The 57,671-nt window shown below is 36.5% G+C and carries 59 protein-coding genes and 1 tRNA gene (1 of these 60 only partly in view); 27 read left to right on the plus strand and 33 right to left on the minus strand.

Annotated features, from left to right (window positions below):
- Nucleotides 1-31 precede the first annotated feature (31 nt).
- Nucleotides 32-634 carry a TlpA disulfide reductase family protein gene (locus tag GFU89_RS14985; RefSeq protein ID WP_318847896.1) on the minus strand — a complete coding sequence of 201 codons (603 nt, stop codon included), beginning with the start codon at nt 632-634 and terminating at the stop codon, nt 32-34.
- Nucleotides 635-1,049: 415 nt separating this feature from the next.
- Between GFU89_RS14985 and GFU89_RS14990 the strand changes: the two genes are divergently transcribed.
- Together GFU89_RS14990 and GFU89_RS14995 are read left to right on the plus strand one after the other, a co-directional pair.
- On the plus strand, nt 1,050-3,380 hold the full coding sequence (locus tag GFU89_RS14990) for a TonB-dependent receptor (protein WP_318847897.1): 2,331 nt from the start codon (nt 1,050-1,052) through the stop codon (nt 3,378-3,380).
- Between the two features lie 3 nt (nt 3,381-3,383).
- A complete protein-coding gene (locus GFU89_RS14995; RefSeq protein ID WP_318847898.1) occupies nt 3,384-4,202 on the plus strand; it encodes a DUF4249 domain-containing protein in 819 nt (272 codons plus the stop codon).
- A 54-nt stretch (nt 4,203-4,256) separates the two neighbouring features.
- Here GFU89_RS14995 and GFU89_RS15000 read toward each other — a convergent pair whose 3' ends face one another.
- Nucleotides 4,257-4,982, minus strand: a complete 726-nt coding sequence (locus GFU89_RS15000) for a YoaK family protein (protein WP_318847899.1) — start codon at nt 4,980-4,982, stop codon at nt 4,257-4,259.
- A gap of 398 nt (nt 4,983-5,380) precedes the next feature.
- Between GFU89_RS15000 and GFU89_RS15005 the strand changes: the two genes are divergently transcribed.
- Both GFU89_RS15005 and GFU89_RS15010 read left to right on the plus strand, forming a co-directional pair.
- The gene (locus GFU89_RS15005; protein WP_318847900.1) at nt 5,381-6,067 is read left to right on the plus strand and encodes a Crp/Fnr family transcriptional regulator; all 687 of its coding nucleotides are present in this window, start codon (nt 5,381-5,383) and stop codon (nt 6,065-6,067) included.
- Between the two features lie 101 nt (nt 6,068-6,168).
- On the plus strand, nt 6,169-6,564 hold the full coding sequence (locus GFU89_RS15010) for a VOC family protein (protein WP_318847901.1): 396 nt from the start codon (nt 6,169-6,171) through the stop codon (nt 6,562-6,564).
- A gap of 75 nt (nt 6,565-6,639) precedes the next feature.
- Here the strand turns inward: GFU89_RS15010 and GFU89_RS15015 are convergent, their stop codons facing one another.
- The 6 genes from GFU89_RS15015 to GFU89_RS15040 all read right to left on the minus strand — a co-directional run bounded on the left by GFU89_RS15015 (nt 6,640) and on the right by GFU89_RS15040 (nt 11,918).
- Complete coding sequence (locus tag GFU89_RS15015) at nt 6,640-7,587, minus strand: alpha/beta hydrolase (RefSeq protein ID WP_318847902.1); 948 nt, start codon at nt 7,585-7,587, stop codon at nt 6,640-6,642.
- A gap of 197 nt (nt 7,588-7,784) precedes the next feature.
- A complete protein-coding gene (locus GFU89_RS15020) occupies nt 7,785-8,129 on the minus strand; it encodes a hypothetical protein (protein WP_318847903.1) in 345 nt (114 codons plus the stop codon).
- A complete protein-coding gene (locus GFU89_RS15025; protein WP_318847904.1) occupies nt 8,129-8,596 on the minus strand; it encodes a hypothetical protein in 468 nt (155 codons plus the stop codon). Before GFU89_RS15025 ends, GFU89_RS15020 begins: the two co-directional genes overlap by 1 nt.
- Before the next feature lie 80 nt (nt 8,597-8,676).
- The gene (locus tag GFU89_RS15030; protein WP_318847905.1) at nt 8,677-9,075 is read right to left on the minus strand and encodes an ACT domain-containing protein; all 399 of its coding nucleotides are present in this window, start codon (nt 9,073-9,075) and stop codon (nt 8,677-8,679) included.
- 478 nt (nt 9,076-9,553) lie between these two features.
- Nucleotides 9,554-10,207: a response regulator transcription factor gene (locus tag GFU89_RS15035; protein WP_318847906.1), complete on the minus strand. Its 654-nt coding sequence runs from the start codon at nt 10,205-10,207 to the stop codon at nt 9,554-9,556.
- Nucleotides 10,185-11,918, minus strand: a complete 1,734-nt coding sequence (locus tag GFU89_RS15040) for a HAMP domain-containing sensor histidine kinase (protein ID WP_318847907.1) — start codon at nt 11,916-11,918, stop codon at nt 10,185-10,187. The genes GFU89_RS15035 and GFU89_RS15040 overlap by 23 nt, the downstream gene beginning before the upstream one ends.
- Nucleotides 11,919-12,605: 687 nt before the next feature.
- On the opposite strand from GFU89_RS15040, the gene GFU89_RS15045 reads away from it, so the two are divergent.
- The 6 genes from GFU89_RS15045 to GFU89_RS15070 all read left to right on the plus strand — a co-directional run bounded on the left by GFU89_RS15045 (nt 12,606) and on the right by GFU89_RS15070 (nt 20,100).
- Nucleotides 12,606-13,793 carry an FAD-dependent oxidoreductase gene (locus GFU89_RS15045; RefSeq protein WP_318847908.1) on the plus strand — a complete coding sequence of 396 codons (1,188 nt, stop codon included), beginning with the start codon at nt 12,606-12,608 and terminating at the stop codon, nt 13,791-13,793.
- A 14-nt stretch (nt 13,794-13,807) separates the two neighbouring features.
- Nucleotides 13,808-15,580, plus strand: a complete 1,773-nt coding sequence (locus GFU89_RS15050; protein WP_318847909.1) for a flavin monoamine oxidase family protein — start codon at nt 13,808-13,810, stop codon at nt 15,578-15,580.
- 206 nt (nt 15,581-15,786) lie between these two features.
- Entirely contained in the window at nt 15,787-16,743 is a 957-nt protein-coding gene (locus tag GFU89_RS15055; protein WP_318847910.1) for a helix-turn-helix domain-containing GNAT family N-acetyltransferase, read from the plus strand.
- Between the two features lie 3 nt (nt 16,744-16,746).
- Entirely contained in the window at nt 16,747-17,157 is a 411-nt protein-coding gene (locus GFU89_RS15060; RefSeq protein WP_318847911.1) for a DUF2000 domain-containing protein, read from the plus strand.
- Between the two features lie 281 nt (nt 17,158-17,438).
- Nucleotides 17,439-18,578, plus strand: a complete 1,140-nt coding sequence (locus GFU89_RS15065; protein ID WP_318847912.1) for a vWA domain-containing protein — start codon at nt 17,439-17,441, stop codon at nt 18,576-18,578.
- Nucleotides 18,579-18,645: 67 nt separating this feature from the next.
- On the plus strand, nt 18,646-20,100 hold the full coding sequence (locus GFU89_RS15070) for a sigma 54-interacting transcriptional regulator (RefSeq protein WP_318847913.1): 1,455 nt from the start codon (nt 18,646-18,648) through the stop codon (nt 20,098-20,100).
- Between the two features lie 78 nt (nt 20,101-20,178).
- On the opposite strand, the gene GFU89_RS15075 is transcribed toward GFU89_RS15070, so the two are convergent.
- Both GFU89_RS15075 and GFU89_RS15080 read right to left on the minus strand, forming a co-directional pair.
- Complete coding sequence (locus GFU89_RS15075) at nt 20,179-20,586, minus strand: SgcJ/EcaC family oxidoreductase (protein WP_318847914.1); 408 nt, start codon at nt 20,584-20,586, stop codon at nt 20,179-20,181.
- Between the two features lies 1 nt (nt 20,587).
- Nucleotides 20,588-20,836, minus strand: coding sequence for an FUSC family protein (locus GFU89_RS15080; protein WP_318847915.1), 249 nt, complete (start codon nt 20,834-20,836; stop codon nt 20,588-20,590).
- 168 nt (nt 20,837-21,004) lie between these two features.
- Between GFU89_RS15080 and GFU89_RS15085 the strand changes: the two genes are divergently transcribed.
- From GFU89_RS15085 to GFU89_RS15130, 10 genes are all read left to right on the plus strand, one after another.
- Entirely contained in the window at nt 21,005-21,829 is an 825-nt protein-coding gene (locus GFU89_RS15085; RefSeq protein WP_318847916.1) for an AraC family transcriptional regulator, read from the plus strand.
- Nucleotides 21,830-21,898: 69 nt separating this feature from the next.
- A complete protein-coding gene (locus GFU89_RS15090) occupies nt 21,899-23,020 on the plus strand; it encodes an agmatine deiminase family protein (RefSeq protein WP_318847917.1) in 1,122 nt (373 codons plus the stop codon).
- Between the two features lie 198 nt (nt 23,021-23,218).
- On the plus strand, nt 23,219-24,163 hold the full coding sequence (locus GFU89_RS15095) for a 3',5'-cyclic-nucleotide phosphodiesterase (RefSeq protein ID WP_318847918.1): 945 nt from the start codon (nt 23,219-23,221) through the stop codon (nt 24,161-24,163).
- 143 nt (nt 24,164-24,306) lie between these two features.
- Nucleotides 24,307-24,636 carry a metalloregulator ArsR/SmtB family transcription factor gene (locus tag GFU89_RS15100; protein ID WP_318847919.1) on the plus strand — a complete coding sequence of 110 codons (330 nt, stop codon included), beginning with the start codon at nt 24,307-24,309 and terminating at the stop codon, nt 24,634-24,636.
- A gap of 77 nt (nt 24,637-24,713) precedes the next feature.
- Complete coding sequence (locus tag GFU89_RS15105; RefSeq protein ID WP_318847920.1) at nt 24,714-25,190, plus strand: DUF6428 family protein; 477 nt, start codon at nt 24,714-24,716, stop codon at nt 25,188-25,190.
- 11 nt (nt 25,191-25,201) lie between these two features.
- Entirely contained in the window at nt 25,202-25,813 is a 612-nt protein-coding gene (locus GFU89_RS15110) for a protein-tyrosine-phosphatase (RefSeq protein WP_318847921.1), read from the plus strand.
- A gap of 2 nt (nt 25,814-25,815) precedes the next feature.
- Nucleotides 25,816-26,847, plus strand: a complete 1,032-nt coding sequence (gene arsB, locus GFU89_RS15115) for an ACR3 family arsenite efflux transporter (RefSeq protein WP_318847922.1) — start codon at nt 25,816-25,818, stop codon at nt 26,845-26,847.
- Nucleotides 26,848-26,889: 42 nt separating this feature from the next.
- Nucleotides 26,890-27,501: a Crp/Fnr family transcriptional regulator gene (locus GFU89_RS15120; protein WP_318847923.1), complete on the plus strand. Its 612-nt coding sequence runs from the start codon at nt 26,890-26,892 to the stop codon at nt 27,499-27,501.
- Between the two features lie 103 nt (nt 27,502-27,604).
- Nucleotides 27,605-28,279, plus strand: a complete 675-nt coding sequence (locus GFU89_RS15125; protein ID WP_318847924.1) for an NADPH-dependent F420 reductase — start codon at nt 27,605-27,607, stop codon at nt 28,277-28,279.
- 12 nt (nt 28,280-28,291) lie between these two features.
- Nucleotides 28,292-28,789, plus strand: a complete 498-nt coding sequence (locus tag GFU89_RS15130) for a nuclear transport factor 2 family protein (protein ID WP_318847925.1) — start codon at nt 28,292-28,294, stop codon at nt 28,787-28,789.
- A 161-nt stretch (nt 28,790-28,950) separates the two neighbouring features.
- Here GFU89_RS15130 and GFU89_RS15135 read toward each other — a convergent pair whose 3' ends face one another.
- The 4 genes from GFU89_RS15135 to GFU89_RS15150 all read right to left on the minus strand — a co-directional run bounded on the left by GFU89_RS15135 (nt 28,951) and on the right by GFU89_RS15150 (nt 33,244).
- Complete coding sequence (locus GFU89_RS15135) at nt 28,951-31,689, minus strand: T9SS type A sorting domain-containing protein (protein ID WP_318847926.1); 2,739 nt, start codon at nt 31,687-31,689, stop codon at nt 28,951-28,953.
- Between the two features lie 460 nt (nt 31,690-32,149).
- Nucleotides 32,150-32,671 carry an AAA family ATPase gene (locus tag GFU89_RS15140; protein WP_318847927.1) on the minus strand — a complete coding sequence of 174 codons (522 nt, stop codon included), beginning with the start codon at nt 32,669-32,671 and terminating at the stop codon, nt 32,150-32,152.
- 133 nt (nt 32,672-32,804) lie between these two features.
- Nucleotides 32,805-32,889: transfer RNA gene (locus tag GFU89_RS15145), tRNA-Ser, on the minus strand.
- A gap of 142 nt (nt 32,890-33,031) precedes the next feature.
- Nucleotides 33,032-33,244 carry a glyceraldehyde-3-phosphate dehydrogenase gene (locus tag GFU89_RS15150; RefSeq protein WP_318847928.1) on the minus strand — a complete coding sequence of 71 codons (213 nt, stop codon included), beginning with the start codon at nt 33,242-33,244 and terminating at the stop codon, nt 33,032-33,034.
- Between the two features lie 293 nt (nt 33,245-33,537).
- Here GFU89_RS15150 and GFU89_RS15155 point away from each other — a divergent pair, with 293 nt between their 5' ends.
- Nucleotides 33,538-34,389, plus strand: coding sequence for a hypothetical protein (locus GFU89_RS15155; protein ID WP_318847929.1), 852 nt, complete (start codon nt 33,538-33,540; stop codon nt 34,387-34,389).
- A 416-nt stretch (nt 34,390-34,805) separates the two neighbouring features.
- On the opposite strand, the gene GFU89_RS15160 is transcribed toward GFU89_RS15155, so the two are convergent.
- The 3 genes from GFU89_RS15160 to holA form a co-directional block, all read right to left on the minus strand.
- Nucleotides 34,806-35,183, minus strand: coding sequence for a VOC family protein (locus GFU89_RS15160; RefSeq protein ID WP_142716357.1), 378 nt, complete (start codon nt 35,181-35,183; stop codon nt 34,806-34,808).
- Nucleotides 35,184-35,495: 312 nt separating this feature from the next.
- A complete protein-coding gene (gene trxB, locus GFU89_RS15165) occupies nt 35,496-36,437 on the minus strand; it encodes a thioredoxin-disulfide reductase (protein WP_318847930.1) in 942 nt (313 codons plus the stop codon).
- A 265-nt stretch (nt 36,438-36,702) separates the two neighbouring features.
- On the minus strand, nt 36,703-37,740 hold the full coding sequence (holA, locus tag GFU89_RS15170; protein ID WP_318847931.1) for a DNA polymerase III subunit delta: 1,038 nt from the start codon (nt 37,738-37,740) through the stop codon (nt 36,703-36,705).
- Between the two features lie 7 nt (nt 37,741-37,747).
- Here holA and GFU89_RS15175 point away from each other — a divergent pair, with 7 nt between their 5' ends.
- From GFU89_RS15175 to GFU89_RS15185, 3 genes are all read left to right on the plus strand, one after another.
- A complete protein-coding gene (locus tag GFU89_RS15175; protein ID WP_318847932.1) occupies nt 37,748-38,179 on the plus strand; it encodes a type I restriction enzyme HsdR N-terminal domain-containing protein in 432 nt (143 codons plus the stop codon).
- 93 nt (nt 38,180-38,272) lie between these two features.
- Nucleotides 38,273-38,884 carry an HAD family phosphatase gene (locus tag GFU89_RS15180; protein ID WP_318847933.1) on the plus strand — a complete coding sequence of 204 codons (612 nt, stop codon included), beginning with the start codon at nt 38,273-38,275 and terminating at the stop codon, nt 38,882-38,884.
- Between the two features lie 57 nt (nt 38,885-38,941).
- Nucleotides 38,942-39,685: a dienelactone hydrolase family protein gene (locus tag GFU89_RS15185; protein WP_318847934.1), complete on the plus strand. Its 744-nt coding sequence runs from the start codon at nt 38,942-38,944 to the stop codon at nt 39,683-39,685.
- Between the two features lie 62 nt (nt 39,686-39,747).
- Here GFU89_RS15185 and GFU89_RS15190 read toward each other — a convergent pair whose 3' ends face one another.
- The 9 genes from GFU89_RS15190 to GFU89_RS15230 form a co-directional block, all read right to left on the minus strand.
- A complete protein-coding gene (locus tag GFU89_RS15190; RefSeq protein WP_318847935.1) occupies nt 39,748-40,128 on the minus strand; it encodes a PEGA domain-containing protein in 381 nt (126 codons plus the stop codon).
- Nucleotides 40,129-40,310: 182 nt separating this feature from the next.
- The gene (locus GFU89_RS15195) at nt 40,311-40,682 is read right to left on the minus strand and encodes a cupin domain-containing protein (RefSeq protein WP_318847936.1); all 372 of its coding nucleotides are present in this window, start codon (nt 40,680-40,682) and stop codon (nt 40,311-40,313) included.
- Complete coding sequence (locus GFU89_RS15200; RefSeq protein WP_318847937.1) at nt 40,679-41,206, minus strand: GNAT family N-acetyltransferase; 528 nt, start codon at nt 41,204-41,206, stop codon at nt 40,679-40,681. Before GFU89_RS15200 ends, GFU89_RS15195 begins: the two co-directional genes overlap by 4 nt.
- A 3-nt stretch (nt 41,207-41,209) precedes the next feature.
- Nucleotides 41,210-41,812 (minus strand): DUF2911 domain-containing protein, encoded by a 603-nt coding sequence (locus GFU89_RS15205; RefSeq protein WP_318847938.1) that lies wholly within the window; start codon nt 41,810-41,812, stop codon nt 41,210-41,212.
- A gap of 128 nt (nt 41,813-41,940) precedes the next feature.
- A complete protein-coding gene (locus tag GFU89_RS15210; RefSeq protein ID WP_318847939.1) occupies nt 41,941-42,546 on the minus strand; it encodes a CDP-alcohol phosphatidyltransferase family protein in 606 nt (201 codons plus the stop codon).
- A 56-nt stretch (nt 42,547-42,602) separates the two neighbouring features.
- A complete protein-coding gene (locus tag GFU89_RS15215) occupies nt 42,603-43,112 on the minus strand; it encodes a methylated-DNA--[protein]-cysteine S-methyltransferase (protein ID WP_318847940.1) in 510 nt (169 codons plus the stop codon).
- Between the two features lie 66 nt (nt 43,113-43,178).
- Nucleotides 43,179-44,054 carry a hypothetical protein gene (locus GFU89_RS15220; protein WP_318847941.1) on the minus strand — a complete coding sequence of 292 codons (876 nt, stop codon included), beginning with the start codon at nt 44,052-44,054 and terminating at the stop codon, nt 43,179-43,181.
- A gap of 52 nt (nt 44,055-44,106) precedes the next feature.
- Nucleotides 44,107-44,652: a DinB family protein gene (locus GFU89_RS15225; protein ID WP_318847942.1), complete on the minus strand. Its 546-nt coding sequence runs from the start codon at nt 44,650-44,652 to the stop codon at nt 44,107-44,109.
- A 53-nt stretch (nt 44,653-44,705) separates the two neighbouring features.
- Entirely contained in the window at nt 44,706-45,224 is a 519-nt protein-coding gene (locus GFU89_RS15230) for a Crp/Fnr family transcriptional regulator (RefSeq protein ID WP_318847943.1), read from the minus strand.
- A 69-nt stretch (nt 45,225-45,293) separates the two neighbouring features.
- On the opposite strand from GFU89_RS15230, the gene GFU89_RS15235 reads away from it, so the two are divergent.
- Nucleotides 45,294-46,148, plus strand: a complete 855-nt coding sequence (locus tag GFU89_RS15235; protein ID WP_318847944.1) for a hypothetical protein — start codon at nt 45,294-45,296, stop codon at nt 46,146-46,148.
- Nucleotides 46,149-46,181: 33 nt separating this feature from the next.
- Entirely contained in the window at nt 46,182-47,195 is a 1,014-nt protein-coding gene (locus GFU89_RS15240; protein ID WP_318847945.1) for a hypothetical protein, read from the plus strand.
- Between the two features lie 261 nt (nt 47,196-47,456).
- Here the strand turns inward: GFU89_RS15240 and GFU89_RS15245 are convergent, their stop codons facing one another.
- The 3 genes from GFU89_RS15245 to GFU89_RS15255 all read right to left on the minus strand — a co-directional run bounded on the left by GFU89_RS15245 (nt 47,457) and on the right by GFU89_RS15255 (nt 52,135).
- On the minus strand, nt 47,457-48,509 hold the full coding sequence (locus GFU89_RS15245) for an alpha/beta hydrolase (protein ID WP_318847946.1): 1,053 nt from the start codon (nt 48,507-48,509) through the stop codon (nt 47,457-47,459).
- Nucleotides 48,493-49,767: a PepSY-associated TM helix domain-containing protein gene (locus tag GFU89_RS15250; protein WP_318847947.1), complete on the minus strand. Its 1,275-nt coding sequence runs from the start codon at nt 49,765-49,767 to the stop codon at nt 48,493-48,495. The genes GFU89_RS15245 and GFU89_RS15250 overlap by 17 nt, the downstream gene beginning before the upstream one ends.
- 217 nt (nt 49,768-49,984) lie before the next feature.
- The gene (locus GFU89_RS15255) at nt 49,985-52,135 is read right to left on the minus strand and encodes a TonB-dependent receptor (protein WP_318847948.1); all 2,151 of its coding nucleotides are present in this window, start codon (nt 52,133-52,135) and stop codon (nt 49,985-49,987) included.
- Between the two features lie 219 nt (nt 52,136-52,354).
- On the opposite strand from GFU89_RS15255, the gene GFU89_RS15260 reads away from it, so the two are divergent.
- Nucleotides 52,355-52,756, plus strand: coding sequence for a nuclear transport factor 2 family protein (locus GFU89_RS15260; protein WP_318847949.1), 402 nt, complete (start codon nt 52,355-52,357; stop codon nt 52,754-52,756).
- 169 nt (nt 52,757-52,925) lie between these two features.
- Here the strand turns inward: GFU89_RS15260 and GFU89_RS15265 are convergent, their stop codons facing one another.
- The 4 genes from GFU89_RS15265 to carB form a co-directional block, all read right to left on the minus strand.
- Nucleotides 52,926-53,426: a hypothetical protein gene (locus tag GFU89_RS15265; RefSeq protein ID WP_318847950.1), complete on the minus strand. Its 501-nt coding sequence runs from the start codon at nt 53,424-53,426 to the stop codon at nt 52,926-52,928.
- A gap of 204 nt (nt 53,427-53,630) precedes the next feature.
- The gene (locus GFU89_RS15270) at nt 53,631-54,467 is read right to left on the minus strand and encodes a hypothetical protein (protein ID WP_318847951.1); all 837 of its coding nucleotides are present in this window, start codon (nt 54,465-54,467) and stop codon (nt 53,631-53,633) included.
- Nucleotides 54,468-54,481: 14 nt separating this feature from the next.
- Nucleotides 54,482-54,925 (minus strand): hypothetical protein, encoded by a 444-nt coding sequence (locus GFU89_RS15275; protein ID WP_318847952.1) that lies wholly within the window; start codon nt 54,923-54,925, stop codon nt 54,482-54,484.
- Between the two features lie 121 nt (nt 54,926-55,046).
- Nucleotides 55,047-57,671, minus strand: partial view of a carbamoyl-phosphate synthase large subunit gene (gene carB / locus GFU89_RS15280; RefSeq protein WP_318847953.1) — the 3' portion only. 558 nt of this gene lie beyond the right edge of the window; 2,625 of the gene's 3,183 nt are visible here — the last part of the coding sequence; its start codon lies off the right edge, out of view; its stop codon occupies nt 55,047-55,049.

Genomic DNA, 57,671 nt, shown 5'->3' on the forward strand with positions numbered 1-57,671 from the left:
TTCCTATGATATAAAAATACGATTTAAACAACTAAAATTTTTGCTTCAACAATTCATCGATTTGTTTGTAAAAAGAATCTTTGCTGTAATCTGCCAATCCCTTATGATGCAGACGAATTACTCCTCTTTTATCCAGCACTACCGTTGTGGGCAGTGATCCACTGTAAAGTACATCAGGAATATTTCCAGCAGGTACCAGAAATGGAACTGTAAAGCCTTTTTCTTTTAAATAAGATTTTCCAAGAGCCGTGTTGTCATCCAGATTTACAGTAAGAAATACGATATCCGGATTGTTCTTATATTGATCATACAACTTCTGAACGGAGGGAAACTCTGCCCTGCACGGAGGACACCACGATGCCCAAAAATTGATGAAGACTACCTTATTTTGTAAAGCGGAAGTATTGATAACGGTTCCATCTTCATTTTTCAGCATAAACCCGGCGTAGGAAGCTTGTCCTGAGGCACTTTGTTCCTCTTTCGGTTCTGATATACTGGAATTGAGGATTCCTGTAGAAGCAACCTGTCTCATCAGCCATGCCTTTGCATCTTTATTCACCAATACGATAATGAACAATATTGTCAGTATTGCAGTAGAACCATTTTTCCTGATCCACACTTTCACATTTTCCATACCCTTTCTTCTTAATTCTTAGCCAAGATAAGACTAAAATTCCGATCAAAAATCTGGAAGAAGCGTTTTTAAACTAAAAGTCTTTCCGTCACAAGAAATAAAAGCCATTGAAGTAGTAAGTTGTATTATTTTCATACAGCCAGCAATAAAGCCCGCACCACAACCGTTAATAATTTATTTTTAACATAATTAACTAAAAGACAATTAATCAATCAATATACAATGCATAATATTATTTTTTATGTAATAGTCTTATCCAATTCTTGCTTTTACCATTTCCAAAAACACATTTTTTCAATGGATTTATTTCATAATTAATTTGTTACGTGTAACAAATTCCCTATTCATCTAACTAATCGTACATCAACAAAACATTAATTCCTATACAAGAGATCTACTACTTTAAAATAAACTAATGCAAACATCCTTTTTTAAAATTACCGCTGCCACCGCAGCGCTCTGTTTCAGTACCCTGGCAATAGCCCAACAAACCTATTCTGTAAGCGGAACCGTGAAAGACAAAAAAAACGGTGAACTCTTAATCGGAGTATCGGTAAAAGTAAGTGAAGATCCTACCATCAATGTTTCAGCCAATGAATATGGTTTTTACTCTCTTTCACTGCCTGCAGGTACTTATACCATCATTATTTCCAATCCTGGATATAAAGATTTTGAACAGCAGATTAAACTAGATCAGAATATGAAACTTGATCTTCCTCTTCTGCCGCAGGAAGAAGTGACGAAAACAATTGACGAAGTAGTGGTATCCGCCGTTAAAAAGGATAAAAATTTAACCTCCGCTCAAATGGGAGCAGAAACGTTAAATATAAAAAGTATAGAAAAGCTTCCTGTTCTTTTTGGGGAAAAGGATGTGATGAAAACCATACAGCTTTTACCGGGTATCAAAAGTAACGGTGAAGGAAGCAGCGGATTCAGTGTAAGAGGTGGTGCTACGGACCAGAATCTGATATTACTGGATGAAGCTCCGGTTTATAACGCATCTCACCTTCTTGGTTTCTTCAGTACATTCAACAGTGATGCCCTGAAAGATGCCAGTATCATCAAAGGAAACAGCCCTGCACAGTACGGAGGCCGACTTTCTTCCGTTCTGGATGTCAAAATGAAAGACGGAAACAATAAAGACTACAACCTGAATGGTGGAATTGGTCTGATCAGCAGCAGGCTGAGTGTAGAAGGACCTATTCAGAAGGAAAAGTCATCATTCATTGTTTCGGGAAGAAGAACATATGCCGATTTGTTTCTTAAAACCAATAAAGATTATAAAGACAACAAATTATATTTTTATGATCTTAACCTGAAAGCCAATTATCAGATCAACGAAAACAACCGTATTTACCTGTCAGGATATTTCGGAAGAGATGTTCTGGGATTGGGAGATACCTTTAATACAGACTGGGGAAATACAACGGCAACTTTAAGATGGAACAGCATTATCAGCAGTAAGCTATTCTCCAATACATCTTTCATCTACAGTAATTATGATTATAAAATCAGTCTGAAAAATGATGATACGGTATTTGATTTAAATTCAAAAATACGTGACTGGAACCTTAAGCAGGACTTCACCTGGTTTGCCGGGAACAAGCATTCTGTACGTTTCGGCCTTCAGTCTATTTATCATACCCTTACTCCAAGCAGTGCTTCCGGTACTACAGTAAGCAGTTTCCCAAGAAATCCGAGATACTCATGGGAGAATGCGGTTTATATCAATGATGATTTTAAAGCAACAGAAAAGTTAACCATCAATTATGGAGTAAGACTTGCAATATTCAGTGTATTAGGAGGAGATACATTCAATACATATGAAAACGGAGTACTTACCGACAGTGAATTTTTAGAGAAAGGAAAATTCGGGAAAACGTATGTGAATCCTGAACCGAGAATTAGTGCCAACTACCGCATCAATGAAGTAAGCAGTGTGAAAGGAGGTTATTCCAGAAATACCCAGAATCTTCACCTTTTAAGCAACAGTAACAGTGGAAATCCTACAGATCAGTGGATAGGAAGCAGCTATACGGTAAAACCTGAAATTGCAGACCAGATCAGTGTGGGTTACAGCAGGAATTTCAACAACAATAATTATGAATTGAATGCTGAAGTTTACTATAAATCCATGAAAAATCAAATCGACTTCAAAAACGGAGCTCAGATTGGATTTGATGCGGGATCTGATGTAGAAAGTGAACTATTATTCGGAAAAGGAAGAGCTTACGGTCTGGAACTTATTGCTAAAAAGAAAAGCGGAAAACTTACGGGATGGATTTCCTATACCCTTTCTAAAACGGAAAGAAAGATCAACGGAATTAATAATAACGAATGGTACAACGCTAGAATGGATAAAACCCACGATCTATCCATCGTTGCCACTTATCAGCTTAATCCGAAATGGAGCTTTTCGGGACTATTTGTTTACAGCACAGGAAATGCCGTTACCTTCCCTACCGGAAAATATGAACTGAACGGACAAACCATATTCCAGTACAGCAACAGAAATGCTGACAGGATGCCTGCTTATCACAGAATGGACCTGAGTGCGACTTATGAGCCAACTTCCAATAAGCGCTTCCGCGGTTCATGGACCTTCGGTATTTACAACCTGTACGGTAGAGAAAATGCCTACACCATCAACTTCGAAGACAATCCTGACCGTCCCGGAACAACACGTGCAATGCAGACTTCTCTGTTCCGATGGGTACCCAACATCACTTATAACTTCAAATTCTAACTCATGAAAAATACTTTTTATATCATATTATCTCTTTTTGCATTAACTTCTTGTGAAAAAGAGATCGACCTGGATCTGAACGATCAAAGCGGAAATATCGTCATTGAAGGAAATATAACCAACCAACCCGGACCTTATACTGTAAAAATTACAAAATCAGTTGGTTTTTCGGAACCTAACCAGTATCCGGCTGTAACCGGAGCTCAGGTTGTTTTAAGTGATGATACAGGCCAGACTGAAACACTTCAGTACACAGGAAACGGAATGTATAAAACAACCACTTTTGCAGGCCAGCCCGGAAGAACCTATACCCTGAAAATACAGGCAGAGGGAAAACAGTATACCGCTCAGAGCAGAATGCCTGAAATTGTTCATTTTGATGGACTTGAACAGAGTTTTTTCAAATTTGGTGATAAAATTACATATACCCTCTTACCCATCTTTACAGATCCAATGCCGCTTGGAAACCGTTATCTTTTTAGCTTTACGATCAACGATCTTCCTAAAAAATACATGAATACCTTTTCAGACAATGTAAATAACGGAATGCTTAACCAACAGCCTTTGATTCTGCCTAATGATGATAACGATGGCAGAGATCATGAAGTGATCGTAGGAGACAAAATTCATGTAGAGATGCAATCTATTGATAACAATATATTCACCTATTATAATGCTCTCCTTCAGATTTCCGGAGGCAATGGCGGGGGTGCTACTCCAGCCAATCCACCAAGCAATATCAACAATGGAGCTTTAGGTTATTTTTCAGCTCACACAACAGATACGGAAACTTTTGTGATTCAACAGACAACAACACCATAACATTTAAAAAGGATATTCCAATCAACGGAATATCCTTTTTTTATCTCATTAAGGTTATCTCAATTTTCTTTTTAAAGCATAATAGCGGTATAAAAGTTTATCATATCTGATAACGCAAAACAATAATCCAGCTGTTACTATCAGTGTTTTCAAATGAATTATTCTGTACCCAAAACCTCCTATTATACATCCTGAAAAAAAACAGGCAATGATGACCAGTTTCAGCATAATATTTTTTTTAAGCTGTTTCTGTTCATTTTCCCTCTCCTTAAAAAACAGTTTTGAAAGCTCTATTCCGAGATCTGTAAACAAACCTGTAAGATGGGTCGTTCTCACCACAGACTGTGATACTCTTGTCACCAATGAATTCTGCATTCCCATTGCAAAGAGCAAAAGACCTGCAATGGTATAAGGAGATACTGAGATTTTTAATCCCTTATCATCTGACATTCCTACAAATCCCAGTATCAAAATTTCAATTATTAAAGGAATGAGATGCGGGCGAAATGTTCTGTGTCCTGAAGAAAATTCAACCAAAAAGCTGGAACAGAAAGCTCCTCCCAGGAAACAGATAATAAACAGAAAGTAAATAAGTACTTCGTTGTAATGATCGAGAAGAATCTCTTCAGAGAAAAAAGCAAAATGCCCGGTTATATTGGTTGTAAGCACTTTAACGGATAAAACACCTACAATATTCACTATTCCAGCAACAAATGAAAGTACTGATGCCAGTTTTAGGTTGTGAAAATAAGTTCTGTTTTTCCCTCTGTGTCTGAACATTTTATATTTCTAATAATTCAAAATACAGATTTTAAAAGCCCATCTTTAAAATGCTATTCTAAAAAACAGCTGGATAAGATAAATAAGTAAAAAAAAATAATTTAGAAATGTCAGTGTCAAACTGTGAAAAACATGTCCGCTTAAATATTTATCCAGTGTTCTTATAGATTTCCTCTATCTCTTTTACTGTATGAGTAGTAAAATATAACCCTTTATAAGTTGTAAAAACAGCTTCTCTACCCCTCTGCAAAATGTTCTGTTTCTTGATTCAAAATCAATTTTATTACTTTTGTAAAAGTAATTCGTTTAGAAAAAAAACTTGGTGATCTGCATCAGCTTAAAATGTGATTTAAGTTAAAAAACTGAGCGTTTTATTCAATAGTCTGTATAGAAAAATTATGATCTCAAAATTTATTTTTAATAATCAGTATCTTTTTGATGAGCTCCCTGAATATGATAAAAATCTGCTTACAGGAGCCATGAAAACCAGGAACTACCGTAAAAATGAACCTATATTTACTGACGGCACAAAACCTAACGGCGTTTACTATCTCAATGAAGGCAAAATAAAGAAATACAAGGTTGATAATGACGGAAGAGAACAGATTATCTACATTTACAGTTCGGGGGAATTCTTTGGGTATTCTGCTATTTTGAGTAATGAATCCTATGGGGATACAACCTCAACACTGGAAAATTCTGTTATCTCTTTTATTTCAAAAGACAATTTTATGGATATCCTTGGGCAGTCATCAGTACTTTCAAGGCTGCTGCTGAAATCTTTAAGCCATGAATTCAGTGTCATGGCCAATCTCATTGCGATTTTATCTCATCGTACAGTCAGAGAGCGGGCAGCTTTGAGCCTGCTTATTCTTCATGATAAGTACAAATCAAATAATGAGCCTGAGCAGGAAGTATTCATCTCCCTTTCCCGTATCGATCTGGCAAATATGGTAGGAACAGCCAGAGAAACATTGGCCCGGATTATCAATGATTTTAAGCAGGAAAAACTCATCAGATCCGAAGGACGGAAAATACAAATCCTCAACTTTAAGCAGCTAATTCATATTGCTAATTTTTATTAGTCAAATAATTTAGTTTAAAAGCTTTAATTTTCTACTGACAAGCTGTTGTCATAAGTACCTATTACCTTTGTTTAAAATTAATTCAAACAAAAAAATACCTTATGAAACTTACTTCATTAAGACTCATCAGCAAAGACATCAAAGCAGCAGTAGAATTTTACGAACAAACCATGGGAGCAACAGCCAGATGGTATACTGAAGATTTTGCAGAGCTTTCTGCAGATTCTATAACGATTGCGATCGGAAGCACCCGGACAATGCAAATGTTTTCGGAAGGTCTTACAGAGTTCGCGGGAACAAAATCAACCATTATTGAATTTATGGTTAAAAATGTAGATGAAGAATACGAAAGAATTAAAAGTATAGCTTCCGAAATTATTCAGGAACCCACCACGATGCCTTGGGGAAACAGATCGCTTCTATTCTGTGATCCGGAAGGAAATCTGATTAACTTTTTTACTCCTGTAAGTGTAGAAGCTGTACAAAAATTCAGCTAAGTCTTTCATCAATAAAACAAAAACTCGCTGAACACCACAGCGAGTTTTATTTATATGAATATTTAAAAATTAAATCTATTTCCCAAGGAATTCAATTGCTTTTCCTACAAAATTATCATGGTATTGATAGAAAGAGGCATGCCCTGAATCCGGGAAAATCACCAATTCTGCCTGATCTAAATTCTGAGCCATATTTTTCGCATTCTGAACAGACACCGGAAGATCATTTTCACCATGAACAATGAGTACAGGATTTTTGATCTTTTGTATCTCTGTAAGAGCATCAGCATTGGGTTGCGCCCAGCTTAATACAGCAGTAAATTGCGAATTGGAAGCAGCATCACTTAAAAGAATATCCCTGTCTGTTGTACGAAGCTGAATTCTTGCGTAAGATGCTTTTCCCTCCGCGGTACTCTGAGCAGATTCTGTAAATCCGAATTTCAGGAAAGAAGCTTCAGGACTTAATCCCGCTGTTCCTGCAATGATATTAGGAAGGTTTGATAATCCGATGGCTCCCTGAGGTCCTGTTCCGGTTAAAATCACTTTATTGATAAGTGAAGGATAAGTCAGCACTATTCTTTGTGCAATAAACCCTCCCATAGAAAATCCCATGATATTGACTTTGTTCAAATTCAATGCTTTGATAAAATCTACAGCATCATCGGCCATTGCCTGAACCGTATTCGGGGTAATTCCCTTTGAAGAAGCCACTCCTTTATTGTCAAAGATAATTACTTTATATTTTTTTGCCAGTCCATCTGTTACTGCAGGATCCCAGTCATCCATTGACCCACCCAATCCCGGCAGAAGAACCAATGGAATTCCATCCTCTTTTCCCAAAACGCGGTATGCAATGGCATTTCCTTTAACGTTTATGAATTGGGTTTTGGCAGTTTGGTGGTTTCTGTTTTGTATCTCCTGTACCGTGGGAGGCTCATTTTCTTCAGTGCAGGACACCGTCACTACGGTAAAAAGAGTTAAGCATAATAGGCTAACGGCTGAGATTTTTCTGATTGTTTTCATTGTCGTTTATTTTTGTTTGATTATGGTGCAAACATAAAACACAAAAACAGGCAGCACACTCAAAAACATATGGAACAGGACATTTCAGCGGTTTATACAGACAATTCAGAAACCGAAAAATTGAGAAACCATCAATTATTTTCTTTTCAAATATAATAAATGTATTTTTTCCGACGAGAATGGGGAATTATGATCATCTACGATTTCTTTAAAACAGATTGCTGAAAATCCTTTTCTGAAACCCAAACGGTCCCACATTCTCCACATCCCCAAAATTTTTCATTCCCATCATCAATATAGTTTACAATACCGTCTGAACAAACCGGACAGTTAACAATAACTGACTGGCTGCTCTTTTGATCTTCATCTTTCTGAGACTCCATTGATAATAAATCAGCAGGATTTACAGGGATGTGTTTGTAACATTTCGGGCAGTCAGTCATGATAAGACGTTGGCCTTTTTGTATAGCTTCAGTAATAAAAAGTTCCTGATCATGGTTTGCCTTAAAAATTCCAAGACAGCCTGGGCATCTTATTTCCATTATTGTTTAGTTTTTTCCATTATCCGCTCTATTTCAGCTTTATCAAGATAGAAATTGTCTGCCATTGAAATTCCATTCTCACTAATAGTAGCACTCTTTGAGACAAATTTCTTATCATTCCAATTAAGAATATAGGTTCTGGTATTGGTCATATAATTATTTGTTTTTTCAGTGCCATCTGAGTTCATCGCAGTAATCCGGTCAAATTTGGCTTCATCCATTGCGATTGGTTCATCATTATTTATATATATCATCCTGTATTCCAATATACAGCCATAATATTTTATTGCATATTCGTTGCAGTTCTGTTCTCTGAGCTTTTTACTTTGGGGTAACAACTGGTTGATTTTTTCAATTTTTATCCGGTCATCATTACTTACATTATCAAACTTTATTTGTTGTATTAACGACTGGCTCGGGCACAGCTGAAAAGCTACGGCAAAAAAAATGATAAAAAAAATCTTCATAGGGAGTTATTCATAGTTAAAAGAGATGTGGGCTGGGCTTAAATATAAAGTTAAACGTAAAAATAAGGTATAAACTTACATCAATTATTTTTTAAAGTATAAAGAGCTTCCATCGCCTTTTCAGCATCTTCTTTTGCCACAAAAATATGGTCATGAAAATAAGCCGCCACTACATTACAACTTATATTTTCCTGTTTCAGGGCATTGGAAAAGGCTGCAGTGAGCCCTACGGCTTCCAGAGAAGAATGAATATTAAGAGTAATCCATGAAGCAATATAACTGTAAGCCATGCGCCATTCATCTGCTGTCGTTTTTTCTAAAACAATGGTAACAGCTTCAGTTTCCCGAAAGAAAAACAAAACGTTTTCTATATCTGGTATATCACGGAGGTTTTCAACGGTACAAAATACATATTCTCCGGCATTTAATACTGGTTCCATATTCTGAAGCAAAACGGCCAAATCTTTTTCTCCTGTCATCTTTTTTTGGGTACAAAACTAAGATATAGATTACAGCATCTGTTTATCAAATGATAAAAAACAAAAAAGGAGGCTGTATGCCTCCTTTTTTGTTTTGTAATTGTAACCTATCAACTGAACCTCTTTATGTGTATTTGTGTTTTTTTCATTTGGCTTTTTAAGAAGCCTGTTGAAGGTTATTCATACACCTCGTTTAATTTCATCAGTGTGTTTATAAATTTCATCATTTGTGTTTCTATAATTATCATTTATTAATTGAATAATTATAATCATTTGTTGTTTTGTGTATGAAATTTAAAACCTGAATAAGCATTTCTCATTTACTTTTTTCATTACTTAAATTTCACAGTACAAAGGAACAACATTACAAAATAAAATCCTCTATAAACCCCATCGATACATCTCGACTCATCTATAGATATTTATCGATAAAATCAAATTCTCTGATAATAAGAAGTGCAGAATCTCCTACAGACTGCTATAGTTTATGGTGTGTTTTAATAAGGTCCACCAGCTCAACCATGTTCTCTATCTTTAGTTTTTCAAAGATATTTTTTTTGATTGTGCTCACTGTATTCTGTTTGATATTCAAGCTATTTGAAATTTCCAGGTTTCCATATCCTTCCGCATAGAGTTCTGCAATCTGCAGTTCCCGTTTGGTCAGACTATTGAGAGGACTTATCAGATCCGGATTGTACACAAACTGAACCAATAGATTCCGCAAAAGATCAGAGAAATACTCTCCTTTCTCTATAAAAGTTGTGATCGCTTCCATTACCTCTTCTTCTTCACTTAATTTGCTCAGGTAGCCATTGGCACCCGCTTTGATGAATTTAAGGCCATGCAGATCCTCTTCTAGTCCTGTAAAAATCAAAACTTTAAGATCTGGATTTACACTTTTCATCTGAGGCAGAATATGCAGACTGTTTCCGTCCGGGAAATGGGCATCAATGATCGCCATCTCAATCCCTTTTGATTCTATCAGCTCCAATACCTGGTGTAAAGATGAAGTTTGATAAACTTTTGCGTGAGGAGCAATATCACTGATAACAATTTCCATTCCCTGGCGTACAATGCTGTGATCGTCTGCCAGCAGGAATATTATCTCTTTATTTTGAATTGGTATTTCCATTATTATTAGTATTTAAATTGATACTGAATGTCACTTTCGTTCCTTTATGCAATTTACTTTCAACTGATATATCACCATTGAAAAGCTCTACAATTTCTTTTACAAGATTAAGACCTAAACCGGCCCCCAGATTATCTACTTCATCAGATACCATTCCCTGATAATAAGGATCAAAAATTTTACCAAGATCAGATTCTGATATCCCTACTCCGGTATCTGCTACCGTTGTAATCAGAGAAATTTGGTTTTCTCCTATGGGTTCTGTAACCATAACAAGATCAATCTGACCATTTTCTGTAAACTTGTTGGCATTCCCAAGAATATTCATAAAAATCTGGTTGATTCTTATATTATCAGAATATACCTCTACGTTTTCAGGAATTCTGTCTGTTACTGCAAACCTGTTGTTTCTGGTTTCCAGATAAGGAGTAATCACCTTCACAATAGAACTGATCTCATCTTTAAGATTGAAAACCGATTTTATAAGTTCTTTTTCAGCATTTTCATTTTTAGTATATTCCAGAATCTGGTTAGATTGCAGAAGCAGAGTGCTGTTGGTAAACTTGATAGATTTAAGATAATCTTTTATCGTTTCATCCTCTGTGGTTCTGTGGATCTTATCTATAAAAATATTGATAATTTTTAATGGGGATCTCAGATCATGGCTCAGCATTCCCAGAATTCTATTTTTAAAATTAAGGTTCTTTTTAATCTCTTTATTTGCAGCATTCAGTTTTCGCTCATATATAAATGCTACTCTTGTAAAGTACATGATCAAAATGGATACAATAAACATCAGAATCATCAATCCCAATACCAGATAAGTCCTGATTGTATTATTATTGGAACTCTGCTCGTTATACTCTTTTTCCAGTTCTGTTTTAAAATCCTTGATGGCATTTTCGTAAACTTCTATCAGCCCATTACTATAAACCAGCAGTTTACTGAAGTTACTGTAAAACTGTAGATTATTCTTCTGACGTTGTGCGGCAAGCATCTGTACCTTCTTTACTTCAGCGGCATAGTGCTTATCCATAGACTTTATCGTGTTATCCATTTTGGATTTTACCTGAGAAAGATCTATGGTTTTGTTGTTGGTCATCGTGATCACAGTACTTTCTTTCTGTACGTCCACTTTCCCTGTTACAGCATCTTTTAAACGGCCGAAAAAGCCTTTCTTTTTAACAGTGTCAGCATAAGTACGGGTCTGGATTTTCAAATCGTCAAAATCATTTTTATACTTTGCAGGTTCATATTGCTTATCCTCAATCTTTTGAGGTGGATTCAAAGAACTCTGGTATACTGAATCTATCAATGTTTTAAGTTTGGCCGTCTTCAGCGTATCCTGTCGATGAGCAGCCAGATTCTTTTTCAGCCTTGGACTTGTATTTTCATATTGACCAATCTTATCAAAATTCATTTTAAGTTTTCTCAATGACTGAAAATAGAGCTGCAGGTCATCATTATCCTGGGTAGCCATATATCTTTGAAGATGATCCTGCGCATCCATAAAATCTTTTCTGGAATTATCCGTCAATCCGCCCAATGCACGGGTTTCTTCAAGCTGATCTTTAATAAACTTCAGCTTCTTTCCGTTGACAAATTCATTATAAAAAAATATGGCGATAATGACCTGTATCAGTAAGATACAAAGGATCAATGAGTAATGAACAACTTTTCTCAATTTAAAATTTAAGAATTTATATTTCATATTTGTTTATCAGTTAAATCAATTTCCTGACTACATGAGTCCATTTGGCATTAATTTTCAACAATATACCATTATTTTCAGCAATTCCATAATAAGGATATACCATCCAATTTGCAAAGTTAAAGTAATTTTTGTCTTCTTATAATAATGAATATTTGATTAAACCTTCAAAAATGAATTTTATTTTCTATCAAAACACCTTATAAGCATTAAGTTTTATTCACGTAAACTCATTTTTTTAGATCAATTGCAAAAAATGATGCTCAGTAAAATATTCTCCCTATATCTATTTTGTTATAAATGGTAAACAATAATTGATAAAATGATGTATAAAATTACAAACTTGCTTCTATCTCTCCAATAATTTTTTTAAAGGTTGAAACTTCCTTCCATACTAGCTTTTCTCATCATTAGGTATTTCTACCCAATGCAAAAATTGGTTATTTACACTCTAAGAACATATACCCTCTTCTTTGTTACTTTGAAATGCTTATTAATAGTGATAATATTCTATGGGAAACCATAATATTCACGTGTACCGGCAGATTCGTCTCTATACTTAATCTATCATATGAACAGAATTCGGAGATTATGAAGGTCAGTAATGATGGTACATTTCTACATATGGCTGTCTTTACTTTTCTGTATCTCTTCAATATGATTATAAAAAATAAAAACAAATAACCTATGATTACAGAAAACTATGACGTAATCGTCATTGGTGGAGGAGCAATAGGTCTGGCAACAGCCTATCATCTCGGTCAGCGCCAGGCCAAGACATTAGTATTAGAACAATACACTTTTGTGAATCAGCTGGGCAGCTCTGCAGGAGTATCCCGCCAGTTCCGGATTCCTTATCCTGATGAATATATGGTACAAATGGCTTTGGATTCTCAGCCTTATTGGGATGAGCTTCAAAAAAAGACCGATACCCAATTGCTTGATAAAGTAGGCACACTGTGGTTTGGAGATCCCGAAGTACATTCTACAGAAGGTAATATTGCCGAAGCTGAGAAAGCTTTAGAAGCTTTAGGCGTTCCCTATACCAACTTAACCTCCAAGGAAATTGAAGAGCAATATCATTTCAAAAACCTGCCGGATAATTATGTAGGTCTTTTTCAGCCTGATGGAGCCAGCATTAATTTTAAAGCAACTATTGAAACGCTTTTAAGCCTTTGCGAGAAAGAGGAAACCGTAGAGCTCAGAGAAGACTCTCCTGTACTTGAGATCAAACAAAACGGTGACCTTTTTGAGCTGACCACTCCCAACGGAATTTATATCGCCAAAAAGCTGGCCATTATCCCAGGACCTTACATCAACAGTGTGATCAACTTACTGGATTTTAAAATAGAAGCTTCCTACTGGAATATGTCTTCTGCTTATTTCAAAAAGACCGATCCTTCGATACAGTATCCAACCTGGTTTGTGTTCCAGAATGCAACAGGAGATAACGGCAACCAGTTTTACGGTTTTCCTTCCGTTGAATGGGATCATCCGGAATACATCCGTGTAGCACCTGATTTTGTCATCAATCCTTTGGAAGAACCAAACGACAGAACATTGATTCCGAATCCGCAGGAACTTGCCTACACATCCCAGTGGATACACAATCATATGACTGGTCTCAGCATAGTACCGGAATATACCTCAACATGTCTTATCGCTTTAAGCACCATTCCCAATAAAGAATTGCTGATTGATTTTGCACCTTCCTATGTACCCAATCATAAAAATATTGTGGTCTATGCCACAGGTTGGGCCGCAAAATTCACCCCTTTCTTAGGTAAAATCATGTCTGATCTGGCATTAGACGGACATACCGATTTTGACATTACTCCATTCCGATTAGGATATAAATATTTCTTAGCACTTTAAAAATTTATAAAGCCATGAACAGAGAAAACGTAAATAAAGATACACCGCTGTATCCGGGAATGCAGCCCGATCTGAAAGTAGAAGTAGCCATTATTGGTGCCGGAACTTCCGGATTATATACTGCTTTCCGCCTGGTGACCGATAATAAGTATAAGGCCCATGAAGTACAGGTCTTCGATATGAGTGACAAGTTGGGCGGAAGACTGGAATCCGTAGTTATGCCGGGAATGAATTTCTGGGGTGAGCTCGGAGGAATGCGTTATCTGACTTCTCAGGAAATTGTAACCACATTGATCGAGGGTTATCCATTGAAAGAAGAAGATTTAAGCAAAAGAACTCCTGTTCTGAAAGATAAGATGACTCCTATCCCATTCCATATGGGAGAGCCTGAAAAACTCCTGATGTACATCAGAAAAGAACGTTTCAAACAGAATGCCTGGACAGAAGAACAGAGCCATGGCAACAAACTGATTACCCGTTATTATCTGAATGAAGGGGATGAAGGTTTCAGCTCTGATCAGTTATTCAATAAGATCATTTACAATGTTTTAATGGCAGATGCATGGGTGGCCGAAAATTATAAAGAACTGATCATCGCAGATCCTAATGGCTATGATTATACATTCAAACTGACCAGCCGGGATTGGGATGTTATAAAACCAAGACTGATGTACAATTTCCCTGGTTCTCCATATGACAAACGTCTGGTAAATGACATTGGTTTCTGGAATTTAATCAAGGATCAGGTTTCTCAGGAAGGCTATGAGTTTTTGGCCAACGCCGGAGGATATTATTCCAATACCATCAACTGGAATTCTGCTGAGGCATTTCCGTATATGGTAGGAGATTTTTCTGCCAATACTACCTACAAAACCATTGAAGAAGGCTATGACAGTATTGCTTATGCAATAGCCAACACGTATATGGAATATGAAGGAGCACGCATCTGGTCCGAAAATAAGCTGATTACTTTCACCAAAGATCATCATTTAACCGCAACGCATAAATACGAACTTACTTTCCTGAATATACAGAGTAACACGACATGGAAAGTGTATGCCAATTCAATAGTATTGGGTATGCCGAGAAAATCTCTCGAACTTCTGGATCAGAATAACTTCTTTTTTGACGCTAACAGACATCAGGAACTGAACAAAAATATCCGTTCTATCATCATGGAGCCTGCATTTAAAATCCTGATGGGCTTTGAAGGTCCGTGGTGGAGAGATCTGGGGATTGATTCCGGACATTCCATTACAGACTTGCCGATGAGACAGTGTTATTATTTCGGTACTGATACTGAGACCAAAAACTCAATGTTATTGGGAAGCTATGGTGATATGGAGACCGAAACATTCTGGAAAGCACTTTCTGATGACAAAGTTTTGTTTAAAGTAAGAGCTGCAAGATCTGCGTCACTGGAAGAATTGCATAAGTTTGATGATGTTCAGGCTACAGAATTCATGGTGAATGAATTGATGAACCAGTTAAAAGAATTACACGGTATAGATATTCCGCAGCCTTATGTAACTTATTTCAGAGACTGGACCGATGATCCTTACGGTGCAGGATACCACGCATGGAAGGCTGGTTTCTCAGTGAAAGATGTCATGCCTTATATGAGAAAACCTTTAATAGATGAACATATACATATTATTGGGGAAGCCTATTCAGATCAGCAAGGCTGGGTAGAAGGCGCTTTCTGTGAAGCTGAAAAAATGCTTCAGACCCATTTTAAACTTGACTGGCCGTACTGGCTGGATCGTGAATATTATTTAGGATGGTAATCATGAATTCATAATAATAAGATGATGTGTATAAATAAAGCTCCGGATTGTTTCGGAGCTTTATTGTTTTTATTCGGATTAACTCAAGTTTTTAAAACCCATAACACACTCAATTCAAATACATTAAATTTATTTTTAAATTTTTCACTCAAAATATTCATTAATTCATTACATTTGTATAACTAGTTATATAATTAATTATACTTATGGACTTATTTGAAAAAACAGGAAAGATTGCATTGGGAAGCAGATTGCGGTTTATGGCTTCAAATATTACAGAAGAAGCAGCAAAGATCTACGAACTTTATGGTGTTGATTTTTCGCCAAAATGGTTCCCTGTATTTTTTGTTCTCTCCGAAGGAGGTTCAAAGACCATTACCGAAATTGCTGAAGAAATAGGACATTCTCAACCATCAGTAACCAAAATCATCAAGGAAATGACCACTGCAGGATTAGTTAAGGACAATCAGCAATCAGATGATAAAAGGAGAAATATTGCAGGACTTACGGAAAAAGGAAAAGAACTTTCTGAAAATATAAAAATCCAGTGCACAGATATTGATCATGCCATCGATGAGATGATTGGCGAAGCCACTCACAATCTCTGGGAAGCACTTGCAGAATGGGAGCACCTTTTTGAACAAAAATCTTTGCTTTCAAGAGTAAAAGAACAGAAAAAAGCCCGCGAAAGTAAAAATGTAAAGATCGTTGATTATGATCCGAAATACCAATCCGCATTCAAAGCACTTAATGAAGAATGGATCTCTGCTTATTTTGAAATGGAAGATGCCGACTATAAAGCGTTGGATAACCCTGAAGAATACATTTTAAATAAAGGTGGAAAAATTCTTGTTGCCTTATACAATGAAGAACCTCTCGGGGTCTGTGCTCTTATCAAAATGGATGATCCTGATTATGATTTTGAGCTGGCAAAAATGGCTGTATCTCCCAAAGCACAAGGAAAGAATATAGGCTGGCTGCTGGGACAGGCTATCATCGGCAAAGCAAAAGAATCCGGAGCATCCAAAATATATCTTGAAAGCAATACCATACTGAAACCCGCCATTAATCTGTATTACAAACTGGGTTTCCAGAAAGTATCCGGACGTTCAACTCCATATCAGCGCTGTAATATTCAGATGGAATTAAATGTAAAAAATTAAAATATGTACGATAAAAAAGTAGCTATCGTTATCCAAGATGACCTGTTGCCATGGCAAAAACTTAATGTTGTTTCTTTTTTGGCTGGAAGCATTGCTATTGAATTTCCAGAAACCCATGGCGAAAAATTCATAACAGCTGACCACGAGGAATTCCTAGCTTTTATAAAACACCCTACTCTTATCTATAAAGCAGACAGTACAGAAAAGCTTCAGAGAACATTCCGCCGGGCAAAAGACCGTGAACTGGCAATAGGAATCTATACCCAACAACTCTTTGATACAAGATCAGGTGAAGAAAATGTTCTCGAAATAGCAAAACATACTGCAGATCATCTGGATCTGGTTGGTATAATTGTATATGGTGAAAATAAAAAGGTTGACAAAGCTTTAGACGGGTTAAAATATCACGAATAAAAGCCAATCATTAAAAGCCAATTTCTTATAATACTAAAAATGCGCAACGATTATCTTGTGCATTTTTTTATATCATCTAATATTCAACGATTGGAAAACGTAAGATCTTATATTCTTATTCCATATCATAATCATTAGTATTTTCTATTTTTCTAAGGGGATCTTGAGATGATATTTTCCTAACTTTTCCGTTTGAAACGAATTAAAGAATACTTCAGACAAATCATCATATGCTCTGAAATATTCAAAGGCAAATAACAGCAAAACAGCTTCATCATCTTATGACAGATAAAAATTTTAATCCCGGAAAAGGCTTTATATTCAGTAAACATGTGCCTGAGGAATTATCGCATTTTGACCGGGTCTTTGATGTTTTCAAAGATTTGCTTACCCACACCTCCGGAGATCTTGAAGAAGCCTTCGAATGGCTTGATATGCTGGATAAGGAATATGACATTTTCGATGAGGAATATACCCTTCAGGATTTTGAAGAAGATCTGAAAAAACGGGGTTATATCAAAGAGGAAGATCCCGAAGAAGGCAATACCGGAAGCGGAAAAGGTAAAAATATATTAACTCCAAAACTGGAAGCAGCCCTTCGTGAGTATGCTTTAGATCAGATATTCGGAAAGCTGAAGAAAAACGGAGCAGGAAATCACCGCACCAGCAAAACGGGAATTGGCGATGAACGCGATGGTGAAAACCGTTCCTTCCAATATGGAGACGACTTAGCAGCTGTAAACATGACTGAAAGCTTAAAAAACGCCCAGATCAATAACGGAATTTCAGACCTGCGCCTTACAGAAGACGATCTTATTGTAGAGGAAACCAAACATAAGGCCCAGATGAGCACTGTCCTGATGATCGACATCAGCCACTCCATGATTTTATACGGTGAAGACCGCATTACTCCGGCGAAAAAGGTTGCCATGGCACTTGTGGAACTGATTAAACGGAAATACCCCAAAGATTCCATTGATATCATTGTTTTTGGAAATGAAGCGTGGCCGATCAAGATCAAAGACCTTCCCTATTTAAAAGTAGGCCCTTACCATACCAATACGGTAGCCGGTCTGGAGCTGGCAATGGATATTCTTCGCAGAAAAAGAAATACCAACAAGCAGATTTTCATGATTACCGATGGAAAACCAAGTTGTATTCAGCTGCCTAGCGGTGAATTTTATATGAACAGCTTTGGTCTGGATGAGAAAATTGTTAACCAGTGTCTCAACAGAGCAGCACAGGCCAGAAAGCTGAAAATTCCTATCACCACTTTCATGATTGCCCAAGACCCTTACCTGCGTCAGTTTGTAGAAGAATTTACAGCTCAGAACAAAGGAAAAGCGTTTCTGACAGGACTATCAGGTTTAGGACAAATGATCTTCGAAGATTACGAAAAAAACAGAATAAGAAGAATATAGAGGTCCGATTTCAGACTTCCATCAAAGTATTAAAATAAATCTTACCAGATAATTAGCAGATAAGAAAATGAAAAACGATATTACATTCAAAGAATTAAAAGACTCCGGTTATACCCATAAAACGATTAATGAGGAAATTCAAGCGAACTTAATTGCCAGGATTAAAGCTAAAGAACCTGTATTTGAAGGGCTTTGGGGCTATGAAGACACCGTAGTTCCCCAATTGAAAAAAGCCATTCTTGCCGGCCACCACATCAATTTACTAGGCTTACGCGGTCAAGCAAAAACAAGAATTGCAAGAAGCATGGTCAATCTTCTTGATGAGTATATGCCTATCGTAAAAGGATCGGAAATCAATGACAGTCCATTCCAGCCAATTTCAAAATATGCCAAAGATCTCATTGAAGAGCTGGGTGATGAAACTCCGATTTCGTGGGTACACCGTTCTCACCGTTTCTATGAAAAACTGGCGACTCCTGATGTGAATGTTGCCGATTTAATTGGTGATATAGACCCCATCAAAGCGGCTACTTTAAAATTACCTTATTCCGACGAGCGCGTTTTACATTACGGAATGATTCCGCGTGCTAACCGTTCTATTTTTGTTTTAAATGAATTACCGGATTTACAGGCAAGAATTCAGGTTTCCCTTTTTAATATTTTGCAGGAAGGAGATATTCAGATCCGTGGATTTCAGTTGAGAATGCCGCTTGACATTCAGTTTGTGTTTACGGCCAATCCGGAAGATTATACCAACAGAGGAAGTATTGTAACGCCATTGAAAGACAGAATCGGGTCACAGATTTTCACCCATTATCCAAAAACAATTGCTCTTGCCCGTCAGATCACAGAACAGGAAGCATTGATTTCTGCTGAAGACAAAGCACAGATACAGATTCCTGACCTGGCGAAAGATCTTTTGGAGGAAGTTGCTTTTGCTGCGCGAATCAGTGAATATGTAGATGCAAAAAGTGGTGTCAGTGCCCGTCTGACGATCAGTGCTATGGAGAATTTAATTGCAGCAGCCAAATTACGTTTGATAGAATCCGGAGCAGAACGAACTACTGTCCGTTTGCTTGATTTCATGTCCATTATCCCATCCATCACAGGGAAAATTGAACTGGTATATGAAGGAGAACAGGAAGGTGCTGATTATGTTGCCAAAATATTGATTGACAAAGCGGTTATGACTCAATTTGAAAGTCTGTTCCCGCGCATTTCCAAGCTTGAAAAAGAAGGCATCAAAACTCCTTATACCGACCTGATCAGATGGTTCAATAAAAATCATTTGGAACTTAATTATAATGATACGGATGAAGAATTTTATGCTAAACTCGATGGGATAACTCCTCTCGCTGCCGTAGTGGAAGAAAATACGTCTGAACTGAGTCCGGAAGATCAGAATTTCTGTAAAGAATTAGTATTATGGGCATTGACGATCAATAATAAAATTGATAAGTCTGAAAATCAAAATGCTTTTACTTTTGATTCACCTGGAATTGGTCAGTTTTTGCGAAACTAGATCCGTTAATAAGCCAACAGATTAAAAATAAAACCTTCAGAGCTAATCTGAAGGTTTTTTATTTATTTTCGAAAGGCTTTACACCATATTATCATTTTTAAGTATAGCAGAACCAAAAGGATTGTCAACCAGCCACAGCCATTCTCCATCTTCATTTTTTTTCATGATGCAGGAAGTATGACCCGTCATATGTATAGGGTGCCCGTCCGGAGCAGTTCCTGTCATTTCCCACTGATCAAGCCACATCGCAAGATCATTTACAACGGTCACATGGGGAGCTTCTCCTTGTATATCCAGGTGTAATCTGCAGATCTCATTCATTGCCATACTTATCTGTTCAAGACCTCTCAGCTCTCTCCCATCTCTATCAATGTAAACTGCTTCAGGATGGAAACAGCCCAATGCTCCTGCCGCATCTCCATTTTTTATACAATGACGGAAATAGGCTACTGCTCCCGCTTCTGTTTGTCTGTTAAAGTCCTGCATTTTATTTTAAATTTCTCGAGTTTAGTTCTTCTTCTAACTGCTTTTTGTTTTTATTCCAGCGGCTAGCGATAGAACCTACAAAAAATAAGGGCAAAACGGTCAGAAATCCGAAACCGCCAGTTATGGTGCTGTAAATCGAAATACCTACCATTACTCCAAGAAGTACAGCGTTGAGAATATTATTGGATTTGATTTCTTTTTTCTTTTTTAATAATTCATGGTCGGTTAATTCTGACAATTCTTTTTCCATGGTTTTATTTCAAGTTTTTGGGTTATTTTTTGTTTTTAAAATGGCAAAAATTGTGGTTTCCGGATTTATTTTTACCGAAAGCTAAAGTACAATATTGTGAAGACATTTTTTTATTTCTTTTATTTGTAATGTATTTCAGACCTCTTATTTCTGAAAATTTCAAAGCTTATGGAAGACAACCTGAACTGTATTTACAAAGTCATCAATTTCATGGAAAAGAATTATGACCAAGCCGTCTCTGTAAAGGAACTGGAAGAAATTTCCAATTATTCTTACCGGAATATCCAGCGCATTTTTAAGTACAGCTGCGGAGAAACCATAGGTGCTTTCCAACAAAGACTGAAGGTAGAAAATGCCTATAAGCGGATTCTTTATACCCAGGAAAATCTCACCACAATTGCTATTGAAGTAGGATTTGCCAATATTGCTTCTTTTTCGAAGGCTTTTAAACAGCATTTCGGAATTTCTCCAAAAGCAGCAAGATTAAGTAAGGAACAGCTTCTTTGTGAAGATGAGATTATTCCGGTAACATCTGATGTATTGCTGGAACCGGAAATTGTATATCTCAAACCGCTGCAGGTGTACTACCAAAGTATTAAAACGTATTATAACAATGATGAAATTGAAGTATTGTGGGAAAACTTCATGCAAAACGATTTTCCTGACTCCAAAACAGAATATTTTGGAGTTATAGCAGACGAACCATTGATTAAAACGGAAATCAACTGCCGGTATGATGCATGTGCTTCTGTACAGTCAGGAAACAAGAAACTACCTTCAAAAACAATATTCGGGGGTAAATATGCCCGTTTTAGCCATACCGGCAGCTATGAAACTATAGATGAAACCTACACTAAAATCTATTCCCGGTGGATCTTTAATTCCGGTCTTGAATTTTCGCACTCTCCTATTATAGAAAAATACGAAAGGCATGCTGAACAGAATGATAATCAGGAAGAACAACTTATGTATATTTTACTGCCTTTGAAGTAAGTTGTCAATTTGGGACAAGTTTTCACATTTTTATCGATCTAATTTTGCCCTGTTAAAAATAGATCAATTATGCAAAAAAAGAAAATCATGTTCCTGTTATTACCAGCTCTTTTACTGTCCTGCTCTCAGACAGACCCGGTAGAAACTCCAGATGCAGCAAATACTGGAACTGTAGTTTACAAAATGCCGGAAGAATCTGCTCCACACGAAGGAACCTGGCTTCAATGGCCCCACCAGTATCAGTATGGAACAACTTACCGCAACCGATTGGATGCAACCTGGGTAGCCATGACCAAAGAACTTGTACAGAGTGAAAAAGTTCATATCATCGCTTATGACGGTACAGAAAAAGCTCGTATTACAGGGTTACTAAACAGTGCCGGAGTTCCTCTTACCAATATCAATTTCAAACTTTATCAGACAGATGATTTCTGGGTAAGAGATAACGGTCCTATTTATGTAAAGGATCAGAATGGCCAGTTATTCATTCAGGATTGGGGATTTAATGGCTGGGGTGACAAAGCTGATTATAGCAGATGTAATGCAATTCCTTCAAAAATAGCTTCAGATACCAATGTTCCTAAAATCAACCTCAACTCTGTGATGATCAATGAAGGCGGAAGTGTGGAAATTGATGGAAACGGAGTGTTGATGGCCTGTAAAAGCTCCATCCTTAATAACAATAGAAATCCGGGGATGACCCAACAGCAGGCAGAAGCCATATTCAAAAAAAATTTAGGAGTCACTAAATTTATCTGGCTGAATGGAAAAGCAGGTCTTGATATCACCGATATGCACATTGACGGTTTTGCCCGGTTTGCAAATTCGTCTACGATGATCACTATGAATCCTGATGATTTAAACTACTGGCAGGTTCCTGATGGCGACATTGATAAATTATATGATGCTACCACGAAAAACGGTACTCCTTATCAGTTTGTAAAAGTTCCATTGACCAGAAATGATGTGATAACCACTTACGGAAAAAATGTAGGCCGTGCTTCTTACATCAATTATTATATTGCGAATAACCGTGTATTGGTGCCTAATTATAATGATCCAAATGATGCCGTTGCCAACAATATTATCCAAAAGCTGTATCCCGGTAAACAGGTTGTTGGAATAGACTGCCGTAACTTATTTGCCAATGGCGGAATGGTACACTGTGTAACGCAGCAGCAACCGCAATAAAATAATCTTCCCAATAGATAAAGTCTGCTGATTATTCAGCGGGCTTTATTCATTTATATTGAAATACCGTTGAGCCAGACTTTTAAATACTTAACCTGATTATGCACCATTTCTTAATACAACAGAAAGGCAATCGCCAAAAAATAGCGTAAATTTGCTCTGTCCATCAAGTAAAGGATGGTTTCCAGTTTAAGTATTATGAAAAAAACAGCAGTTTCTTTATTGGCCCTACTTCTGAATATTGTTTGTCAGGCACAAAATTTTGATGTCATTCCCTTAGGGATCTATGGTGGAGAGCAGGAAGACAATTTATCAGCCTATCTGGTAGGTGCTCCGAAAGACAATGCATTTCTCTGCCTTGATGCCGGTACTGTAAATGCAGGAATACGAAAAGCTATTCAACTGAAAAGTCTTGACGGATCTGCAGAAACAGTCCTGAAAGATCAGATAAAAGGATATTTTGTATCTCATGGGCATTTGGATCATTTATCAGGATTAATCATCAATTCTCCGGCAGATTCTAAAAAGGATATTTTCGCTATAGCTCCTGTGATTCAGATTTTGCAAAATCATTACTTTATCACAGATACCTGGATTAATTTTGCCGATCAGGGCCAAAAACCGATCCTTGGAAAATATCATTATAATGAACTTCAGGTAGGAACTGAAATCCCTGCACCTAAAACTCCGTTTTTTATAACAGGCTATGAACTGAGCCATGTAAACCCTTATAAAAGCAGTGCTGCACTGGTAAGAAGAGATGATCACTATCTGCTTTATCTGGGTGACACTGGTGCTGACCGCATTGAAAAGTCTGACCGTCTTGATCATCTTTGGAGTACAATAGCTCCACTTGTTAAAAAAGGACAGCTAAACACAATACTCATTGAAGTTTCATTCCCAAACAGCCAGCCTGAGCATTTACTGTTTGGCCACCTTACTCCTAATCTGCTTATTGAAGAACTGAGCAAACTGAAAGAAAAAACCGGACAAAACAGCCTTGAGGGACTTAGCATAGTAGTTACGCATAGAAAACCAACAGGAGATAATCCTGAACTTATCAAAAAAGAGCTATTGAAAAACAATCCTTTAAAAGTAAATTATATTTTCCCGGAACAAGGTAAAAAGATTAGTTTACCATAACAACAGATAAAAAGATGAAGCAGAAATAAGCTTCATCTTTTTTGTCTCATATTTCAACTCATCGAATTCTATTCATAAAAAAATAACATTTTTTTTGTCTTATTAATTTAATATCGTAATATTGCAATATTAAAATCAAAATAATGGGAGTTACTAAAACAGAAATCTACACTGAAGAGCAGAACAGATTGTCTTCTCTTTTTAAAGTTTTGGGGCATCCTGCCAGAATAGCAATTTTACAGTATATCATCAATCAAAAGGCATGCATTTGTAATGATCTGGTTGAAGAACTTGGTTTAGCTCAGGCTACCATCTCTCAACATTTAAAAGAACTGAAAAATATTAATATCATTAAAGGCTCAATTGAAGGAAAATCTATTTGCTACTGCATTAATGAAAGTATATGGAAGCAGATTCAAAATGAATTCAACCTGTTTTTTAATCAGGATGTCAATATAAAACAATGCTGTTAAAGCATTTTTTTAATCAAAATCATCGTAATATTGCAATATAACATTGAAAAATTTAACATCTAAAATTTAATCTTATTATGAAATTATCCGAAGTCAAAGAAATTCTGCTTACCCTTGAAAATGTGGAATTTCAATTAGAAAACGGCACTTTTGTTCCTGAGCATTTCCATGTAACAGAAATAGGTCAGGTAATGAAAAGCTTTATCGATTGTGGGGGTGTAATTCGCAATGAAAAAGCTATCAACTTCCAACTGTGGAATGCTGACGACTACGAACACCGATTGAAGCCTGGTAAATTGCTGCACATTATCAAGCTTTCAGAGGAAAAATTAGGAATAGAAAATTCAGACATTGAGGTTGAGTATCAAAATGAAACAATCGGTAAATATGATTTGGATTTCAATGGTAAAACCTTTGTTTTAAAAAACAAGACCACAACCTGCCTTGCTCAGGAATCTTGTGGAATTTCGTCTGACAAACAAAAGAAAAATCTATCTGAATTAATGGTAAATCAATCATCTTGCTGCACACCGGCTTCAGGTTGCTGCTCATAAAACAGGAAATTATGCTTCAAAAATTATTAAACACAATCCAATCTTTACATTGGACAGAAATAACCACAGATCGAAGAAAAGTACTTCAGCCACTAATGGATTTTATCCAGAAAAAAGTAACTGAGGATGAAGAAATCAATCTAAACTTTATCTGTACCCACAATTCACGTCGAAGCCATTTAGCTCAGATATGGGCGCAAGCGGCGGCGGCTTATTTTACAATTCCTAGAGTTCATTGTTATTCCGGAGGAACGGAAATAACAGCTTTATTTCCTAAGATTGCGGAAACCTTGACTGAGCAGGGTTTTGCGGTTTTCAGCCTGGCTGAAACAGACAATCCTGTGTATGCTGTAAAATATGATAACAATAGCATGCCTGTCATTGGTTTTTCCAAAAAATATGATAGCCACTTCAATCCTATTTCAGGATTTGCTGCAATCATGACGTGTTCACAGGCAGATGGTGGATGTCCGTTTATACCGGGTGCAGAGAAAAGAATTCCGATTACGTTTGAAGATCCTAAGCTTTCAGACAATACTCCGGAACAAACCGTCATATACGCTGAGAGAAGCTTACAGGTTGCCACAGAAATGTTTTATGTTTTTTCAAAAATCAGAAAGTAATCATGAAGCCACGATTGAAATTTCATGATAACTATCTTACTTTATGGATATTTCTGGCGATGGGCACAGGTATTGGTCTAGGACGTATCTTCCCTGCCATCCCTGATATGATCAATTCATTATCCGTAGGTACTACTAATATTCCATTGGCAGCAGGGCTTATTCTGATGATGTATCCACCACTGGCTAAGGTTGATTACTCTCTTTTACCATTGGTATTTAAAGATAAAAAAGTAATAGGTATTTCCTTATTTCTCAACTGGATCATCGGACCGGTTCTGATGTTTATTTTGGCAATTCTCTTTTTAAGAGATGAACCAGATTATATGACAGGTCTGATACTGATAGGTCTGGCAAGATGTATTGCAATGGTCATCGTATGGAATGATCTCGCCGGGGGCAACAGAGAATATGCAACCTTATTGGTTGCTTTAAACAGTATTTTTCAGGTATTTACTTATAGCTTTATGATCTGGCTGTTTACTACAATACTACCCCATCAGCTGGGTCTCACCAGTTTTAATGTAAGTATCTCTATGAAAGATATTATAGAAAGTGTACTCGTTTACCTGGGAATTCCTTTTTTAGCAGGTTTTTTCACCCGTTATTTCTTGATAAAATCAAAAGGTACAGCATGGTACAACACAAAATTTATACCTCAGATATCTCCTGTTACCTTATTTGCGCTGCTATTTACCATCGTATTGATGTTTAGCTTAAAAGGGTCTAAAATATTGGAGCTACCCATCGTTGTGGTAAAAGTAGCAATTCCGTTAATCATCTACTTTGTTTTGATGTTCTTTGTAAGCTTTCTTATCAACAAATCATTAAAAATTCCTTATGATAAAAATGCTTCCATTTCCTTTACCGCTACGGGAAACAATTTTGAACTGGCTATTGCGGTTGCTATTTCTGTATTCGGTCTTCATTCTCCACAGGCTTTTGTAGGAGTAATTGGCCCTCTTGTAGAAGTTCCTGTACTCATATTACTAGTAAGAGCAAGCTTGTACATGAAAAAGAGATGGTATTCCTAAAGTAAATACCTCATCACAGCTATACTGTCTCATTTTGTATATTTGAATAGTAATAACACCCATCATTTGGAAAATATCATCAATCATTTTAAAAAGTATCTTCCTTTAAACAATGAAGAAATACAGGCTTTGAAAGACCGTGTAACAGAAAGGAAAATTAAACGCAGACAGTTTCTTTTGCAGGAAGGAGATGTATGCAAGTATTTTACGTACGTGCAAAGCGGCTGCTTCAAAATGTATGGTGTGGATGATAAGGGTGTGGAGCATAATCTTGCTTTTGCAACAGAAGATGACTGGATTTCAGATATTGGCAGTCTTCACAAAGAAATATCTTCCAAACTGTTTATTGAAGCCATTGAGCCATCGGTAGTGTTGCAGATTTCCAAAGGGGATTTATGGTTTTTATATACCAATTATCCAAAATTTGACAGAAATTTTCGTGTAATTATTGAAAATAAATACATTGAACTTCAGGACCGCTTATTACAAACATTCAGTACCACTGCTCTGGAACGGTATGAAAGTTTTATCAGTCAATATCCTCATTTAGCAAACAGACTACCTAATACACAAATCGCTTCCTATCTAGGTATTACTGCCGAATTTTTGAGTAAAATAAAGAACGAACGATTTAAAAAATACCTGTACCCTTAATCTATATTAAGGGTATTTCTTATCCTATCTTATAGGCAGCAAATAACAGTTCATTGCAACTTTGTAAAGTCAATATTGACAAACAATTTTTTAAAACAAAGCAATGAACACAAAAAATCCAAAAACAAAAATTGCCATTATAGGCTTAGGAAATATCGGCAAAGCTATTGCCGCTAATCTTGTAAAAGGCAGCCATCCGGTTATCGTATCCTCAAGAGAAATTGAAAAGGCGAAAATCTTTGCTGGAGAACTGGGTGATCTTGCCAGTGCGGAAGAAATTTCCACGGCAATTGATCAAGCAGATGTGATTATTCCTTCAATTTATTTTGATAAGATCAAAGAGTTTCTAAAACAATATGCTGAAGAACTGAAGGGGAAAATTATCGTAGATGTCTCTAATCCTATTGCCCCGGATGAAAACGGAGGATTTAAAAAGATTATTGATAAAGATACTTCTGCCGGCCAGATTCTTTTACCTTTAATTCCAAAAGATGCAAGCTTTATCAAAGCATTCGGAACATTGGGAGCTGCCTCTTTATCTGGAGCTGCATTTTCAGAACCTGAAAGAAAAGTTCTTTTCTACGCTTCAGACAGTATCAACAGCAATAAATATGTTGAAGAATTGATTACCGACAGCGGTTTTGAACCACTGCACATAGGAAGCATCAATCAGTCTATCCGCATTGAAGTATTTGGTGACCTGCATGAATATGGTAGATTGGGTAAAACGGTAACCCTAGAGGAAGCCAAAAACGCCCTTAACCCAACCAAAGAATAAAACGTTTGCTTTATGAAAGGAATCACCACATTAGCAGCACTGTTATTAATTTTAACAGCCTGTCAAAAGGCAACAAAGCAGAAACAAAATAATTCAACAACCATTAATTCGGCAACAATGGAAAATAAAACAGCAAAAATAGAAATAGAAAAATCATTAGGCATTTACTTTGATGCCCTGAACAAATCGAATGTAGAACAGGCAGTTAGCCAATATACATCTGATGGTATTTTTATGCCAACCGGACTGTCGACCGCAGCAGGAACAGCAGAACTTACAACGGCCTATGAAAATGTATTCAAGGCTATCCAGCTTAATGTAACGTTCAAGATTGAAGAAATTGTATTATCGGATGATAGTACTGCATTTGTCCGTACGCAATCAAACGGAACACAGCTTATACATGCCAACAATCAGAAAACGGAAGAATTAAACAGAGAATTTTTCCTGATGAAAAATGAAAACGGGAGTTGGAAAATTTCGCGGTATATGTTTAATCAGCCCAAGTAATATTGATTTGTACATTGGGATAATAAGATATACTTTAATACAATAAGCCTCGAATCAAATGATTCAAGGCTTATTTTGTGGAGATTCCATTATTTACCCGATGAGCTTTCCTAAGAGCATTATTCTGGTAAATTCTTTACTGAATTTCTGTAATGATATGCTTAGCGTTTGATTACTTTTACAGTTTTTACAGTATCATTCTCCGAATGTACTATCACCTGATAAACACCTGGTAACAGAGTAGAAAAGTCAACTGTTCCTTTAGTATCATTAATTGCTTTGGTAAGTACCTGTTTTCCGGCTGTATTGTAAACCATTACTGAAAGAATTTTCTGATCCAATGAGACTGTCAGGACATCATATACCGGATTTGGATAGACTTTCAGCTGTTCTGCCTTTGTTGGAGCTAAACTTTTCCTTGCTGAAACTACATCAACCACTACATTACTTGCAGGACAGCCAACAGGCGTAAAAATTGTCCTTTGAATATCTGTGCCATCAGGGATCTGTCCTTCACTATTATAACCAGAGATCGCTAAAAGTCCATTAGTATTTATAGCCAGTGTATTTTGACCTCCTGCTGAGATACTTTGCCAGTCGGTGGCAGTTGCAATAAGCATTGGGGTAGATCTGTGCGCTGTAAAGCCGTCTCCTAATTGTCCTGAGGCATTATATCCCCATGTCCAAAGCGTTCCATCTGTTTTTATCGCTATAGTGGACCCATTAGTACCACTGCTAAAATTTCGCCAATCTGTTGCGGTTCCTACTTGTATAGGTAGGGTTTTATTCACTGTTGTGCCATCTCCCAATTGTCCCCATCTATTATCTCCCCAGGCCCAGATTGTTCCATCTGTTTTGATTCCCATGGAATGAATTCTTCCTCCATCAATAGTTTTCCAATTCGTAGCTGTTCCTATTTGTACAGGTAAGGTTTTATTTACTATTGTGCCATCTCCTAATTGTCCGCTCTTATTATCCCCCCAGGCCCAAAGCGTTCCATCTGTTTTTATGGCAAGAGTATGATTGCCTTTGGATGCTACACTTAGCCAGTCTGTTGCGGTTCCTATCTGTATAGGTAAGGTTTTATTTACTGTTGTGCCATCTCCTAATTGCCCACTCTTATTATTTCCCCAAGCCCAAAGGGTACCATCAGATTTTATAGCTGCCATATTACCATCTCCAGTTGCCATATTTACCCAGTCTGCATCTGTTCCTAGTTGTATTGGAGCCGTCCTCTGGGTTGTAGTTCCATCACCTAATTGCCCGTTATAATTCCAACCCCATGTCCAAAGGGTTCCATCTGCTTTTATGCCTGCTGAATAAGAAAGCCCGGCAGCTATTTTCACCCAGTTATCAGAGGTTCCTATTTGTGTGGGAATATTTCTGTTTACAGTAGTTCCATCACCCAACGCTCCATCAGAGTTATCTCCCCAGCCCCATAATGTTCCGTCTGTTTTTAATCCTATGGAATGATAAAGACCGGCACTCACCTTTTGCCAACAGCCGGGTTCAGTGGAAGGAAGTGTAGTAAAAGAACCTCCAGACAGCCAAACTGCCTGGCTAAATCCGCAATCAGAAGCCACCCACCAATAGTAAGTGGTGGCAGGCAGTAAATTGGTTAAATTTACCGTTGTAGAAGTAGTAGTTCCATTATTTCCACTCATTGCAGGATTTGTGCTATACATGTACAAATAACCTATACCAGGCGCTTGAGTGGCTGCCGTCCAGGTAATAGTAGCTGTTGCAGAAGTAATATTAGCTGTTGAAAATTGTGTTGGAGGAATACAAACTTCAGGACAGGCAATAGCGACAAACGTATCTTTCTCAACATTAGTACCATCTCCTAACTGACCTAAACTATTTTGCCCGCAAGATTTAAAAGTACCGTCAATATTCTTTACAAGAACATGATTTTTTCCAACATAAATCTGAAGATTGTCTGAAGAAGAACCTACTTGTATAGGTGGTAATGCGGCATTTGTTGTATCAGTTCCATTTCCAAGTTGTCCAAAAGCATTATATCCCCATGACCAAAGAGTTCCATCTGTCTTTGTTGCAAATGCAGCCCCATTTTTAGCCCCTATATATAGCCAGTTAGTTTCCGTTCCTATTTGAGTCGGAACTTTTTTTGAAAGGTTAGTTCCATCACCTAATTGCCCATAAATATTCTGACCCCATGCCCAAAGGGTACCATCTGTTTTTAGACCTAGTGAATAATTATCTGAAGCATCAACGCTTTTCCAATTCGTATCTGCTCCTATTTGCGTGGGAACTTTTTTTGAAAGGTTTGTTCCATCTCCATATTGTCCGGAACTATTAGAGCCCCATGCCCATAGTGTCCCATCTGTTTTTATTCCTAATACATACTTATAGCCGGTATCAACGCTTTGCCAGTCTGTACCTGTTCCGAGTTGTGTTGGGATTTTTTTTGTAGCGGTAGTCCCATCTCCCAATTGCCCGGAATCGTTACGTCCCCATGTCCATAATGTTCCATCTGTTTTTATTCCTACCGAAAAGTCTTCCCCTATGCTGACACTTTTCCAATTCGTATCTGTTCCAATCTGTGTTGGGATATTTTTTGTAGCGGTAGTTCCATCTCCCAGCTGTCCATATTCGTTACGTCCCCATGCCCACAATGTTCCGTTATTTTTAATGGCGAAAGTCTGGTAACCTCCGGCACTGATAATTTTCCAATCTGTAACTTTTCCTATTCGGCGTGGTGCATTTCTGCCCATTGAGGTTCCGTCACCTAGCTCTCCTGAAAAATTAGTTCCCCATCCCCACAATGATCCGTCTGTTTTGATTCCTACTGAATGTTCATTTCCAGCACTGAGACTTTGCCAACATTGAGCAAAGGTGTGCAAACTAATGAATACACATAATAAAAGTATTTTTCTCATATTTTAATTTTCATGATATTTTCCTACTCATATAGCTTTTCGGTTCCGCTTCGTTTACATGGTTTCCAAACTCCATACAATAAGTCATCTGAATACCAACAATTCTTCAGAATCAAATAAATTCATAGAGAAACAGAAATGTTAATCAATGAATAAGCATTGATTTTAAAAAGAATTTTGCAGATGTTACTTGTAGCCCTGAAGAAATTTTGAGGACTTACTGTTGTTTTAAGTTACAGGAAAAAAAAGAGTGTGGTATTTGTAAAAACAAATACAGTGTAGTTCTGTTCATTTTCATGGTTTAATTAGTTTTTGAGGAAACAACATTATCAGTTATGATAATTTTTATGCTGTTGGTTACAAAAGTAGATTTTTATGATGAAACCCGAAATAGCATTTATGAATATTTTCAGCAAGGTCAGAATGCTATCGTTTCTACGTCCATAAAGATACAAGCTATCTATTTTTCCAGATTGATTATTTTATCCAATATTTGCTTTTTTCTGTTAGCTAGAGTTCCTGTTACTACTAGAATTTCATTGCTAAAATCTCCAATCCAGTCTAGCAAAATATCATTGACTTCGTGTCTTAGATCAGGCAAATCTGATTCCTGACAGATTATTATATCGACAGTTTCTATGGGCACAAAAACCAAGAGGTCAATCCCAGCAATTGCGTTGGTCATTTCTTCGTAGAGAGCAGATATATTTTTCTTTTTGTTTATTGCATAAATGTACGCCAGCAGGTCTAACGGGCAACGGTCAAAAATCACGTTGTCATCACTATTTCTTATTTGTTCTACAGAAAAATTGAATTGTTCAATGTAATCATCCGAAGTTGGTATTTCTGAAAACAAATATCCTTGCTCTTCAAGTTGAAGATAAGGCTCATTTATAAATTCATAGTCAGGTAAACTTTCAGCTATTTCCTCCGCCAAAGTTGTTTTTCCGACTCTATGTGAACCTGTAAAAGCTATTCGCATACTTTTAGTTTTAAAAAATTAAATTATTTTATTTTGTCCCACTTAAAGATATAGCTTTGCTCCAATAAATTTCTTCGGTTAATTTACAAAACAAAAAATCCTGTACGAATATCGTACAGGATTCACTTTTTTGCGGAGAGAGAGGGATTCGAACCCCCGGACCTGTTACAGTCAATAGTTTTCAAGACTATCGCAATCGACCACTCTGCCATCTCTCCTTAAACTCCGGCTATACCGTTGTTTTCAGTGGTGCAAATATAGAACGATTTTTAATTTCTGCAAAACTTTTGCCACATAAATTTTAACAAAACTTAATAATAGACTAGAAATCAAGGGAATTATTTTCACCGAACACATCACCTATTCTCTGTCTACGATTGTAATGAAGCTGTTTTTTAAAAAATCGGATGGATATACAAACTGATCCCCGTCTTCTCCTTTTACCACAATAGCACCCTGCTCATCGTTCAGGCATTTGTCTAGCTGGCTTTTCAGATCATTAAGTTTTCCGGCGGGAGCCTCAATGATGTAGGTTCCGGTAACGTGCGTTATTTTGATGACTTTTGTTTCCATTTTTGTTTTCGATTAGAAGCTAAATTTAGGAATTTTACTCCAGGTAGGAATATTTTTCAGGAAGATAAACAACTTGCCCTTAAACGAGTATACAAGAAGAGCCAAATTGTTTTTTCACCAGGTACCATCAAAAAATCCTTTATCCCCTTTATAAAGTAGAACACCTTCCAAAGTGGCTGAAGACCGTACATGCACCCTCCAGGATGTTATACAAGTATCCGGAGAATAAAGTATATTTGTAAAGATTCAAATCACTCTATAACAGAACTAAAAACTAATAACACTATTTTCAAATGTTTACTCAATCTTTTATTAAAAGTACGATTGTTACTGCTTCTCTAGCTTTTTCCTCAATGGCATTTGCCCAGAAAATGCCTATGTCTGTTCTTCCATCCGGCCATCTGATTGTAGGGGCTGAAGTAGATGGCAAAAAGGGAAATTTCATCTTCGATACCGGAGGAGGAATTAATCTTTTTCTGAGAAACTTTTCCAAAGACCTGGGCCCAAAAGAAACCTATAATTACCTTACAGCTTTCAGGGCAACAGGCGAGAAAATGACTATTCCCCTATTCAAATCGAAAGAAATTATTTTTAATGGTAAAAAGTTTAAAAACACATGGTATGCCACGCATGATATGGAGATCAAAGGAATTGACGGCTTGATTTCCCTTCCAATGCTTTATGACACAGAGTTTATCATTGATTATACTACCAACGAGCTTGTCTTTCCAAAAGAAAAACTGAGCAGTAAGAAAGTGATGGATATCCAGTTGTCTACCAACGCAGACCAGTCCATGGATATTACTACTTATGTGCTATTAAACAATACATACAAGATCAATGTTCTTCTGGATTCCGGCTCTGGTAAAGATTCTTTTTGGCTGAATGAAAACCTGATGAATACACTAGCCATCAAAAAAGAGACCCTGCAAGTAATGGAAAAGAAAAGTGAATTCAATCCCGATCTGATAACCAAGTTTTATATAGGTGATATTGGCTCTATTTCTACCCCTTTTGCTACCGTTGAAAAGCCTAAAGTCGCTTTTGTGGAAGGTCTTATTTATGAAGGCAAAACGAGTATCAACTGGCTGGGTAAAAAACTGGGATTCAATCTTAAAGAGAAGAAGATTTACATTTTAGATTAAAATTACAGAAATGTTGCAAAACTTTAATTTTGACGAAGAATTACCTCAAAAATAAGATTCTTCCTTCGTCAGAAATCGAAGATTCGACGCAGTCAGTGACAATGTGGAAAACTATGCTGCGAAAGCCATCCCGTCAAAATTTTTTTGAATTTTCGCCTTCCTTCCCAGCAGGGAAAATAGGTATTACTTCTGTCAGAATTTTGTATGGTTTCTCATTTCTTACAACCATATTTCTTCTGAGTTATTCACACTGGATTCTTACGGAATGACAAACGTTGCGGGTAAGCTTATGTCATTCCATAAGAATCTAAATTTATTGAAATACTTTAGATTCCACGCTTCAATTTGTATTGCTCTGAATGATAAACTTTACATATAGTTAGTAGCATGTTATCAATTACAGCCTTTTCCGTCTTTTACTCCCCTGCCGGTTCAAACAATTCTATCTTGTTTCCTTCCGGATCGAGGATGTGTACAAATTTCCCGTATTCATATGTTGCCACTTCGTCCAGTACCGTTACACCTTCTTTCTTTAGTTCCTCTACTAATGCTTCAATATTCTCTACATGGTAATTGATCATGAATTCTTTTGAAGAAGGTTCAAAATATTGGGTAGAGTCTTTGAAAGGGCTCCACAGCGTATAACCTTTCTTATCAGAATCAGCCTCTTTCCAGTCGAATTTAGCTCCGTATGGGCTGGTTGGCAACCCAAGGTGAGTTTTGTACCATTCGTTTACTTGTTCCGGGTCTTTACACTTAAAGAAGATGCCTCCAATGGCAGTTACTCTTTTCATTTTTTATTCGTTTTTTTAAGTTGATGTAAATGGAATGCAAATCAGTATCACTTTACAGTTTCACAAATATATTAATGTTTTCATTAGATATTTCATGAATTTTTCATTGGATATGGAGAAATATTTTTGTTGGAAAACGCAAAGGCACAAGTAATCCTAAAAACACTTACTATAAGGTGCAAAGATTTTATCTCATACTGATGTTGCAGATAGTAATAAAAAGCTGCTTGACGTGCAAAAACACTCAGATAGATGGAAAACGAAAAAAGCGCACCCATCAGGCACGCTTTGTATTGTATAAGCTGAATACTATTAGTGTAATTCAGCCAGATATTTTTCTGCATCCATTGCAGACATACACCCGCTTCCGGCAGCTGTAATAGCCTGTCTGTAGATATGGTCCTGAACATCTCCAGCAGCAAATACTCCCGGAAGATTTGTTCTTGAAGAACCTTTTTCTGTTAAGATATATCCGTTTTCATCAAGATCTATCTGACCTGTGAAGATATCCGTATTCGGCTTGTGGCCAATTGCAATAAAGATTCCTTCAACATCTACTGTAGATTTCTCCTGAGTCTGATTGTTGATGATTACTGCTCTTTCTACAAGGCTGTTTTCTCCTTCAATCCCGATTAATTCATGGTGAAATTTCACTTCGATATTCGGAGTATTTTCCACTCTGTGAATCATTGCTTTTGAAGCTCTGAAAACGTCTTTTCTTACCAATAGTGTTACTTTTTTACACAATTTGGCAAGGTAAGTAGCCTCTTCAGCTGCTGTATCTCCTGCTCCTACTACCACAACATCTTTTCCTCTGTAGAAGAATCCGTCACATGTAGCACAAGCTGAAACTCCACCTCCTGCATATTTTTTTTCATCATCAAGCCCTAAATACTTTGCAGTAGCTCCTGTAGAGATAATAACTGTTTTTGCAAGAATTTCTTTGTTTCCTGCATATAGTTTGTGAACACCGCCAACTTCCTTAGAGAATTCAGCTTTAGTGATCATTTCATAATGAACTTTGGTATCAAATCTTTCTGCCTGTTTTTGCAGATCCATCATCATTTCAGGACCTGTAATCCCAGCTGGATACCCTGGAAAGTTATCCACCTCTGTGGTTGTCGTTAATTGTCCGCCTGGCTCCAAACCTGTATACAATTCAGGTTTAAGGTCTGCTCTTGCTGCATAGATAGCAGCGGTGAAACCAGAAGGCCCAGATCCAACGATCACACAATCTAAAATGTTTTGCTCCATAATTTACTTTGTTCGAAAAGATTTAATTTGAATTAAGACCGCTAATTTCGGAATTTTTAATTTCTCCTTAAAGTTATTTTAATGATACTTGTCAATATCTGATATGTTGAATTTCGATGGTAATTGTTGTGAGGCTCGGGATTCGAGTTCCGTGGTTCGGGTCCAAAGTTTGAATTATTGGGATTCAGGAGGGATTTGGTACGAAAATTTAACAATTTTATAACCTCATATCCCACAACTCGTTACCTCGTATCTCGCATTCTCATCACACTTTCATCTTAATCTTATCTACATTGATAATCTTATACACCAGTTCCCTAATCAGCTCAGCTTCTCCCATATTCACAGCTCCAAGTCCTTTTCCTTTCATATCAAACTCACGTAGAATAGAAATGACTCTTGTAGCATGTTTTAGAGGATAAAGTCTCGCACTTTCCGCATAATCTTTAATGAAGTATGGATTTACACCCATCTGAGATGCTATGGTCTGTGGAGACTGCCCAGCCATCGTCTGATAGATGATAACATTTGAAAAGTAATTGTAGAGGCTTGCCAGCATCATGACGAAAGGGTTATTCTTCGGATTTTTTCCCATAAAATGGGCAATTTTAAAAGCAGTATTGGCATTTTTGGTCCCCAAAGCCTTTTGAAGTTCAAAAATATTATACTCTTTACTGATTCCGATATGGTTTTCAACAATAGTTCCGTCAAGGACTTCCCCTTCTTTAAGAATAATCTTTAATTTGTTGAGTTCATTCACAATTCTGGACAGGTCGTTACCAAGATATTCTGCCAGAAGATGGGAAATATTAGGCGCTGTATTGATTTTACGTTTCGCACATTCATCTGAAATCCATTTGGGAAGATTGTTTTCCTTCACAGATTCACTCAGGAAAAGAGTTTTGGCTTTATCTAAAGCTTTAGCTGCCTTTTTTCTGCTGTCTAGTTTTTTGTGCTTGTGTGCGAAAACCAATACTGTAGAAGGAACAGGGTTTTCTACATAAGATTCCAGAATTCTGTTTTCCTCTTCATTGAATCGTAAATCCTGAGCTTCTTTCACGATAATCACCTGCTTGTCTCCCATCATGGGAAACTGTCTGGCCAGAGAAAGAACTTCCTGATAAGAAGTATCTTTTCCATAAGTAACTGTCTGGTTGAAAGCTTTTTCATCTTCTTCCAAAAAGTTATGTTCAAGGGCTTTTACAGCGACATCAATAAAGTAAGCTTCTTCTCCGTGGAAAAAATAAATAGGTAAAACTTCTTTATTTTTAATATTTTTGAGGATTAAATCTAATTCTTTCATCTTATTAATGGAACTTCCAAAACTGAATTTTCAGGAAACTTTTGATTTTAAATTCAAGAAAGACAAAGATAAGTTTTTTATTTATGATTTGGTTCGTAAAACTTATCTTCTGCTCACTCCTGAGGAATGGGTAAGACAGCACTGGATACACTATTACCTTACTGTAAAATCCTATTCTACATCAGCCCTGATCACCGAAAAAAAGATTGTCCTGAACGGGCTTACCAAACGTGTTGACCTTCTGGTTACAGAGAAAACAGAACCTATTATTCTGATCGAATGCAAAGCACCACAGATTAAATTAACGGAAAAAACATTCGAACAGACGGCCAGATATAATTCTATTATCGGAGCCCGGGAAATCATCCTGACCAATGGACTTCAGCATATCAATGCTTATTATGAAGATGGGCAGTATCGGTTCTACAGACCAGAGTAAACCATACTATGACTCCGTTTTTACCAATATTGACAGGAAAGGCAAAAGTTAAAAAAAACCTTAATAAGTTGATTTACAACAATATCAATTAATATGAAAATCAAGAACATTATTTTCGATTTCGGAGGCGTTCTTATGGACTGGAATCCGAGATATTTTTTCAAAGATTATTTTAACGATAACGAAAGAATGGAATACTTCCTGAAACATATTGCTCAGGATGAATGGAATGTAGAACAGGACAGAGGAAGAAGTCTTGCTGAAGGAACAGAAATCCAGATAAAAAAATTCCCTGAATGGGAAAAAGAGATCCGGGCTTTCTATGACAACTGGACCGTCATGCTGAAAAGTGATATTCCACAAAACGTAGAGGTGCTAAGAAAACTAAAAAATACGGATTATCACCTGTTCGGACTCACGAATTGGTCTGAAGAAACCTTTCCTTACGCATTGGAAAACTATGATTTCTTCCAGATATTTGAGGGTAAAATAGTGGTTTCCGGAACAGAAAAGCTGATAAAACCAGACCCTAAAATCTGGCAAGTGCTGTTAGAAAGATACAATATCAAGGCTGACGAATCTGTTTTCATTGATGATAATCCAAAGAATATCGATATGGCACAGTCACTGGGATTCATTACCATTCACGTTTTTCCGGATACCGACTTAACGAAGGAACTGAAAAAATTTGGAATTGAGGTTTAACTCTTTTGAATATTTTCTTAATTTTAATCTGTTTTTACAATTCACAAACATTTAATTATGATACGTTCCATCTTATTAACCACAATGATTATGGCTTCAGGAACCCTTTTCAGTCAGAAACTTAAAACTGTTTCCTATCAGGACGGCGCACAGAAACTGAATGGTCTTATCACTTCCAATGCAGGAAAGAAACTTCCGGGAGTTCTGATTCTTCCAGCCTGGAAAGGGATTGATGAGGAAGCTAAAACAGCCGCTCTTGAACTTGAAAAACAAGGTTACATTGCTTTTATCGCTGATATTTATGGCGAAGGAAAAATTCCGGCAGACAATGAATCCGCGGCCAAAAGTTCAGGATATTACAAACAGAATTACAACGAATACCAGAAAAGAATTGCACTGGCTTTGGAACAGCTGAAGAAAAACGGAGCTATTTCTGATAAAACAGCTGTTATTGGCTATTGTTTTGGGGGTACTGGAGCATTAGAATCAGCCAGAGGTCATTTACCTGTTGCCGGAGTGATTTCTATCCATGGAAGCCTTGCAAGGGATCAGAGCAGAAAAAACGAAGCACTAACTGCGAAAATTCTGGTTGAAAATCCTGCTGATGATAAAAGTGTAACTCCTGATGATTACAATAACCTCATCAAAGAAATGAATGAAGGAAACGCCGACTGGCAGATTATCACTTACGCCCACTCAAAACATACTTTCACAGATCCGAAATCACCGGATTATAATGAAACCATGGCGAAAAGAGCCTGGAATCATACCCTGATGTTTCTGAAAGAAATTTTGAAATAATCATAAAAAAGGCAAATCTGCTACCTGCAAATTTGCCTTTTTCCGTTTATATTTTTATTCAATTATGGTGTAGCTACCAGCTCAACATCATATTTTTTTGGAGAATATTTGGTCAGGGAGCCTGTTGCGGCATCAATTCCAACTCCTATTGCACCTCCCAGAATAATATTAAGCAAAGTTACTGCATTAAAGTTTTTTGTCAGTTTCACTTCTTTCTTCTCAAATCCTTCTTTTTCAAATGTAACCATCTGCTTACTCAAAGATCTTTGGATTTTAGCAGTACAAGGCGTTGTACATTTTTCTATTCCTTTGTGAAACACTTTTGCCCCTTCAGGGCTCGAAGAAAAAGCTATTGAATCCTGAGTTCCTGTAAAAATAGATGCACATGAAGTAGTAGAAAGCGTAATGCCCAGCAATAGCACAATCGATAATTTATTTTTCATAAATTTTAAATAGTTTTTTTAAGCCCGCGAACTTACAAAATAATTTAAAACATCCAATATCAATTTAAAAAAAAACATAATAAAAGATAGAATTCATAGGCATTTAAGAAAAATAACTCTAATTGAATACCAAACAAAAAAAGCAAATCCAAGGATTTGCTTTTTATAGTTTAAAAATGTTCTTAATCTGCTCTTTCCTCTTCCCTGTTGACCAGCTCCATAGAAAATGCTGGCAGACAGATGGCAAGGTATTCACAAGGTTCTGAGAATGGGTTGCTGTAACGGATTCTCGCCCCTTTTTCAATAAGAATACTTTGACCTTTTTCCAAAACAACAAGTTCTCCGTCGATTTCAAATTGTTTTTTCCCTGAAATGATATAAGTAAATTCATCAAATTCTGGCGTCTGATGAGGCTCACTCCAATCTGGAGGTGCTACCATATGGGCAATAGAAACATTAGAATTTCCGGTAGAATTTCCCCAATGCTCTTCAATCAGTTTCCCGTCTGTAGTAGGAACTACAAATGGGGAATGTTGAATTTTATATTTTTTCATCCCCAGTCTTCTTTTGTGATTTCATATACAAAATTGGTTCTTGTAGGCTCTGCAAAATAAGCAACTTCTTCTTCAGCAATTTTTTGTCCGCCAAGTCTTTCCAAAGCTGTCTGCGAACGGAAATTTTCTTTTCCAATATGAAAATGAACCTTATCTACAAACTGAAAGATATAATCCAGCATCAGCTTTTTAACCTGTGGATTAATGCCTTTGCCCCACGATTTTGTTCCGTAGAAAGTATATCCTACGAAAATATGGCTGTCTTCTTCATCAAAATTATAATAACGGCTACTGCCCAATACATCTCCAGTAGCTTTCTCAATAATTTTGAAAGCTCCGCCACTCTCCATAGCTCCTGTAAAAAAGTTTTCGAAAACCTCTCTCTGGTAACGATCTTTGTTGGGATGCTGTTCCCAGACTTTAGGATCAGAAGCTACTTCATATAAAGATTCAAAATCTCCTTGCTGTAAGGGGATCAGTTGAAATTCTTCATTCTCTAAAACAGGCTGAACAGAAAAATTCATTGCTTAGCTCTTTTTAGTAGAATCTGATTCTATTTTCTTGATTTCTTTTAACTTATCAGAAATCTTGATCACAGTGTCTAATTTTGATGGCTTCAAAGGAACTTCAGCCTGAGCCATATCCCATTTGATCACTAAGTTTCCTGTATTTTCATCTGTAGGATTCAGCGTGATTTCAAACCACTCTTGCTTGTCTGTAAGTACATTAACTGGTACGGTAACATCTACTACATCTTGTTTAGGATCGTAAGTATAAGCTCCCCACTGTTGGAAATCTTTATTCAAAATCACTTTCCATTCTTTTTCTGTAGGAACGATGAATAATCCGTAAGTTCCTGCAGGAACTGTTTTCCCACCGAAATTAACGGCCTGTCCGAAAGTGATTTTCGTAGACGAGTTAGCACCTGCTCTCCAAACCTGACCATAAGGAACCAATTCTCCAAAAATCTTACGTCCTTTCACTCCTGGTCTTCCATAATCGATGGAGATTTTAGACATAGAAAACTGTTGCTCAACCTTCTGGCGCGGACTTGCTGCCGGCACAGAATAATCCTGAGCAAAACTTAATGCTGAAACTGAAATGCAAACTGCTGCTAATAACTTTTTCACGTGTAAATTTTTGTTTAAAATTACAAAAATCAAAACAAAATAGCTTTCACAAACTTCGTTAATTTTTGTTTTACCGATATTTTTCTATTAACATATTATTCCATCCAAATCCTTTTTAAAATCAGTATCTACCCATTAAATAGTTTACTTTTCTTGATTGTTTTTCCCTTTCTGAGCTGGATTGAATGAAAAACAGAAGGAACATCATTGGTCCATGTTTTCAGGATCAGAAGAATAGCAATAATTTCTGCCCTGGTCAGCAATCCCACCCAAAAACAAAGATTAAATAGAATAATCGACTGACACTGGAAAATAACCTGAATTAATGTTCCAAAAAGCAATAGAGTCCATATTTTGGCACCAATAGAGTGCGTAGCCACTTCTTTTCGGAATTTTATAAAGCTTACCAGATAAATAAGGATTTCAGCCCCTCCGAGAATGATTATTTTATAAGCATTTGTTTTGAAAAACTCGGGACATTGTATATACGTGGCAAGTCCTACTGAAACGAAAAAAATCTGATCAACAGTAGAATCCAGACGTCTGAGTTTTTGGGTTGAAATATTAAGATATCTGGCTATAATTCCATCAAAAATATCGGTTAATAGTCCTATGGTTAATAAAACAACAGCAATTGTCTGATAATAATCTACTTTAATAAGGCTTAATAAAATGATGATTAATCCAATAATAAGTCTGGAAAAAATTAAAATAGCCGGAATTTTTGATTTCATAAAAGAATATAGCAAGATCATTTTAAAGGGTAAAAAGTAAGGGATAGAAAGGGTTTCTAAAACAAAATAGCTTTTTCTAACTCCAACAATTTTTGTTTTCTCCAGATACCTCCGGCATAGCCTACCAATTCTCCGTTGGAGCCTATCACACGGTGGCACGGGATTAAAATCGCAATTTTATTGATCCCATTGGCTGTTCCTACGGCACGTATCGCCTTTGGATTTCCTAAGATCTCCGACTGCTGCTTATACGTTCTTATTTCTCCCATCGGAATTTCACGGAGAAGCTGCCAGACTTTTTCCTGAAACTCAGTTCCTGTCGTAAACAGCGGAACATCGAAACGGCTTCTTTTTCCTTCAAAATATTCTTCCAATTCTTCTTCCAGCTGGTGAAAATGAAGATGTTCTTGTTCTACAATTTCTACTTTCAAAGATTTTGACAAAGCCTTCAGCTGTTTTTCAATATTTTTCCGGTCTGTAAATTCAAGCAGACAGATCCCCTGGTCTACGGCGCAGACAATCATTTCTCCCAGCGGGGTTGATATGTTTTTTTGATGTATTTTCATTTAATAAAAATAAAAAAACCTCATAAGTATTCTTACAAGGCTTAAATTTATACATAAAAAATAAATTTAATATCCATAAACTGCAGATACTCTCAAATAATCAATGGGAGTAACATCGGAAATCTTTTCCTGATAATAAATTATGGAGGGTAGATTATTATTTTGATATTGAGAAACCATTTCAAATTCTTTTTTCGGGCTATCAGGGAGCGAACCAAAATAATATACATTTTTTTTACTTATATTATTTTTTGAAATTTGCGAGTAATCCTGAAGCATAAAAATATTATAAGCATATTCAGGCAAAGCCAATATTCTGTTTCTGTCAATCAAAAAATTAGGATTTATATTATTCTCATATTCATAAGTGATAACATTTCCCAACTTAGATAAATTTCCTTCTTCATATCTTTCAACCTTTGTTACATTCTTATTATTCATATAGATTTTAAGCATATCTGTATTAAATGGTATACCAGAATAATTATCAATATAATTTTTCACAATAATTATATCTGCAGACGGATACTCAATTGTTTTATAATTGCCTGAATCTAAATTTTTCACTTTTACAAGCCTTTGATTATTATCATAGATAAGTTCTCTCTTTTCACTAAATGGATAAGGATTGGACAAGTCCATCACATAAGTGTTTCCCACAATAGAAATCGAAGTAAGCAAACCATTGGTATAGTTAAGATTTTCAGTATAATCACCATTAGTATCCCAAACTTTAATCAACTTATCATTGTTGTATTCAAATTTAAAATCCTGTTTCTGAACAAGAGAAGCTATACCATTTGCTATCTCTTCATCCTTAAGGGTAAGTGTTTTAATTTTACCTAATGACAGATCAGTATTGGGTATTTGATTGTCTAGTTCATCCGAACTTCCACATGATATGATCGAGAATAACAGAATTCCTAATAAATATTTCTTCATATAAGGCTTTTAGCACTGCAAAACTATGAAAAGTTAATAAATACTTCCAACTTTATAAATTGAGTATTTTCTGAACCTGCTCAACATGTCTTACATTATGATAAATGACAAAACGAAAGGTATCGCCCAGCTTCAATTTTATAAACTTTGAAATACTGATACTGGTTTTCGTTTTTTCCAGATCAATATGCTGAGCTTTTTCTAATAATTCGAGTAACTGTTTTTGCTGGCTGATAAATTCATCCACAACTGTTTTATTGAGTCGGCTGTGGACAGGGTTCATTAGTTTAAGTGTTTTCATCTTATTCAGTTTTTCTTTGGGGAGCATGCTTTTAGCAAAATAATTCCCAAGAATTCCTGATTTGAAAATATCGTTTGGAGAAGTTTTGGAAGCCGCAATTCTGTTGGAGATTTCAGGAATATAAAAGGTTCCGTAACGGTTGAGATGTTCCAGACATTCCAATGAACTCCAGCTATCCTGTGAGGTTCTGAAATTCAGCTCCTCCTCTGTTTTTTGTGTGAGTGCCTGTGCATATTGTATATGCTGTCGGGTTATTTCTTTTAATTGATCTAACAATTCTAAAGCTGAAATTTTCATTACGTTTTTTATGCAAATATCCTGAACAGATTATTCTTAAATCTTGACTGAACTCAAGATTTTTTAAGCCTTGATAAAGTTTCTGGTGACATTCTGAGATAATTGGCAATATATTTATTGGGAACTTCCTGAAACAGCTTCGGACTTCGTTTTAAAACCCTCTCAAAACGTTCTCCGGGAGCATTGATAAGCAGGTCTTTTTCTCTTTCTAGCTGCTGCAATACCAGATCTTCAAGAGTATTCATCCAGAATTTCAGATGCTCTTCACCAGATTGTACAAACTCATAAAAATCTTTTTTTGAAGCTATTTTTACGGTTGTTTTTTTTATCGCCTGAATATAAAGATCAGACGGCTTTCCTGTTAAAAAGGAATCAAGACTGACAATAATATTTCTGGTATATCCGAAACGGATAATTCTTTCTTCCTTTTCATCCATCATGAAGATCCGGACACTCCCACTTTCAATAAAATAAATATTAGTATCCGTACTGCCCGAAATCTTCAGAAACTCATTTCTTTTGAACTCTTTCTTTTCCCAATGAATTTCGCTTTGAAGCAATTTTTCAACCATTTCATTTTATTATTTGCTTTTTCAAAGATAATAGGTAATTTTAATGTTTTAAAACACTAATCACTGATAATGCTCAAAAAAACAGCCCTTCTTATGCTGCTTTCTATTGGATTTTCCGGTATGAAAGCCCAGCAAACCATCCCTTTCAGGATTACCAAACACAATAATATCATTGTGAAGACCCTTATCAACAAGAAGGATTCGCTGGATCTGATGTTTCAGATTGCGATGAAAGATTATTCAATCTCCCCTGAACGAAAACGGAAAGCAGATCACATTATTTTCAACAAAGAAGATATCAGTGATCATAATACCGTAGAAATTGGGAAAATCACCCAGAAAAATGTACGCTTTTTTTATAATCAGTTAACAGGACATGAAGCTGACGGAAAAATAGGAACCGGAATTTTTGATGGTAAAGCATTTAAAATTGATTATGATAACAACCAATTTGTAATGTATAATAAAATGCCCGATCTGAAGGGCTACCAGCCTGTGAATATCATCTTAGATCATGATGGATTTTACCTTGCCGGAGATAATATTTTTGATGGAGATCAGCAGCAGGAAGCCTACTTTGTCCTGCAATCAGGGTTTTCCGGAGCGATTCTGTACAGTAACGAATTTGCAGAAGAAAAGCAACTTGACAAAAAACTAAAGGTAACCGGAGAGAAAACGCTGAAAAATTCTGAAGGCAAGACTTTAACGACCAAGCAAGCCATTCTTCCTTATTTTAAACTGGAAAAGAGTGTTTTCAAAGATATCCCGGTAGGATTTTTCTCAGGAGAACTCAAAACACAAAATGTAAGTTATCTGGGTGCTGATATGCTCCGCAGATTTATCTGGATCTTTGATGCCGAGAGGAAAATGGCTTATATAAAACCCAGCAAATATTTTTCAGAGCCTTACTACAAAATGAATTAGAATATGATAAACACCTTAAAACTAAGAAAGATCATGAAAATCAAAACTGCTGCAGCCCTTTTATTTTCCTCACTCGTTATTGTAAGCTGTCAGAAAGAAGAGAAGAAAACAACTGCCACAGAAACAAAAACCACAAATGATTCTATAAAAACAACTAAAACTGAGGAGAAAATAGATTACACCGATTTTAATATTTTCAGTTTATCTGTTATTTCATCCGCTGAAAAAGATTCTGATATGGATATTTTCATTTCTGTTTCAGATATCTACAAAGGAGAGCAACCTATTCCTGCAGACATTGTTAAAAATCATAAGCAGATGACTTATGAAGAACGCCAGCATTTTGAACTGGATACTCCCAGCAGAAAGAAGCTTCTTAACGGAATTCATCTCACAGAAAATGATTCTCTCTTTATATATGAGTATGGTTCTAATAAACTTCAAAAAATGCCGATAAGCCAATTAAAAGCAGTAGCTTATCTAAGTCCTTATACAGATAGTGAAGATTTAGATCCGGATTCTTATATGATGGGCTTTCAGGTAGCTACTCACCAAAAAACCACAGAGTACGACCGATTTAATAATGCCATCGCATATTTTGGGAATAAAAATCCTTTCGTAGAAAATAAAATGAAAGCAATGAAATGGCAAAAAGCAGGTACCGATATTTCAAAAAAATATTTTTCTCATTCAAAATTAGTTCAGGGAAAAACCTATCAGTCACAGTATGAAAACCTGACCTATTATCTGCAGGATTATCTTGAAGAAGGAAATATTGTAGATCGTAAACTGGTCGTCATCAATGATCATAAGGAAAAGATTGCTGAGAAAACATTTTCTCTTGCAGGAAGTGATGGCGGAGAATTCCTTCCTTTGTATGGAATAGATGCTGATGAAGCTAACATTTTCCAATATACAGGTCATCTTTTCAAAGGAAAACCTCCGGTTATTTTTGGATTTCTTGTGCAGTCTTTTGGCTGCCCTTCCATTAGTTTTTTAGATAAAGCTGAGAAGGATTTTCCTATTAATTGTGACAACAGGCATTAACTCTAGTAGGATTTGCTCGGATTCCTACGGAATGACAAACTGTGTGGATAGGCTTTTAGAATTAATCTTCTCAGGTCAGTACAATCCGCAAAAAATATTCAATAGGAACGGGTTATAATCCTGAACTTAGACTAAGGGAGCCCGTTTTTACTTTTTAGAAATATTCCATTGGCTTTAGCCAAAACCTATTATAAAAATTCTTATACATATAAAAAAAGCAAATCTGTTAATTAACGGATTTGCTTTTTTATTTTCACTTCATTATTTCTTAGGATAATATCGGTCTTTTAGATTCATAAAATAGGTTTCGGATTCTTTGAAACCATTACTCTTCATGAATTTGATCACCACATCCAGATAAGCTTCTGAAGGGGTGAACTCTGTACCCATTTTTTCGGAAAGCTTTTTATAATCTTCTTCAAGCAGTTTGGGATTTTTGGCAAGTTGTTTTATATCTGTTCTGAAACCTTTAAATATAAATTTTAATGCTTCATAATTTCCAGGATATGAAACTGTTCCGTGGGTTTCTCCTTCAAAAAAACGATGTTTATAGTTCAGAGATCCGTTTTTTTCTATGATTTCTTTAAACTCTTCAATGGCCTGGGTCATATCAGAATTCCAGTTTTTCTGCTGTTCTTCATTGTCTGCCTGGGAAACATACAAAGATTTTTTTGCAGGAAACTTCTTATTCTTTTCCAGATACTCTTTTGTTCTGGTGATGGTCACTTTATTATCCCACCATAAACTTGGATCGTTCGCAACATAAGCATTGAAATACTCCGGATGTAAAAGGAATGTATTGATGGCAAATAATCCCCCGAAAGAATGCCCAACCAATACAGAATAATCCTGAGTCCTGTAGTTTTTATTAATGAATGGTTTCAGTTCTTCCTGCATAAATTTCACGAAATTTTCGCTTCCTCCGCTGTCTGCAAAGAGTATTATATTTGGATTTACCGGGCTTTTTTTCTGAGCTTTTGTAGGCGTAAGATCTCTTGTTCTTTCTGTATTTTTAATTCCAACAACAATACACTCTGGAATATCAGCATAAGGAGTTCTGGCAATAAAATCCGTTAATCCTGTATAATATTCAAAATTGATTTCTCCGTCTAAAAGATAGATTACCGGATATTTGGCGGGACTTATGCTATTGTCATTATAGGTTTTTGGCAGATGAATCCAGATTTCTCTGTTTTCATTCAAAACTTTTGAAAATAAGTTCTGCTTCTCTCCTATTGTTAGTTTTTCCTGGGCTTTACCCGATGTGAACAGTAAAAATAATGAGAATGAGATAAATTTAAACCAATTGTTCATGGTGTGAGTCTTTTCTGTGTTGATGAATATTTTTAATTTCTTTATTCTTTTTGGGTGATTTGTTTCTTCTGCCCCACCAGATCAGGAATCCTGTAACCGGAAGACTTGTACAGATAATTCCAATGATGAACGTGAATATTTTTCCAAACATTCCGCCCCAATATCCTACATGGAGATCAAAATTCATATGCTCAATCACTTCATGCATCTGCACTTCTTTCGGATAATCAATTTCTTTTCCGGTATATTTATTGGTTTCCATACTTTTCCCATTGACAAGGCTTTTTAACCCGATAAACTGCGCTGCAACCACATGATAAACTGCTGCTGAATCATTTCTTGGAATACTCATCCTGAACTGTTTTGCTTCTGGAAACTCTTTGAATTTTCTGTCTACAAAATCAGTGTAAGACAATGCTTTTTTCTCAGAATCAAACTTAGGTTCATATTTTTCTGCAATGGTATGGGCATCCGGTGCGCCACCAAAAGCCTGCTGGGTAAGATCCGTTAAGACTTTATAAGCCATAATCAATCCTGTAATGGTTATGAATACTGCCGGCAGCAATGAATAAAAGCCGAAGACATTATGAAAATCATAATTTTTCCTGCGCCATTTTGTTCCTGATTTGATTTTAAAAGCTGTAGTTCTTGTTGTTTTGTTCCATTTTTTAGGCCACCAAAGAATCAGTCCGCCTATTAACTGGACAAAAAATATGATTGAAGCAATGCCAACCACCGTTTTCCCGAGCTTTCCGGACAGCAATTGGGCATGAATATGGGCTACGACATAGAAAAACTCATAGCTTTTGGTAGAACCAATAACCTTTCCGGTATATGGATCAAGATAATGATAGGCAAATACACCTCTCGGACCACGCTCTTTCTTCTTGGGTTTATCTGCTTTGTTGGCAGTTTTGTCTTTAGGTGGCTTAGTTGCCGAAGCTACTCTGAAACTTCTGTCTGTTTCTTTATATGTATCAAAATAAAATGCTTTTCTGTCCGGAACCTGCTGGTGAAACTGAACCAACAGTTCTTCAGGTGTCATTTTTTTAGCATTGACCGGAGCCTGAACATATTTGGCGCTTCCGCCGCACAAATCAATGATTTCGTCACAAAAGACAAATACAGTTCCGGAAAGGGTAACGGTAAGCACAATGATGCCAGAAACCAGTCCGAGCCAGAGATGTAGCCATCCAGTGATCCTTTTGGTAAGGGATTTTCCCTGCTTTTTTTTAGGATTAGTTTTTTTATTCTCCATATCTGTTTTCATCATTCAAAAATGTAAAGTTGGAAAAGCAAAGGCGCAACAGGATTATAATAATGGTGTGTTTGAAAAGTGAAAAGAGTTATTCCTGCTGCCATTTACTTTAGCATATTTGAGGGCATCAGAAACAGGTGTTTATTATCAATCAAAGCGTTGCACCTTTGCGGTTTTCATCCTTATATTTTCGCTGATATTATTTTGTTTTTAAGGATTAAAATTTGAATGCGAAGTTGGCAAGAATTTCTCTTGGCTTCTGTGGCTGTCCGTAGAAGTTCCAGTAGTTTTCATTCAAAGCATTATTCATTTTCAAACCGATTCTGTATTTTTTCTTATCATAGAAAACCGTAGCACCCACTGTAGTATAAGAAGGGGCAAGGAAATGATTGGTAATATTGATGTAGGTTTGATCCACAAAATTGAATCCGGCTCCGAAACCAAGTCCTTCGTACGCGCCATCCATAATTTTGTAACTCGTCCACAGATTGGCAACATGTTTTGGTGTCCATGCAATTCTTTTCCCACGGTCTTTGCTTCGGTCATCATATTTATTATCGTTATATCCGTATCCCGCAACGATATTCCATCCTTTGAGAGGATTGGCGATAATCCCTATTTCCAGTCCCTGGCTTTTGATATTTCCATCCTGAATGCTTCCTATTCCGCCCGGATCAGCAACAAGTCTGTTTTTAACATTAATATTATAATAGCTTATGGTTGTCAGTAATTTTTTATGGAAAAGGTCTACTTTAAAACCTGTTTCAATCTGATTTCCCTGCTCAGGATCCCATTTTGTCAAAACTCCGGATTCATTAAGGGATGGAGCATAATTTTTGAACCCGTTTACATAATTGGCAAAGAATGAAATCTGTTCCTTTACAATTTCATAGACCAATCCGAATTTTGGTGAAAACTGAGTCTGGCTGTAACCGGAAACTTTATTTTCTGGGTAGCCGTTTTTAGTGGAAATCTCAACTCCATTCACAATGGTATCATCATTTTTATAACTGTCTACTCTCAGACTTGCCATTACCAGTAAGTTATCGGTAATATTCAAAACATCAGAAATATAACCACTTATTGTTCTGAATGTTGTAATATCAGATTCTGTAGATTTTCTCTCCTTATTCATGAATTTATTTCTTGAAATAGGATCCCACGCAGAAGAGCTGTCCAGAGTCACTTTATCATAAGGCATAAAAACATTACTGTATCCGTTGGCTTCATAGTAAGGGAACTGATATTTCGTTCTTTGCTGGAAATAATCTATTCCTACTACCAGGCGGTTTCTTAGATTTCCTATTTTAAAATCTCCAGTAAAATTCTGCTGGATATTGTCTGTGGTCACTTTAAAGCTGTCAAAAGGGCGGATCATTCTTTCTACCTGATTATTATTCAGATATCTGAGTACTAAAAAGATAGATTCATTTTCATTGGCTTCTCCTCTCTGGTAAGACGTTCTTGAAGTCCATTGGTCATTGAATTTATGGGTAACCTCAGCCATCGTTACAAAATTGGTTTTTTTGGATCCAATGTCATTGCTTGTAAATGCTCGTTTGTAAGCTACTTCCAGATCCTTCATAGAGTGTAAGGTCAGTTTTTCTGAGTTTCTTACGTAAGCATTCAATGTTTTATCCGGAGCATGAAACTCGGTATCAAGTGTTACTGTGGTTTTGTCACTTACTTTATATAAAACACTTCCTGAGAAGAACAATCCTTTGTTGTAACCGGCATCCTGGAATGAATCCTGAGAATAAGCTGCTACATTGAATCTTGCCAATGCTGTTTTTTCTTTATTCAAAGGGGTGTTTACATCTGCCGTGATTCTGTTCATTCCCCAGCTTCCGGTAGTATAATTGATAATTCCCCCGAAGTTTTCCTGTGGTTTTTTGGTCACTATATTTACGACTCCGCCATAGTTGGCCAATGTTCCTCCAAATAAGGTTCCGGATGGACCTTTAATTACTTCTACTCTTTCAATATTAGCGATCTCGGACTGTACTCTTGGGTTTTGAGTCAATCCGTTTCTGAAACTGGCATTTGAGCTGAATCCTCTCATGAAAATATCGTTCCCACTGTCGTTTACACTATTGCTTACCACAACACCCGGAGCAGAAGCCATCGCTGTGTTGAAGTCCATAGCTCCCATTTCACTGATAATTTCTTTGGGAACAAGGTTGTAAACGGTAGGGTTTTCCAGGTTTTCAAGAGGAAGTCTTGCTATGGATTCAGATTTTTTGGTTCTGTAATTATGGGTTCCCTGGAGTGATACAGACTGGATTTCAGCCACTTTGATGGTATCTGTTTCCTGGGCACTCAGCATTGTTACGGCTAATAGAGCTGCAGAAATAATTGTCTTTTTCATGTTTATAATTAAGTTAGTTTTACAAAATTATCTTATTTTTATTAATTCTAAATAAAAACATGATGCAAATCATAAAATTTACTTCTCCGAAACAGTCATCAACAAAGGGTTTCATGAAAATAAAAAAGCAAATAATTTCTAATCTATTTAATCTGAGGCTTAAATTTTCGTATATTAATAAGGTCTAATAAATTCAATTATTGATTATAATCTTCAAATATGAATAGTAATATCCAAGAAATTATTCAGCACTTTCTTCAGTTTCTCTCGGAAAGAAATCTAAAAGAATTAACTAACCTATTTTCTGATACTGTAGACTGGTATATCCCTGGTGATGAAGAAAAAGCACCCTGGCTAGGCATAAGAAATAATAAACAGGAAGTATCTGACTTTTTTGAACTTTTATGGAAAAATACAGAGCCCATTTCTGCTAAAATCGACCATATTTTTACCGATGATGAAAATGCTGTTATCACAGGAGAGTTTGCAACGAAGATGCTTGAAACAGGTAATATTGCAGAGTCTTTATTCTGTATTCAGATGCGTATTCAAGATCATAAAATTATACGCTACAGATTATTGGAAGATAGTTTGGCTGTTTCAAAAGCTTTGGAAAAGTAGTTAAAAACTATCTGCTTTTATTGGTAACAATCTCAATTATTAGTGAGATTCTTCCTACGTCAGAAATCGAAGATTCGACGTAGTCAATGACAAAAGTCGACTCATTCGACTTTTGAGATAGCTCTTTTATATATTTGAAATTATTTCTCTTATGATCTAAAATTATCTTTTATATCACGGCAGCAGCCATCATCGACATATAATAATTGGCACAATGCAACGCATTAATTAAGACAATTTCTTTATCCGGAAACATTTCAAAGGCATCAGATGTTGTGATCTGGTATTCATAATTCATGGAGGTCCATTTCAAATGCGGTTTCATGACTATAAGCTCCACTCCTTCCTGATCTGTAAGGACAAAAGATTCTTTAAAAATACCTCTGTGCTTAAAGAGATAACCGTTTTTCACCCCGTCAAAATAAGTCTGCACTACAATTTCCCCATTCCAGTTCATTCTGAATTTCAAAAGAACTCTTTCGTGATCTTTTAGTTCAATAGTTGTTCCCCAAAAACCTTTGGGCTCCACCTGATAGGACTGACCATCTGCAATTTCAATGACAGCATTAAATTTAAACCAGCTTGTATAGGTAAGTTTTCCAATTAATTTTTCTTCTTTTGTGATTTCAAAAGATAAAGAATTGCTTGATTTCGCGTAATATTCTGCCATGGTTGATGATTAGTTTGGTGAAGGTTTTATTAATTTTTAAATATTAATAACAGCTTGAATTTTAACGCTCTAATTTATAAATAATTCGGCAAACATAATCTACTTTTCAACTAATCCGATAAAAACTACAATGAATTAATTCCTGCGGGTCTTTTTATGTTGGAAATTTACATTCAAATACGTGTCTGTACAGCATACAGCCTGTTATTTCACTTCAAACCAGTACTTCCATTTTTCATCATCAATTCCAAATTTTCCCTGCCACCATCTCGCAGGATATCCAACATCATCATTTCTAATGGGTCTATGCTCCCTTTCCGGATAAGTAATATATTGATCTGCATACCCAAAATGGGTATCATCATGTAAGATCCCGATAACTCCCAATATTTCCAGCAATCCTAACCGTTCTTCGTCGTTTGATTTTACTGTTTTGGAAATCTTCTTTTTGAGTTGAGAAATTCTGTCATTGGGTTCTGCTGCTTCTATAATTCCTTTCAATTCATTGAGAATCTTATAGTCATTTTCGTTTGGTTTAACAGCCAAATGTTTTGGAAACTGTTCTACATCAAATAAAACCTGGATTAAGCTATCAAAACAGCTTCCGTCTTTATATTTAAAATAATTGATGGTATTAAACTCGATAGAATCTTCAAATTCAAAAGTGTGAAGACCGCAGACCGCACAGATCTCTTCATTGGGCTTTGGACTTGCTGTAAAACTATGTTCTGCGAGACTTTGTGCAATACAGTAGCTGGATAAAAATGAACGATATTCTAATTGTCTGGTACTTAAACTATAAAGAAAAGCATCTACCACTTGCTGTTTATCAATATCAGCAACAGCTTTTTTAATTCTTCTGCAAATTTCATCATGACTTATTTCTTCCTGATCAAACATTACAGACTGCTTCTTTGCATACTCAAAATCGTCTTTGGTAATATATTGCATGTAAGTTTCCCAATCAAACCAGTCTCTTAAGCTTTCATCCTGAGAACTTTTTATGGTATTTAATAAAATTTTTATGGCTTTTTTATCCATTCTGGTTTTTTTCTTTATTGAATTTTATAAACATAATCATTACGAATATACCGGCTTTTATTCTGTAGTTCCGCAGGATAAAATATTGTTCCATCAATCTCAACACTTTTAATCTTATATCTCCAACTTCCATTATGGCTGTTGTAAATTTTTGTTGTTGAATTTGGATAAAGTTCAACAACGATAGAAGAATCTCTTACTTCTATTTTTTCAAGAGACTTGGGATTTTTGATTTTATAAAAAGAACGGGGTGACAGGATTCCATTCTCATAATTAAATCCAAAGCTGCCGGATTCATTATCAATCGCTTTTGAGATAGGATAACTATAATTGATCTTTATTATTTTTTTGGTCCCGGTCAGATTCTGAATATAAAAATCAGTCAACCAGGAACATCCGGAAAGTACCAATACGAAAATAAAGCTTAAGAATCCTATCGTAATTGACTTTGTTCTCATTGTATTGAAGTTTAGATGGTTTTTGTAAAAATAATGAGATAAGTTTAATTTATGGGGGTTCCCAATAAAAAAAATCCCACAAGAAAACTTGCGGGATTTTTTATTATTTATTTTGTTCGAATTACATCGTCTCCATTTTGAAACTCATGCTTTCGATTACTTTTAAGATTGCTTCTACTGTATCCATTGAAGTTAAACAAGGAACACCGTTTTCCACACTCATTCTTCTGATCTGGAATCCGTCTCTTTCAGCCTGCTTACCTTTTGTAGTGGTATTCACAACATACTGAACTTTTCCTTTCTGAATCAGGTCGATAAGGTTTACACTCTCTTCTCCGATTTTGTATCCGATTTTGCAAGGGATTCCTTTTTCCTCGAAGAATTTCGCAGTACCTTCTGTAGCCCAGATTCTGAATCCTACTTCATGGAATCTTGCTGCAAGAGCCGCTGCTTCATCTTTGTGCTTATCTGCTACCGTGAATAGGATAGATCCATGCATTGGAACTTTTCTTCCTGCTGCAACCAATCCTTTGTAAAGTGCCTTTTCAAGAGTTGTATCTTTCCCCATAACTTCTCCTGTAGACTTCATTTCAGGGCCTAAAGAGATGTCAACCTTCGTTAGTTTAGAGAAAGAGAATACTGGTACTTTCACAAATACTCCTTCTTTATTTGGAACCAATCCGTTTTTATATCCTAAATCTTTCAGCTTTTGTCCTAAGATTGCCTTTGTTGCAAGGTTAGCCATCGGAACTTCTGTGATTTTAGATAAGAAAGGAACTGTTCTTGAAGAACGAGGGTTTACTTCAATTACATAGACGTTTCCTTCGAAAAGAACGTACTGGATATTCATTAATCCAATAACTTTCAATCCTTTTGCCAGTCTTTGTGTATAATCTACCAAAGTATCAATTTCACTTTGAGAGATATTCTGTGGTGGATATACTGCGATAGAGTCTCCGGAGTGAACTCCTGCTCTTTCAATGTGCTCCATAATCCCTGGAATCACCACTGTTTCACCATCACAGATTGCATCAACCTCAATTTCTTTTCCTACCATGTATTTGTCAACCAAAACAGGGTGCTCAGGGCTCGCCTCTACAGCGTGCTCCATATAGTAAGCCAATTCTGCTTCTGCGTATACAATTTCCATTGCTCTACCTCCAAGAACATAACTTGGACGTACCAGTACGGGGTAACCGATCTCGTTGGCAATTTTTATAGCCTCTTCTTTCGAAGTTGAAGTTCTTCCTTTTGGCTGAGGAATTCCCATCTCCTGAAGTGCTTTTTCAAATTTGTCTCTGTTTTCAGCTCTGTCAAGGTCTTCTAGTGAAGTTCCTAAGATCTGTACTCCATGAGATGCTAATTTATCAGCAAGGTTGATTGCAGTCTGTCCTCCGAACTGTACCACTACTCCTTTAGGTTTTTCAAGCTCTATGATGTTCATTACATCTTCTTCAGTAAGTGGCTCAAAATATAGTTTATCAGAGATAGAGAAGTCTGTAGAAACAGTTTCAGGATTGTTGTTGATGATAATTGCTTCATACCCCATTTCTTTGATCGCCCATACTGAGTGAACAGTAGCGTAGTCAAACTCAACTCCCTGTCCGATTCTGATAGGTCCTGAACCCAGTACAATGATCTTTTCTTTGTCTGAAACAACGCTTTCGTTCTCTTCTTCGTAAGTTCCGTAGAAATAAGGCGTTTCACTTTCAAACTCAGCAGCACAAGTGTCTACCATTTTGAAAACCGGCATTATTCCGTTTTCCTTTCTGAAATTGAAGATCTCACGCTCTTTTACATCCCAAAGAACTGCGATATTGACATCTGCGAAACCTAATCTCTTAGCTTCAATTAATGTTTCTTTATCAAATTTGTTCTCAGCGATTACTTTTTCGAAGTCAACTAATTTTTTCAGTTTCCAGATGAAGAATTTATCAATTTTACTCCATTCTACAATCTGCTCCCAGTCATATCCTCTTCTTAAAGCATCTCCGATGATGAATAGTCTCTCATCATCACATACTCTGATTCTTCTTTCGATTTCTTCAGCAGTAAGTGCTTCAGCTTGTTTTGTTTTTAATCCAAGGTGTTTGATTCCTGTTTCTAATGAACGGATGGCTTTCTGTAAAGATTCTTCAAGATTTCTTCCGATGGCCATTACCTCACCAGTCGCTTTCATCTGAGTGGAAAGTCTTCTGTCTGCAGTCTCGAATTTATCGAATGGGAATCTAGGGAATTTTGTTACCACATAATCCAGTGCCGGTTCGAAACATGCGTATGTCTTTCCTGTCACAGGGTTCATGATTTCATCCAGCGTTAATCCTACAGCAATCTTTGCCGCGATCTTGGCAATCGGATATCCAGTTGCCTTACTCGCTAAAGCTGATGAACGGGATACTCTTGGGTTTACCTCAATAATATAGTAATCGAATGAATGTGGATCCAGAGCAAGCTGTACGTTACATCCTCCTTCGATACCTAAAGCTCTGATGATCTTTAAAGAAGCATTTCTCAGCAGCTGATATTCTCTGTCTGAAAGCGTCTGAGAAGGTGCTACTACGATAGAGTCTCCTGTGTGAACTCCTACCGGGTCGATATTTTCCATGTTACAAACTACAATGGCGTTGTCGTTTGCATCACGCATTACTTCGTATTCTATTTCTTTGAAACCAGCGATTGATTTTTCAATCAAACACTGTGTAACTGGGCTGTGCTTTAATCCTAATTCGGCAATTTCTTTCAATTC

The sequence above is a fragment of the Chryseobacterium sp. JV558 genome, from assembly GCF_033712365.1.
Classification (GTDB): Bacteria; Bacteroidota; Bacteroidia; order Flavobacteriales; family Weeksellaceae; genus Chryseobacterium.

Excerpts from the sequence above, each read along its gene's own strand:
- GFU89_RS14985 (WP_318847896.1), bottom strand. The coding sequence starts at position 634 with ATGGAAAATGTGAAAGTGTGGATCAGGAAAAATGGTTCTACTGCAATA.
- GFU89_RS14990 (WP_318847897.1), top strand. The coding sequence starts at position 1,050 with ATGCAAACATCCTTTTTTAAAATTACCGCTGCCACCGCAGCGCTCTGT.
- GFU89_RS14995 (WP_318847898.1), top strand. The coding sequence starts at position 3,384 with ATGAAAAATACTTTTTATATCATATTATCTCTTTTTGCATTAACTTCT.
- GFU89_RS15000 (WP_318847899.1), bottom strand. The coding sequence starts at position 4,982 with ATGTTCAGACACAGAGGGAAAAACAGAACTTATTTTCACAACCTAAAA.
- GFU89_RS15005 (WP_318847900.1), top strand. The coding sequence starts at position 5,381 with ATGATCTCAAAATTTATTTTTAATAATCAGTATCTTTTTGATGAGCTC.
- GFU89_RS15010 (WP_318847901.1), top strand. The coding sequence starts at position 6,169 with ATGAAACTTACTTCATTAAGACTCATCAGCAAAGACATCAAAGCAGCA.
- GFU89_RS15015 (WP_318847902.1), bottom strand. The coding sequence starts at position 7,587 with ATGAAAACAATCAGAAAAATCTCAGCCGTTAGCCTATTATGCTTAACT.
- GFU89_RS15020 (WP_318847903.1), bottom strand. The coding sequence starts at position 8,129 with ATGGAAATAAGATGCCCAGGCTGTCTTGGAATTTTTAAGGCAAACCAT.
- GFU89_RS15025 (WP_318847904.1), bottom strand. The coding sequence starts at position 8,596 with ATGAAGATTTTTTTTATCATTTTTTTTGCCGTAGCTTTTCAGCTGTGC.
- GFU89_RS15030 (WP_318847905.1), bottom strand. The coding sequence starts at position 9,075 with ATGACAGGAGAAAAAGATTTGGCCGTTTTGCTTCAGAATATGGAACCA.
- GFU89_RS15035 (WP_318847906.1), bottom strand. The coding sequence starts at position 10,207 with ATGGAAATACCAATTCAAAATAAAGAGATAATATTCCTGCTGGCAGAC.
- GFU89_RS15040 (WP_318847907.1), bottom strand. The coding sequence starts at position 11,918 with ATGAAATATAAATTCTTAAATTTTAAATTGAGAAAAGTTGTTCATTAC.
- GFU89_RS15045 (WP_318847908.1), top strand. The coding sequence starts at position 12,606 with ATGATTACAGAAAACTATGACGTAATCGTCATTGGTGGAGGAGCAATA.
- GFU89_RS15050 (WP_318847909.1), top strand. The coding sequence starts at position 13,808 with ATGAACAGAGAAAACGTAAATAAAGATACACCGCTGTATCCGGGAATG.
- GFU89_RS15055 (WP_318847910.1), top strand. The coding sequence starts at position 15,787 with ATGGACTTATTTGAAAAAACAGGAAAGATTGCATTGGGAAGCAGATTG.
- GFU89_RS15060 (WP_318847911.1), top strand. The coding sequence starts at position 16,747 with ATGTACGATAAAAAAGTAGCTATCGTTATCCAAGATGACCTGTTGCCA.
- GFU89_RS15065 (WP_318847912.1), top strand. The coding sequence starts at position 17,439 with ATGACAGATAAAAATTTTAATCCCGGAAAAGGCTTTATATTCAGTAAA.
- GFU89_RS15070 (WP_318847913.1), top strand. The coding sequence starts at position 18,646 with ATGAAAAACGATATTACATTCAAAGAATTAAAAGACTCCGGTTATACC.
- GFU89_RS15075 (WP_318847914.1), bottom strand. The coding sequence starts at position 20,586 with ATGCAGGACTTTAACAGACAAACAGAAGCGGGAGCAGTAGCCTATTTC.
- GFU89_RS15080 (WP_318847915.1), bottom strand. The coding sequence starts at position 20,836 with ATGGAAAAAGAATTGTCAGAATTAACCGACCATGAATTATTAAAAAAG.
- GFU89_RS15085 (WP_318847916.1), top strand. The coding sequence starts at position 21,005 with ATGGAAGACAACCTGAACTGTATTTACAAAGTCATCAATTTCATGGAA.
- GFU89_RS15090 (WP_318847917.1), top strand. The coding sequence starts at position 21,899 with ATGCAAAAAAAGAAAATCATGTTCCTGTTATTACCAGCTCTTTTACTG.
- GFU89_RS15095 (WP_318847918.1), top strand. The coding sequence starts at position 23,219 with ATGAAAAAAACAGCAGTTTCTTTATTGGCCCTACTTCTGAATATTGTT.
- GFU89_RS15100 (WP_318847919.1), top strand. The coding sequence starts at position 24,307 with ATGGGAGTTACTAAAACAGAAATCTACACTGAAGAGCAGAACAGATTG.
- GFU89_RS15105 (WP_318847920.1), top strand. The coding sequence starts at position 24,714 with ATGAAATTATCCGAAGTCAAAGAAATTCTGCTTACCCTTGAAAATGTG.
- GFU89_RS15110 (WP_318847921.1), top strand. The coding sequence starts at position 25,202 with ATGCTTCAAAAATTATTAAACACAATCCAATCTTTACATTGGACAGAA.
- arsB (WP_318847922.1), top strand. The coding sequence starts at position 25,816 with ATGAAGCCACGATTGAAATTTCATGATAACTATCTTACTTTATGGATA.
- GFU89_RS15125 (WP_318847924.1), top strand. The coding sequence starts at position 27,605 with ATGAACACAAAAAATCCAAAAACAAAAATTGCCATTATAGGCTTAGGA.
- GFU89_RS15130 (WP_318847925.1), top strand. The coding sequence starts at position 28,292 with ATGAAAGGAATCACCACATTAGCAGCACTGTTATTAATTTTAACAGCC.
- GFU89_RS15135 (WP_318847926.1), bottom strand. The coding sequence starts at position 31,689 with ATGAGAAAAATACTTTTATTATGTGTATTCATTAGTTTGCACACCTTT.
- GFU89_RS15140 (WP_318847927.1), bottom strand. The coding sequence starts at position 32,671 with ATGCGAATAGCTTTTACAGGTTCACATAGAGTCGGAAAAACAACTTTG.
- GFU89_RS15150 (WP_318847928.1), bottom strand. The coding sequence starts at position 33,244 with ATGGAAACAAAAGTCATCAAAATAACGCACGTTACCGGAACCTACATC.
- GFU89_RS15155 (WP_318847929.1), top strand. The coding sequence starts at position 33,538 with ATGTTTACTCAATCTTTTATTAAAAGTACGATTGTTACTGCTTCTCTA.
- GFU89_RS15160 (WP_142716357.1), bottom strand. The coding sequence starts at position 35,183 with ATGAAAAGAGTAACTGCCATTGGAGGCATCTTCTTTAAGTGTAAAGAC.
- trxB (WP_318847930.1), bottom strand. The coding sequence starts at position 36,437 with ATGGAGCAAAACATTTTAGATTGTGTGATCGTTGGATCTGGGCCTTCT.
- holA (WP_318847931.1), bottom strand. The coding sequence starts at position 37,740 with ATGAAAGAATTAGATTTAATCCTCAAAAATATTAAAAATAAAGAAGTT.
- GFU89_RS15175 (WP_318847932.1), top strand. The coding sequence starts at position 37,748 with ATGGAACTTCCAAAACTGAATTTTCAGGAAACTTTTGATTTTAAATTC.
- GFU89_RS15180 (WP_318847933.1), top strand. The coding sequence starts at position 38,273 with ATGAAAATCAAGAACATTATTTTCGATTTCGGAGGCGTTCTTATGGAC.
- GFU89_RS15185 (WP_318847934.1), top strand. The coding sequence starts at position 38,942 with ATGATACGTTCCATCTTATTAACCACAATGATTATGGCTTCAGGAACC.
- GFU89_RS15190 (WP_318847935.1), bottom strand. The coding sequence starts at position 40,128 with ATGAAAAATAAATTATCGATTGTGCTATTGCTGGGCATTACGCTTTCT.
- GFU89_RS15195 (WP_318847936.1), bottom strand. The coding sequence starts at position 40,682 with ATGAAAAAATATAAAATTCAACATTCCCCATTTGTAGTTCCTACTACA.
- GFU89_RS15200 (WP_318847937.1), bottom strand. The coding sequence starts at position 41,206 with ATGAATTTTTCTGTTCAGCCTGTTTTAGAGAATGAAGAATTTCAACTG.
- GFU89_RS15210 (WP_318847939.1), bottom strand. The coding sequence starts at position 42,546 with ATGAAATCAAAAATTCCGGCTATTTTAATTTTTTCCAGACTTATTATT.
- GFU89_RS15215 (WP_318847940.1), bottom strand. The coding sequence starts at position 43,112 with ATGAAAATACATCAAAAAAACATATCAACCCCGCTGGGAGAAATGATT.
- GFU89_RS15220 (WP_318847941.1), bottom strand. The coding sequence starts at position 44,054 with ATGAAGAAATATTTATTAGGAATTCTGTTATTCTCGATCATATCATGT.
- GFU89_RS15225 (WP_318847942.1), bottom strand. The coding sequence starts at position 44,652 with ATGAAAATTTCAGCTTTAGAATTGTTAGATCAATTAAAAGAAATAACC.
- GFU89_RS15230 (WP_318847943.1), bottom strand. The coding sequence starts at position 45,224 with ATGGTTGAAAAATTGCTTCAAAGCGAAATTCATTGGGAAAAGAAAGAG.
- GFU89_RS15235 (WP_318847944.1), top strand. The coding sequence starts at position 45,294 with ATGCTCAAAAAAACAGCCCTTCTTATGCTGCTTTCTATTGGATTTTCC.
- GFU89_RS15240 (WP_318847945.1), top strand. The coding sequence starts at position 46,182 with ATGAAAATCAAAACTGCTGCAGCCCTTTTATTTTCCTCACTCGTTATT.
- GFU89_RS15245 (WP_318847946.1), bottom strand. The coding sequence starts at position 48,509 with ATGAACAATTGGTTTAAATTTATCTCATTCTCATTATTTTTACTGTTC.
- GFU89_RS15250 (WP_318847947.1), bottom strand. The coding sequence starts at position 49,767 with ATGGAGAATAAAAAAACTAATCCTAAAAAAAAGCAGGGAAAATCCCTT.
- GFU89_RS15255 (WP_318847948.1), bottom strand. The coding sequence starts at position 52,135 with ATGAAAAAGACAATTATTTCTGCAGCTCTATTAGCCGTAACAATGCTG.
- GFU89_RS15260 (WP_318847949.1), top strand. The coding sequence starts at position 52,355 with ATGAATAGTAATATCCAAGAAATTATTCAGCACTTTCTTCAGTTTCTC.
- GFU89_RS15265 (WP_318847950.1), bottom strand. The coding sequence starts at position 53,426 with ATGGCAGAATATTACGCGAAATCAAGCAATTCTTTATCTTTTGAAATC.
- GFU89_RS15270 (WP_318847951.1), bottom strand. The coding sequence starts at position 54,467 with ATGGATAAAAAAGCCATAAAAATTTTATTAAATACCATAAAAAGTTCT.
- GFU89_RS15275 (WP_318847952.1), bottom strand. The coding sequence starts at position 54,925 with ATGAGAACAAAGTCAATTACGATAGGATTCTTAAGCTTTATTTTCGTA.